We start from the raw sequence: 57671 nt of genomic DNA, 5'->3' as shown, positions 1-57671 counted from the left end.
GTTCAGGTTGGTCACAACGAAAACCCACTTCTGTTTTTTGTCATTCCAGCGGACAACCAAGCGGAATGGCCAGGCTTTGAATCCCGGCCATTCTACATCCAGGTCGAGGCACTGGTCTTTGGGGAAGCCAGACAGTACATCCTTCAGTTTTTGTCCTTTGTAGCGATTGAGATTCTTGCCATCCTCCCGTACCGCGCTGAGTATCGTCGGGTTGATACTCTGAGGTGCCTTGCAGATAAAAGAACCCTCCCTGTCATCAATAGCGGCAAAGAGTTCCAGCTCAAAATAACCGGCATCCATTAGCATCAGGATATAGGCCATGGATGTTGGCAGTGGTGGCAGACAGTCTCTTTCTGAACGGGTATCTTCAGTCAGCTGCACCCGCACCAGGTTGTTGGTGAGAAGATCCATTGTCGTATGAAGCTCGACGGCAGCAGGACTGACCGTTGAGAACCTGCCGGGAAATGCTTCTTTCAGGGCATCATAGACAGCTTGTGACGAACCGTCCTGAATCAGAATGTGCTCAAACTCTGAAAATGGACTGTCTTCATCAAACGCCATGACTTTGCGGGAAAATATTTCCAGACACTGCACCCATAGCCACAGGATAAGAGTAGGCAGCGCGTCCTTTTTAGCTTGATTTGCCCAAGAACGATAAGAGACATTCAGCCCCGTCAACTCGTTAAATTTACGGTGTAGATCCGCCTGGGTATCGCAGTTTCCATCACCAGCGAGGGCATCGATCAGTGAGAGGATAAAATCCAAAGGACGGATATCTCGCTGTCGTATAGTAAAACCAAGCTGTTCCGCCATACTTAGGAGTTCTGACCGGTCGAAACAGGTCAACAGTTTTTTTCAACTAATCTACTATTTGCAGTACTCATCTTGTTCAGCCATTGATAATGGTTTCGAAGCTTTATTGTGGCTGTTCAAGGTGGGTTCTGCCGCCGGAAACGAACCTTTTTTGAGCTTAATGTCTACCCTAAGATTGTAATTACCTGTTAGAGTGTATATACTCCGATTCCGAAGGCATAAGGGCTGGTTTACTGAACCCCGGCTTTCATTGAGGGGGAATCGTTTATTCTGCATTCAGCGCTTCCCGCCTGCTTGTCGATAGGGTCCAGAGAACCCGGAAGTTCTTGCTGATTCTGCTGTGTACGCCACCGAGCGTTGGGGCAAAAGAGTGAACACTAAAAGACCTGTCAATCTTGATATTACAACAATCAAACTACCTCTGCCCGCATACACCTCGATATTGCATCGCGTTTCGGGTGTTATCCTGTTTATAGGTTTGGGTTTTCTGCTACACGGATTAGAACTGTCGCTTGCTTCCGAAGAGTCATTTGGCTCTCTCAAGGCATTGCTGTCAGCTCCATTGGCAAAGCTAATAATTTGGGGCGTGCTGTCTGCCTTGATTTACCATTTTGTTGCTGGAGTGAAACATCTTTTGATGGATATGGATGTGGGTGATGGCAAGGAGTCAGGAAGGCTGGGGGCCATTATTACTCTGGTTCTGTCAATAGTGCTGATTATCCTTGCAGGGGTTTGGATATGGTAACCAATATCACCAACTTATCCCGCAGCGGTCTTTATGACTGGATGCTGCAAAGGCTGACGGCAATCATTCTTGCTACCTACTCGGTTTTCCTGTTGGGCTATCTGCTCATCAATCCTGATCTACAGTTCGGCCAATGGGCGAAACTCTTTGATGAAACATGGATGCGGGTTTTTACCCTGCTGGCGTTGGTCTCTATTCTGGCTCACGCCTGGGTTGGTATGTGGACGATTACCACTGACTATTTAAATGATCGTGCTTTTGGCGGTAAGTCCGTTCTAATTCGTTTTCCTATTCAGGTTGTGTGCTTTATTGCCTTGTTCAGTTATGTGATCTGGGGCGTGCAAATTCTTTGGGGGCTTTGATCGATGTCAGCACTTCGTACCCTTACCTATGATGCCATCGTTATAGGTGGTGGGGGCGCAGGCATGCGTGCTGCGCTCCAGCTTACCCAGGGCGGAATCAAAACGGCCTGTGTCAGCAAAGTGTTCCCTACCCGTTCTCATACGGTATCTGCCCAGGGTGGTATTACCTGTGCGATCGCCAGCGCAGATCCTAAAGATGACTGGCGTTGGCACATGTTTGATACGGTAAAAGGCTCTGACTATATCGGTGATCAGGATGCCATTGAGTATATGTGCTCGGTGGGTCCGCAGGCGGTTTTTGAGCTGGAGCATATGGGCTTGCCATTCTCCCGTACCGAAGAGGGTCGAATTTATCAGCGCCCATTCGGCGGCCAGTCCAAAGACTTTGGCAAAGGTGGTCAGGCTGCCAGAACCTGTGCCGCGGCAGATCGAACGGGTCATGCACTGCTTCACACGTTATATCAGGCTAACTTGAAGGGGGGGACGACCTTCCTTAATGAGTGGTATGCCGTTGATTTGGTGAAGAACCAGAAAGGGCAGGTTGCCGGTGTAATTGCCATTGATATTGAAAGTGGTGAAACCGTTTATATCAAAGCTAAAGCAACGGTGATGGCTACCGGTGGTGCAGGCCGTATTTACGCTTCTACCACAAATGCCCTGATCAATACCGGTGACGGTATCGGTATGGCGTTGCGTGCCGGATATCCAATGCAGGATATGGAGATGTGGCAGTTCCACCCTACCGGGATTCATGGAGCGGGTGTGCTGGTGACAGAGGGTTGTCGGGGTGAAGGTGGTTACCTGATTAACAGTGAAGGTGAACGCTTTATGGAGCGTTATGCACCAAACGCCAAAGACCTTGCTGGCCGGGATGTTGTTGCGCGCTCCATGGTTATCGAAATTCTCGAAGGTCGGGGTTGTGGTCCTAACAAGGATCATGTTCTGCTGAAGCTGGATCATCTGGGTGAAGAAACACTCAATCTTCGTTTGCCCGGTATTTGCGAGCTGTCGAAAACCTTTGCTCATGCCGATCCTGTAAAAGTACCAGTGCCTGTGGTACCAACCTGCCACTATATGATGGGGGGGATTCCAACCAATGTTGGTGGTCAGGCTCTTCGTCAGGATGAGGCGGGTAATGATCAGGTTATTGAAGGCCTTTATGCCTGTGGTGAGGCTGCCTGCGTATCGGTTCATGGTGCAAATCGACTGGGTGGTAACTCTCTCCTGGATTTGGTGGTCTTTGGTCGTTCTGCTGGTTTGCAGATTGAGAAAAACCTGAAAGAAGGTTTCGATTTAGTGGATGCTTCTGGCAGTGATGTGGACGCAGCCCTGACCCGACTTGATCGCCTGAACCAATCAGGCAGTGGTGAAAGCGTTGCCAGGGTACGTGCTGATCTGCAAAACACCATGCAGCTCTATTTTGGTGTATTTCGCGAGGGTGAGAGCATGCAGGAGGGTCTCAAGCTGCTGGATGAGTTGGGTGAGCGGCTGGCGAACCTGCACCTCCAGGATAAAAGCCTGGCCTTTAATACGGCCAGGGTTGAAGCGCTGGAGCTGGAAAACCTGTATCAGGTTGCTTATGCAACAGCAGTTTCTGCAGAGGCCAGAAAAGAGTCTCGTGGTGCTCATGCCCGTAATGATTATCAGGGGCGGGATGATGAAAACTGGTTGGCGCACTCGCTTTACTCACCGATTGATAAATCTGTCAATAAGCGTGCTGTTAACTTTGCCCCTGCAACAATGGAGGCATTTCCTCCCAAGGCAAGAAGCTATTAGTTCATAGGTTCAGGGGAGAAAAGATTATGAAGGTAAGTGTCTATCGCTATAATCCGGAAACCGATAAAAAACCATATATGATGGCGTTCGATGTCACCATCCCGGAAGGCAAGGACCTGATGGTTCTGGATGTTCTCAATCTGATTAAAGAGCAGGATCCAACGCTGGTTTACCGGCGTTCCTGCCGGGAAGGTGTTTGTGGCTCCGACGGTTTGAGTATTGGCGGTACCAATGGCCTGGCCTGTATTACCCCTTTGTCGGAAGCTGCCAAGGGTAACAAACTGGTCATTCGTCCACTGCCCGGATTGCCAGTGATCAGGGATCTGGTGGTCGACATGAGTCTTTTCTATAAACAGTATGAAAAGATCAAGCCATATCTGATTAATGACAAACCAGCTCCGGCAATTGAACGCCTCCAGTCTCCTGAAGACAGAGAAAAGCTGGACGGACTCTATGAGTGTATACTTTGTGCCTGTTGCTCAACTGCTTGTCCTTCCTTCTGGTGGAATCCCGATAAATTTGTTGGGCCTTCCGGGTTGCTGCAAGCTTATCGTTTTCTTGCTGACAGCAGGGATACGGCGACTGAGGAGCGTTTGGCGGAGCTTGATGACCCATTCAGTGTTTTCCGTTGCCGAGGTATCATGAACTGTGTCAATGTCTGTCCCAAAGGATTGAACCCGACCCGGGCTATTGGTCATATAAGACAAATGTTGTTTAAGAGTGCAACATAGTGTAATGGTATGGTTGTGGGTCATTCCACCGTGTTGGTGGTTGTTGGCGATAAAAATTGCTCCCTGTGAATCTTTTTTTGGGGTTGCCTCCGAACCATGGAGCCGCAAAATTAGCTAAGCTGTGTCAGGAGTGTGCAGGCGGCTTCTGGTATTATTTAGCCTGCTATTAAATATATATGAAATGAATTGTGCTGCTGCCATCCGGGATGATGGGGGTCGCAACAGCTTGAACCAGCAGGGGCGGTCGGAAAACATCCGATCTTATCTGAGGGGGATTGTTCACTGACTGATTATCGTGACCATCAGTGACGTCTGTTTTTCAGCCCATCAGGGTTGTTACAAACAGGCAGACTCCCGGGATAAGCCCCAGACACATGGGGTAATGATCATGCAAGAAGGTGTAATGCAGCGGATGTGGAATTCATCCCACATTGCCGGGGGAAATGCTGCATACGTCGAAGATATGTACGAACGCTATCTGCGCGATCCCAATAGCGTAGAAATTCAATGGCGTGACTATTTTGAAAAGTTGCCCCCGGTCAGTGGTGGAGGAGCAGACGTTCCACATTCTACCATTCAGGAAAATTTCATTCTTATGGCGCGTCAGCGTCAGACTACCCGCCCGATTCAAACATCGTCTGTTTCCAGCGATCATGAGCGCAAGCAGGTGCAGGTTCTGCGCTTGATCAGCGCTTTTCGGATTCGTGGTCATCAGCAGGCGGTTATCGATCCTCTTGGCGTGATGAAACGGGAAGAGTTTCCGGACCTGTCCCTTGCATACCATGGTCTTAATGAAGCAGATCTGGATACCGGGTTTCAGACGTCAACTCTGTTTATCGGCAAAGAATACGCTTCGCTTCGGGAAATATACGACGCCTTAAAAGCCACCTATTGTCAGTCAATTGGCGTTGAGTACATGCACATTCCCCAGACAGAAGAACGTCGCTGGTTCCAGAGTCGGATGGAAAGTGTTCGCAGCCGACCGGAAGTGGGTGTTGAAGCCAAGCTTCACCTGCTTGAGCGATTGACTGCAGCGGAGGGTCTGGAAAAATATCTGGGTACCAAGTTTCCCGGAACCAAGCGATTTGGCCTGGAGGGCGGTGAATCACTGATCCCTATGCTGGATGAGATTATTCAGCGTTCCGGTTCCTATGGTTCCAAGGAACTCGTTATCGGAATGGCTCACCGTGGCCGCCTGAACGTGCTGGTCAATATTCTGGGGAAGAAGCCGGGTGATCTGTTTGACGAGTTTGAAGGCAAGAAGCTGGTTGAGCGAGGCTCCGGAGATGTGAAATACCATCAGGGTTTTTCTTCCAACGTGATGACACCGGGTGGTGAGGTACACCTTGCCCTGATGTTTAATCCATCGCATCTGGAAATTGTTACTCCGGTTGTTGAGGGTTCCGTCAGGGCTCGTCAGGACCGCCGTAAGGATTTAGTTGGTAACCAGGTCGTCCCTATTGCCATTCACGGTGATGCCGCTTTTGCCGGACAGGGGGTTGTGATGGAAACCCTGCAGATGTCCCAGACCAGGGCCTATAAAACCGGTGGCACCATTCATATCATTATTAATAATCAGGTTGGCTTTACCACCAGTTTCCGTGAGGATGCCCGCTCAACGGAATATTGTACCGATGTTGCCAAGATTGTGGGTGCGCCGATCCTCCATGTTAATGGTGATGATCCTGAAGCGGTTCAGTTTGTCACCAAGCTGGCACTTGATTACCGGATGGAGTTCCGTAAAGACATTGTTGTTGATCTCGTCTGTTACCGTCGTCGCGGGCATAATGAAGCGGATGAGCCGTCCGCAACCCAGCCAATGATGTACAGCAAGATTAAAACACACATGACTACCCGCGATCTTTATGCCAAGGCTCTGTTGGGTGAAGGTGTTATCAGTGAGGCGGACGACAAAGAGTTAGTAGAGAGTTTCCGTAATGTGCTCGACAACGGCGAACATGTGGTCAAGTCACTGGTAAAAGAGCCAAATAAAGAGCTCTTTGTTGACTGGACGCCTTATCTTGGCCACGAATGGACTGCCCGTCATGATACCCGTGTTGCAGTAGGAACACTGCAAGCGTTAGGTCAGAAGCTCTGTGAAATACCGGAAGGTTTTGTGCTGCAGCGCCAGGTCAGCAAGATCGTTGAGGACCGCCGTAAAATGGCAGCAGGTGCTCTTCCTATTAACTGGGGATGTGCTGAACTGCTGGCTTATGCGTCACTGTTAATGGAAGGTAGTGAAGTTCGAATTACCGGGCAGGATGTCGGTCGGGGAACGTTTTCTCACCGTCATGCGGTGTTCCATAATCAGAAAGACGGTTCAACTCTGGTCAATCTGGCCAGGCTTTCCCGGGATCAGCCACGATTCCAGATCTGGGACTCATTCCTGTCAGAGGAAGCCGTTCTTGCTTTTGAGTATGGTTACTCTGCCACGACGCCCAACGCACTGGTTATCTGGGAAGCTCAGTTTGGTGATTTTGCTAACGGTGCGCAGGTGGTTATTGATCAGTTTATTTCCAGTGGTGAGCACAAGTGGGGGCGCCTGTCAGGGCTCACCATGCTGCTGCCCCATGGTTATGAAGGTCAGGGTCCTGAGCACTCATCTGCCCGGCTTGAGCGATTCCTGCAGTTATGTGCGGAACATAATATTCAGGTCTGTGTTCCGACAACGCCCGCTCAGGTGTTCCACATGTTGAGACGGCAGGTGTTGCGTCCGCTTCGTAAACCATTGGTGGCATTTACCCCCAAGAGTCTGCTCCGCCACAAACTGGCTACCTCCTCTCTGGAAGAGCTGGCAGATGGCAGTTTCCAAACCATAATTCCTGAGATTGATGGGCATGAGCCATCAGCGATTACCCGGATGATTATGTGCTCAGGCAAGGTTTACTATGACCTGCTTGATAAGAAGAGAGCGGAAGGTTTGAATGATACGGTTGTTATCCGGATTGAACAGCTCTACCCGTTCCCTCAGGACGACCTGGATGAGCTGATTAGCAGCTATCCAAACCTGAAAGATGTGGTCTGGTGTCAGGAAGAACCAATGAACCAGGGGGCATGGTACTGTAGCCAGCATCACATGCGTCGCTCAGTTGCCGTACATCCCAATAAAATGATGAGTCTCAAGTACGCAGGGCGTGAAGCATCAGCAGCTCCGGCATGTGGCTATATGTCAACACATGCTCAGGAGCAGCAGCAATTGGTAAACGATGCTTTCAGCATTTGAATAAAGAAAATTTTCTGCTCAAGACTGAGCAGTGATGTTAGTCAAACGGCCAGCAGGTATTACTTATCGATCTGGCCAGAGCGTTTAACACAGTTTCTGTGAATAACGCTCCATGGGGCGAAGACGCAAAGGATAAATAATGGCCACTGAAATTAAAGCACCTACTTTTCCTGAATCCGTTGCTGATGGCACGGTTGCCACCTGGCACAAGAAGCCAGGTGAGCAATGTCAACGGGATGAGCTGCTGGTTGATATCGAAACCGACAAAGTTGTTCTTGAAGTTGTTGCCCCGGCAGATGGTGTTTTGAGTGACATTATCAAGCCTGAAGGTGACGTTGTTCTCAGCAATGAAGTCGTTGGTATCTTTGCAGAGGGAGCTGCTGCTGGCATTGCCCCGGTATCTGCTGAAGCTTCGGCTGCCCCGGCAGCTTCATCGGAAACTGTCAGGAAAGAACCGGTTCTCAGTCCTTCAGCACGGCGGATGGCTGATGAGAAAGGTCTTGATCCTGCGGCCATTACCGGTACTGGTAAAGGTGGTCGTGTAACCAAGGAAGACGTGGTTCGTCATGTAGAAGGTGGTGGTCAGGTCTCACCTGCCCCGACTACAGTATCCACTGCGGCAGCATCCACTGCATCAGCTTCAGCACCTCGGGTAGAGGCAACAGCACCGGTATTTGCCGGTGAACGTATAGAGAAACGGGTTCCAATGACCCGTTTGCGTGCCAAGGTTGCTGAACGGCTGGTTCAGGCCCAGCAAAATGCGGCCATGTTGACTACGTTCAACGAGATTAACATGAAGCCGGTCATGGAACTTAGAACCCAGTTCAAGGATCTGTTTGAGAAACGTCATGGCGTACGGCTTGGTTTCATGTCTTTCTTTGTCAAGGCCTGTGTTGAAGCGCTTCGCCGCCATCCGGTGGTCAATGCCTCTATTGATGGTAACGACATTGTCTACCATGGTTATCAGGATATCGGGGTTGCCGTTTCCAGTGATCGAGGGCTGGTTGTTCCGGTGCTTCGTAACACAGAAGATATGAGTCTTGCCGATATTGAGGCAAAAATACGCGAGTTTGGTAAAAAGGCAATGGATGGTAAGCTTGGCATCGATGAGATGACGGGTGGAACATTTACCATTTCTAATGGGGGCGTATTTGGTTCACTGTTGTCAACTCCCATCCTGAATCCACCTCAGTCAGCAATTCTGGGTATGCATAAAATTCAGGAACGCCCGATGGCGGTTAATGGCAAGGTGGAAATTTTACCGATGATGTACCTTGCCCTGTCCTATGACCACCGATTGCTGGATGGTAAGGATGCAGTCACCTTTCTCGTGACCATCAAGGAGCTGCTGGAAGATCCGGGCAGAATGCTTCTGGACGTTTGATGACAGATTGTCTGGGAGCGCCTTATTTTTTTCTATAACACTGTGCTCCCCGTTGTTGTCTTGATCTGTTAAACCTTGTTTTATAAACCGTACGTTTTGGAAATAACTTATGGCAAATCAGTTCGACGTGGTGGTTATTGGCGCAGGCCCTGCTGGTTACGTCTGCGCTATTCGCGCAGCCCAGTTGGGGCTGAAGACTGCCTGTATTGAGAAGTGGTCCGATGATAAGGGCAAGGCCAGACTGGGCGGTACCTGCCTGAATGTTGGCTGTATCCCTTCCAAGGCACTCCTCGATAGCTCCCACAAATATATTGAAGCCAAGGAAGATTTTGTCAGACACGGCATTATGCACAGTGGCGTCGAGATCGACGTACCTGCCATGCTGGCCCGTAAGGACAAAATTGTAAACCAGTTGACTTCGGGTGTTACCGGCCTGTTCAAGGCAAATGGAGTGACCTTGTTGGAAGGTGCCGGTAAAGTGCTGTCTGGCAAGCAGGTTGAGTTAACCAGGGCTGATGGCTCTGTGGAAGCGGTTGATGCTGCGAACGTCGTGATTGCAACCGGCTCTCGTCCTATTGAAATTCCACCCACTCCGCTGACTGATGGTCTGATTGTTGACTCTACCGGTGCTCTTGAGTTTCAGGAAGTCCCCAAGCGTCTGGGCGTTATCGGTGCTGGTGTGATTGGTCTGGAGCTGGGCTCTGTATGGGGAAGACTGGGCTCTGAAGTGGTGGTTCTTGAAGCCCAGGATAAGTTCCTGCCTTTGGCTGATCAGCAGATTGCCAAAGAATCCCGGAAGATCTTCGCTAAGCAGGGGCTTGATATTCGTTTAGGTGCACGTGTTACCGGTTCTGAGGTTAAGGGTAAGGAGGTTGAGGTTACTTATCAGGATGCCAATGGTGATGAGCAGAAGCTGTCCTTTGATAAGTTGATCGTTGCTGTCGGCCGTCGTCCTTTTACTGAAAACCTGCTGGCTGCTGACTCCGGTGTAAATCTGGATGAGCGTGGCTTTATTTTCGTTGATGACCACTGCGTAACTGACGTTCCTGGTGTTTACGCCATTGGGGACGTGGTTAGAGGCCCTATGCTCGCTCATAAGGGCAGTGAAGAGGGCATTATGGTTGCGGAAATCATTGCTGGCCAGAAGGCACAGATGAATTATGACCTGATTCCTTCGGTTATTTATACTCATCCTGAAGTGGCATGGGTTGGTAAAACGGAAGAAGAAGTCAAGGCCAGTGGCGAAGAGTACAAGGTGGGTACCTTTCCTTTTGCCGCCAGTGGTCGTGCGCTCGCTGCCAATGATAGTCATGGCATGGTTAAAGTGATTGCTGACAAGGTAACTGACCGTATTCTCGGTGTTCATGTCGTCGGCCCAAGTGCTGCTGAATTAGTGCAGCAGGGGGTTATTGCCATGGAGTTCGCCGCCAGCAGTGAAGATCTTGCGTTGACCATTTTCTCTCACCCAACCCTGAGTGAAGCGCTGCACGAAGCCGTTCTGGCTGTTGACGGCCATGCAATTCATATTGCCAATCGCAAGCGGCGCTAAATCTGTCTATTGTAAGTGGAGCGGTCAGGGTCGACCTGCTCTCTTCTCCCAGAATATATCCAGGGATATGGATTGACGAGAAACTTAAAAACAACGCTTAAATAAAAAAGAGGGCCGCGTCAGAATGAATCTTCACGAATATCAGGGCAAACAGCTCTTTGCCAAATATGGGCTGCCCGTGTCTCATGGCGTCGCTGCGGATACTCCAGAGCAGGCAGCCGCTGCTGCCGATGTAATCGGTGGCAATCAGTGGGTTGTTAAGGCACAGGTTCACGCAGGTGGCCGCGGTAAGGCGGGCGGTGTTAAATTGGTTACCAGCAAGGACGAAATCCGTGCGTTTGCAGAACAGTGGTTAGGTAAAAAACTGGTCACTTACCAGACGGATGAAAATGGCCAACCGGTCAGCAAGATACTGGTTGAAAGCTGCACTGAAATTGATAAAGAGCTTTATCTTGGAGCCGTTGTCGATCGCGCAACCCGTCGCATTGTTTTCATGGCTTCCACCGAAGGTGGTGTGGAAATTGAGAAGGTGGCAGAAGAGACGCCGGAAAAAATCCTCAAGGCGATCATTGATCCGCTGACCGGCGCTCAGCCTTTTCAGGCTCGTGAGTTGGCGTTCAAACTGGGCCTTGAAGGTAAACAGATCAAACAGTTTACCCAGATTTTCCTTGGCCTTGCCAAGCTCTTTCAAGAGTGTGATCTTGCTCTGCTTGAAATCAATCCGCTGGTTATCACCAAAGAGGGTGACCTCCACTGTCTTGATGCGAAAATCAACATTGACAGTAATGCCCTGTATCGTCAGCCACAGCTAAAAGCCATGCATGATCCTTCCCAGGAAGATGCCCGTGAAGCCCATGCGGCAGAGTGGGAGCTGAACTATGTGGCGCTGGATGGCAACATTGGCTGTATGGTGAATGGCGCAGGCCTTGCCATGGGGACGATGGATATTGTCAAGCTGCATGGCGGTGCTCCCGCGAACTTCCTCGATGTGGGTGGTGGTGCAACCAAAGAGCGGGTTACAGAAGCATTCAAAATCATTCTTTCTGATGACAGTGTGAAGGCGGTTCTGGTTAATATCTTTGGTGGTATTGTCCGCTGTGACCTGATCGCTGAGGGTATTATCGGCGCTGTCAAAGAGGTAGGTGTTGAAGTGCCCGTGGTGGTTCGTCTGGAAGGCAATAATGCTGAACTGGGTGCACAGACCCTTGCCAACAGTGGGCTTGATATCATTGCCGCCAACAGTTTGACCGAGGCTGCTCAACAGGTAGTTAAGGCAGCGGGGAACCAGTAATGAGCATTTTAATTAATAAAGACACGAAAGTTATCTGCCAGGGGTTCACCGGTGCCCAGGGGACATTCCATTCCGAGCAAGCCATTGCTTATGGCACTCGCATGGTGGGTGGTGTAACCCCCGGAAAAGGAGGTCAGACTCACCTGGGCCTGCCAGTGTTTAACACGGTTGCTGAAGCGGTTGATCAGACGGGTGCAGAAGCTTCCGTTATCTATGTTCCAGCCCCTTTCTGTAAAGACTCCATCCTTGAAGCAGCGTATGCAGGCATCAGATTGATTGTCTGCATTACTGAAGGTATCCCTACGCTGGATATGCTGGAATGTAAAGTCAAGTGTGATGAGTTGGGTGTCCGTCTTATTGGTCCAAACTGTCCGGGTGTCATCACACCTGGTGAGTGCAAGATTGGTATTATGCCCGGTCACATCCATCTTCCGGGCAAGGTGGGTATTGTTTCCCGTTCCGGCACCCTGACCTACGAAGCGGTCAAACAGACGACGGATTATGGCTTTGGCCAGTCTACCTGTGTGGGTATTGGTGGTGACCCGATTCCCGGTTCAAACTTTATCGATATTCTGGAACTCTTTCAGAATGATGATAGGACCGAAGCCATCGTTATGATTGGTGAAATCGGTGGTTCTGCAGAAGAAGAGGCAGCTGCTTACATTAAGGAGCATGTGACCAAACCAGTGGTTTCCTATATTGCCGGTGTAACAGCACCTCCGGGCAAGCGTATGGGCCATGCTGGTGCAATTATTGCCGGTGGCAAGGGTACTGCCGATGAGAAATTTGCGGCACTTGAATCTGCCGGAGTCAAGACGGTTCGAAGCCTTGCTGATATTGGTGAAGCATTGAAGGCAATTACCGGCTGGTAATAAAACGGCAGTTCTAAAAAAATCCAAAAAGAGGGTAAGTGAATTATCCTCTTTTTTTTGTCCCTGATGACTGGCAAATCGGTATCTTGCTATAGCAAACCGCAGGAAATTTAAATATCCTCCCTGATTTTGCCTGGGAGCCTGCCGGTGGATACGTTTGATTTGAATCCAGACAAGTATCGACTTGTCAGAGCCCTCAGACCCTTTTCATTCTCAGTTGCCCTGGTGACCTGCGGTTTGGGGGTGGCTCTGGCCTATCAGCAGGGGAATGGCAATGGACTCAGGGCATTGCTGGTTATTTTTGCGGGATTACTGCTTCAGGCTGCCTGTAACCTTGCCAATGATTATGCCGATATTGTTCTCTGGCGCCAACAGCCCGGAGAGCTATCCAGACAGGTTATCTGCCAGATCAAAATCAACTTCCTGCTTGCCGGTATTTTTTCTTTTGTGGCTTGCCTTATGGGCCTGTGGCTGGTTAAGGAGGTTGGCTGGCCATTGCTGATGCTAGGTATAATTGGTGTTGTTGGTGGATACTTCTACACCGGTGAGCCGGTAAACTATAAGCAAAGAGGCTGGGGGGTTCCTGCGGTATTCCTGTTTACCGGTGTGTTGATGGTTAGTGGAGCTTATTATGCTGTGGGTGGCGTATGGAGTAATGAGGTCGTCTGGATATCCATACCGGTAAGTCTGTTGGCTTCAGCACTTATCCTATCCAATGAGATCCGGGATTACCTGGATGATATCAGCCATAATATTCGCACCTTAACCGTTCGAATAGGGCTTTTTAAAGCGAAATGCCTTTATGCACTGTTTCTGCTGGCCGGTTTCCCGCTCAGTGTTGTGCTGCACTATTTGGGAGAGTTGGATAACCCTCTTTATCTGCTGGTAGCACTGCCTTTTGCTATTGCACCTATCAAACTGCTTTCCAACCATTCAGGTGATATTGAGATGGTTCGTTTACCTCCGCTGACAGGACGTTTTTTTATCATCTTTGGTTTAGGCTTCATCCTTTCTATTGTTTTGTAGGTGCAGGAAGGACGGCTTTCCCATGAAAGGCCAATTGTTCTCTCCATCATTTTTGATCACTGTAATGGAAATTTCGTTAAAGCAATAAAGGATCTATCCAGAGGATGACAACCAATAACTTCATATCCTTCAAATATTGACTATTTATTTGATTTGAGAAGCAGGGCGTTGGGGGCATCATCTCAATGTTTCTCCGGATTGGGTGCTGGTTCACTAGTATCTGAAAACAGTGATATACCTCTTGAAGGATTTATTACCGGAAACGCTTGATCTTGGCTAAGTTACCGTTAATGGTTGAATCAGCTAAACTCCCATAAAATCTACGTTGTAGGGGAGTGATATGCAATCTGAACTCTTCCAGAATTTTATTGATTCCATTTCAACATTAACCAGTGAACAGCGAGACATTCTTAACAACTCGCTCCTTAGTACTCAAATAGAGGTTACCGAGGTAGTAGAAACCACTGACTCTGAACCTGTTTACAGTGAATCTATACCCAATAACGATAATGCAACACCTGACGTAGAAAAGAGCATACTTGCCCAATTTGCCGAAAACCCCAGGTGCCCCAAATGCAAAAGCCATAGCGTTGGTCGCTGGGGCATACGAAATGGCCGACAGCGCTACCACTGCAAGACTTGCGACTCAACGTTTAACGCCTTTAGTGGAACGCCTTTGGCAAGGCTCAGGCACCCTGAAAAATGGAACAAGTACCTCGCAGGTATGACTCACTCTATGGTCTTGCGACCAGCTGCTGCTGAGAATGCCATTGACTTGAAAACTGCGTTCCGCTGGCGTCACCGCTTTCTTGAAGTGATTAATAATGATCAAGCAGAAGAGCTTTGTGGCATTACTGAGCTTGATGAAACATTTTTCCGTGAATCCTTCAAAGGGCAAAGAGAAGGCCTTCCACGGCCAACCCGAAAGCGGGGTAATGATCCCAACAAAGCCCGAAAAGTCCCGGTAATGGTGGCTCGGGACCGTAATCGAAATACCGTTGACGGTGTATTAGAAAACGAAAGTGCTAATGAATTGTGCAGGCATTTAAATGGCCGCATATCGATACAGGCCACGGTCTGTGCGGATGCACACCTCGCTCACGAAAAACTTGCTGACAAGCTTGGATTTGTCTTCAAGGAGCTGGTGACATCAGCAGGTCAACATGTTGTTGAAGGCATCTACCACATCCAGACTGTAAATTCTTATCACAGTCATTTAAAACGCTGGATTGGCGGCGTATTCCAAGGGGTTGCAACTCGTTACCTTCCCCATTATCTGGCCTGGAGGCGAGAACTGACGGCAGCAAAAAAATTAACTGTTGGCCGGTTGATCAGCAGAATTACTGAACATTGGTGCTTCCAACCATTAACGGTAACTTAGCCCTTGATCTTGCTGATTTCTCGGTTTTCTTTTTTCTGAGTCTAGCTTTTTCTTATTATACCGTTCCCTTTCACGTTGATTTCTCAGTTTTCTTTTTTCGGGGTCTTTCATTCTTTCTCTGTACAGTTCCATTTGCCGCTGATTTCTCTTTTTTCTTTTATCGGGGTCTTGCATTCGCTCCCTTTCGCGCAAATTTTTCAGGTTTCTTTTTTCTGGGTCTTGTCTTTGCTTACATTGGTGCAGATTTTTCAGCTTTCTTTTTTCTGGGTCTTTCATTCTTTCTTTATATAGTTCCCTTCTACGCTGATTTCTATTTTTTCTTTTTTCAGGGTCTTTCATTCGCTCCCTATCGCGCAGATTTTTTTGCTTTCTTTTTTCGGAGTCTTGCATTCGCATCTTTTGGCACTGAACAAGCAAGCGATTAGAAATTTCTTCTATCGAGCACGTTTGTTTATTACTTCTGATTTGGTGTAGTTTTAGTGAGTTAACTGAAGTTACGCAGCTAACAGCTCTCTCAGCTGCCCCAACGAAGCTTTCAGCCCTGCCATATAGATTTTGGCTCTGAGCTGAAAGTGATTCAGATTTACTTTCAATGACAATACTTCCAACCTGAAGGCTGAGTAAATTGAAAGAAAGATATGATTACTCTGTGTTCTCACAGTATGCGCCGGTGACTTGGCCATTGACGCATTCGATTTCAGCGTTTTATGGAAGACCTCGACTTTCCACCGTTTCTCGTAGATTGCCTTGAGAGTCTCGGCATCACAGTCAAGATCGCTGCAAACCAGATAGAGAATGCCTGTGCTTCCGTCTTTGTTTTTAAAGACCTGACGGTATAGCAGAACAGGGAAATCGACACCTGCTATCCACCCTTGTACAGGCTTATCTTCTGAAAAATCAACAGTATCTATACGCTGTGAACGGCCTTGTAATTTGTCGTCCAGACTGAGGGATACCTTGCGGTTTGACTTCATCGCCATCAGGAAATGTTTATTACAGTCGTGTCGAATAAACATCATATTGTCGTTTGAGCAAAACCAGCTATCTGCAAGGACATAGCGGAACATCTTAGGGTAGACATTAAGCTCAAAAAAGGTTCGTTTCCGGCGGCAGAACCCACCTTGAACAGCCACAATAAAGCTTCGAAACCATTATCAATGGCTGAACAAGATGAGTACTGCAAATAGTAGATTAGTTGAAAAAAACTGTTGACCTGTTTCGACCGGTCAGAACTCCTAAGTATGGCGGAACAGCTTGGTTTTACTATACGACAGCGAGATATCCGTCCTTTGGATTTTATCCTCTCACTGATCGATGCCCTCGCTGGTGATGGAAACTGCGATACCCAGGCGGATCTACACCGTAAATTTAACGAGTTGACGGGGCTGAATGTCTCTTATCGTTCTTGGGCAAATCAAGCTAAAAAGGACGCGCTGCCTACTCTTATCCTGTGGCTATGGGTGCAGTGTCTGGAAATATTTTCCCGCAAAGTCATGGCGTTTGATGAAGACAGTCCATTTTCAGAGTTTGAGCACATTCTGATTCAGGACGGTTCGTCACAAGCTGTCTATGATGCCCTGAAAGAAGCATTTCCCGGCAGGTTCTCAACGGTCAGTCCTGCTGCCGTCGAGCTTCATACGACAATGGATCTTCTCACCAACAACCTGGTGCGGGTGCAGCTGACTGAAGATACCCGTTCAGAAAGAGACTGTCTGCCACCACTGCCAACATCCATGGCCTATATCCTGATGCTAATGGATGCCGGTTATTTTGAGCTGGAACTCTTTGCCGCTATTGATGACAGGGAGGGTTCTTTTATCTGCAAGGCACCTCAGAGTATCAACCCGACGATACTCAGCGCGGTACGGGAGGATGGCAAGAATCTCAATCGCTACAAAGGACAAAAACTGAAGGATGTACTGTCTGGCTTCCCCAAAGACCAGTGCCTCGACCTGGATGTAGAATGGCCGGGATTCAAAGCCTGGCCATTCCGCTTGGTTGTCCGCTGGAATGACAAAAAACAGAAGTGGGTTTTCGTTGTGACCAACCTGAACCGGGTGGAGTTCACCTTGAGTGATGTGCTCCAGGCCTATCGTCTACGGTGGCAGATAGAGCTGATTTTCAAAGAGATCAAATCCTATTCAGGGTGGCATCGTTTTAACACCAAATCAGCGACACTGGTGTTTAGCCTGATTCTGATGTCCTTTGTGGTTGTGACGTTGAAAAGGTACCTTGCCCATGCTGCACAGGCGAACCTCTGTGAAAGTGGGAGCATTGAGGAAATCTCGACGCACAAGGTGATGAAAAGTGGGACTCACCTGTTTGGTAATGTGATTTCATCGTTGATGAATGCAGGAAAGTCATTGGTCTCATGCATTAAAAAGCTACTGGACTTCTGGGGAAATAATGCGAAACGAGAACACCCTGCACGGGATGGTTGTTCAGGGCGTACAAGATTAGGCTTCTGTGCAGTGGGTGGAGCTTAATGTCTACCTTAAGAGCGGAACATAAGCTGGTTATGGCAGCAAATCATCAGCATCTCCCGCATCATTTCATTTTTGGTTTGCTCTGCATATCGTCTTACCTTTTTTGTCTTCAAGTCGGTGTACAGGATGGTTTTCTCGATCAATTTATAGGCGACAGGAATCGACGCATCTCCGGCATGGTAGTGTGCATTGAGCAGATTTATACCTTTCACGGTGCGATTTTTTGTATGATCAAAATGCCAGGTGTTCAGGGCATTCTCTTTGCTGAACTGCTTTTCCTGAATCGTATCGTCAAAGATCAAAACCCCATCACTGCACTCAACCTGTCGCACGACGGGTTTAACGTAAAGCCATAAGTCACGACTGGTAAACTCATTGTTTGAAAGCAATCGGGTGAATTGGTCATGACTGTAGACATTATCCAAAAGCTCTGACACTCCCGCTGCAGTGGTCTTCCCAGACGACGACAACAGGTAGTCAGAATAAAGTTCTATGAGATCATTTTTCATGCCACCAATAATGGCTGATTTTCAGCAAGGTGCGTAACTTGAGTGAGTTAACTAGTTCTCGTCCAAAAACACAACCAATTGAAAACTGTAGATTTTATCCTGAAAAATTAAGTGGAGCCCTACTGCTATCTGGCGACTAAACTTCCCAAGAGCAAGAAACATAAGGGATTGCCAAAAACAGAGGACTCCAAATGCGCAAAAAACGCAACCCGCAGTGTAGTATGGAACTCCATTACGTACCTCATGAAATCTGCTCCCAGCTTTCCGGTATCTCGCAATGGCTTGACGCCCATCCACAGTTCAATGACTGGATTTATGAGGACTTAAGTTCTGGTGATAAACAGAACACTGGGCGGAACGGACTATCAGCAGAATCCGTTCTTCGTGCGGCACTCCTGAAACAGTATTTGAATTGTGATTATGACTACTTGTCGTTTGTTTTGATGGACTCCATGCTCTTTCGAGACTTTTGTCGCCTCGAACCAAACCAGCGCCCCAGTCGCTCCAGTTTGCATGGGCTCATCAGCCTTCTTACTGCATCTACATGGGAACGGATTAATAACTGTCAGCTAATGACCGCTAAAGATCAGGGTATTGAAAAAGGGCGCACTGTGGCTATTGACAGCACAGTCACCGAATCGGATATCAAACCTCCTTGCGACAGTGATCTTTTAGCCAGTTCCGTTAAAGAAATTTGTCGGCTGCTGGAACGGGGACAAACACTGACAGCGACACCGCTTTATGAATATACCCATCACAACCGAGCCGTAAAAGATGCGGCCAGAAAATGCATCTACGCTGGCAAAGAAGAGCGGCATCAGCATTATAAAAAACTGCTGCAGTTGACCCGAAAATCCCGGAAGGTACTTATCGAAGCTACTGTCACGCTAGCAAACGCCCGTCAGCAGGGGCAGTGTCTCCTGGCTGATGATGCCGACAAGTGGCAGGCCGATGTGGATCACCTGTTACCCCTGGTGGATGCAATAGTCTCCCAGACAGAGCGCAGGGTCTTTAAGGGTGAAAAGGTGCCAGCCCAGGAAAAAGTGGTTAGCCTGTATGAACCCCATACGGATATCATCGTAAAAGACAGGCGGCAAGTACAGTATGGCCATAAACTGAACCTGGTTCAGGGAAAAAGTCGATTGATCCTGGACCTGGTTATTGAGGAAGGTAACCCAGCGGATTCGGACCAATTCATTCCGATGATGGAAAGACAAAAAGAAATTTATGGTCGTGTACCTCGCCAGACAAGCGGTGACGGCGGATACGCGTGTCGCGCTAATTTGGAAGGCTCTTGTAGGATTTCAGACTGCTACTGGGTTGAACATTGCTGAAGCCCTTTATCTACAAAGGTTGTCAGCATATTGTCCGGTAATGTTGCCCAATCCTTGTTTTTCGTGACCTACAGTCAGTTTTCACTGTAGAGCAGTTCGTAATCAAAATAGAGCCATTTGGAAAAAGCCAAGGCCATGGGAATCAGCGATGTAGCTTTTAATAAGAAGCGCGGACTTGAAGTCGAAGAGATGACTAAAAGTCAGTATGTGTATAAAACGCTCTTTCGCTTCCGGGCAGGTATTGAAGCGGGAATTTCGTGGCTAAAGAGATGTTTTGGGCTATCACGTTGCCACTGCAAGGGTTCTGAGCGTTTTGATTCTCATTGCTGGTTATCGGTGGTCTGTTACAACCTGGTGATTCTGGCCAGACACCCGGCACCATCCTGATAGCCACCTCCACGCTACATGAAAGTACCTTTCCAGCATGGTGGGAGGATGTTTTCTGCCTGCTTTTCGCGTTTTTCTCCAATATCCGTCCCAGATTAGAGAAAAAAAGGGAAGAGTTTTTGCGGCTCTCTGGAATTTCAGGAAATATCAAAACGAACGTACAATCTAATTATGATTGCCTGATGCGTTTTTGGACGAGAACTAACTAAAGCAACGGGTCGTAAATCTTGTGGATTAATGAGTCCGGAAGAAATGTTGGTTAATTGATAAGACGGATTCGTATGCCTTGCTGATGTTGGCTCTTCGGTCTCAGGCTTGTTTCCTGACTGGTGAAGCTGCCGGGTAAGGCGCGTGTTGGATATTGATGATAGTGCATAATGAACAGGATCATTACCAGAATTTGCATCGGGAATATCCGTTCTGAAATGGTTTTCTGGAACGGTATTTGTTAGAGGTAAAATAATATATTTATTCAACGAACTAATAGAGTTAGTGTTGTTTTGCTGTTTGGCTGATTGCTTATTGTAAGTAGAGCAAGGAGCGTCCACCGTCTGAACAGGCATGCCTTGATAGGCGGATTGTTGTTCACTGGCGTGAAGTTGGCGTGATTGTTCTGCTAAATCCGATGGTTTGGTATTAAGACCAGAAAAAGTAGATTTGAATGAAGATGAGTTGTTAGTGCGATCCATTGAATTATTGAAGTGTTGATTTATTGAACTACAGCTATGACCACTGCTTATTGCAAAAGTTTCTCCTTTAAGCAGGCTATTCAATACTAATTTCAAAAAAATGTAAATATCTGCTAAGGCTATTAATAACAGTGATTTAAATCTCTTGGAAATTTACTTCAGGAATATCACTTTTGGCTCTATTTGATTTCCGAACTGCTCTGCAGTGAAAATTGGATGTGGACCACGCAATGTAAGGCTTGAGGGCAAATTGCCGAGCAAAGCTCTGAGAGCCTTTAATGATAAGTGCTTCAGCCAGGTTCAATCTGGGAACAGTCTGTAATCCAATAAGAGCCTCACTTTTTTCTTTGTTTACAGGATTTGGTAAGTGTGTTTTAGCAAGTTTTTGCACGATCCAAGTCACAACTATTTTAGCCAGGCTCTCAGTATTGTCGAACTATTGCAAAAAAATAAAGGCAATATTTTTAGAATGCACTAGTCTGAATGAGAATGATTATCATGTGTATTCAGTTTGCCTAAGATAGATCGATAGCTTTCAGTCTGGCACTTACTTAACGCTTATTTTAATAAGGTTGAATTTATATGGTTCATCAGAGCGGAAGTTGGGTTTATCAATTAGAGGAGTTATTAAAAACAATGCAACAAGGTGCAATATCTAACTCTTTACCCCGCTGTTCTATGGGTGAAGCAAGCTGCTCCACTGAGAACACGCAAAATCCAAAGGCTTCACTTTTATCGACAATATTTAATTGTGGTTATGAATTTGTCCGGTCAATTAACCCTCATCATGGTTATCATCAGCAGAATGATGGTGATGGGATACAGTTTGATTTTCAGCCTGAGGTATTTGCCAAGTCAGTAATAAAAACTGTCTCACCTAGTGCTAACTTGCTGATTAGCGGCTTGGAGTTTATCAATAATAACAGATTATTAGCAGTGCCTATGGCTATGATGACCCATATTGTTGGCAGTGCTGCTCATTCTGTTTCCCGAGGTCCAATTGAAATTAACGATGCTGCAACACTGCAACAAATTGGGAAAAAGGAACATCTGCCATTGAATGGGAATTATATACAAACAAGTCCTATTCATGTTACTGGTGATGAATTTCAAGCAATAGGCAGTCAAGAGCAACCTTTTCTTGGCACCTATTATGGTAATGGCACGACAATTTCCGGATTGACAGATTGTTTGTTTGACACAGTCAGCTGCGATGGTTCGGTGAAAAAGGTTGTTATCACTCATTCACACATGAATATTGGCGAACGAGAACCTAACAGGCACCGGGGTTTTATTGCCTGTGCAGCAAAGGAATCAGCATTTTTTACAAGTAACCAAGTGGCAAATTCAGTCGTTACTACGGATAAAAAAACATGGCAATACCCCCCTGAACAGGGCCTTGGTTTAATTGTTGGGCAAGCAAGTGGCGGAGTACAGATGTCCGGCAATCAAGTGAATAACTGCAGAATAGATGCTTCCAGAAAAGAGCAAGTGGGCTTAATTGCCGGTATTGCAGAAGGATATTCAATCGTTTCAGGCAGCAATGTCAGTGGCTCTTCCGTTATTGTTAAGTATGGGGGTTCAAGAGCGTCTGCTGTGGTGGGTAAAGCCTTGGGAAACGTAAAAATTGAATCATCCACACTGACCGATATCAATCTGGAAAGCTCATGTACCTCTCATTATGACGAAACATGTCACAATCAAAATGTCGGTGGTGTGGCTGGATACGCGAGTGGCAACACAGAAATACGAAATACTGTTGCCCGAAATGTCAGAATTATTACCCGTATTTCTTATTCAGATGCGGGTGTGATTGTTGGTAAGGCTGAAGAAAATCTTAAAGTTTTTAATTCCAAAGTTGATGGCTCCAGTATCAACAGTTTTGGGCAAAATGCCAATGTAGCTATTGGGGTCGGTGCTGCTAAACAGAAGGTTCAAATTACTAATACCCATTCAGCTAACTGTACTTTATCCACCGGGAGTAGTCATTCGAATAGCGGGGGGGCAGCAGGTAAGATTGAGGGGCGTGTAGAGGTGTCCAACACTGAGGCTGATCACCTGAGTATATCTACTCATGGAGTTTCTTCCCACATAGGATTCGGGGCCGGATACTCGTCCGGCGATACCATAATTAAGGGCGCAAATGCGGCCGACAGCCATCTAATTTCTTACGGACGAAACAGCGATATTGGCGGTGGGGCCGGAATACTCAGAGACAATACCAGAGTTAGCCATACGACATTAACTAACTGCCATCTTTTAACTCAAGGCCTTGATTCAGACGCTGGTGGCGGTGCTGGAAATATTGCAGGTAATGCGCGTGTTGATAACACGACTATTAACTTCTCGAATATTACAACAACTGCCAGTGATTCAGATGCTGGCTTCTCTGTTGGTCAGGCTGCAGGCAATGGTTTTATTACCAATACCCGGGTAAATAACAGCACAGTTCAATCCTGTGAAGCCAATGGCAATGCGGGGGGAGCAGGGGAACTGACGGGTAATGCAGTGCTGCAAAATACTCAGGTCCAAGACTCAACCATTATTGCCAGGGGTAACAGTGCTTACGCAGCGGCAGGGGCAGGTTTTGCAGGAAGCGATAGCCGGGTTGATGGTGTTGTTAGTAAAAATAACTATATAATCGGTTCAGGCCGATCCAGTCATTCAGCGGTTGGGGCTGGTAAACTTTCAGACAGCGCTAAAGTCGAGAATATTCGAGCTTTCTGTAGCCATATTGAAGCAAAAGGGAAGATGGCCAGTGCAGCAGTGGGCGCCAGTGTTCTTGAAGATACTTCTCAACTATCAAATATTCTTGCTTGTGGGGGAAGTGTACGTACATTGGATGACGGTCATGGCAACGCAAAAGTTGCTGCAGCATCTATCACTGGCGATCCTGAGATCAAAAATGTCACAGCTTGTCATGTCAAAATTAATGACAAGCTTGTCAATAAACACTGTGAAGCCGCAAGCTGTGTTGATGCGTGTTTGCCAAATGCTACTCACAACCCGGTTCTTCAGACATCACAACCTGCTACTTTTGCATCAAAGACCTCGTCGCATTCAGCTTTATCAAGCACTTCGTCTAAACCGACTCTTTCCGCTCAGGCAGCCCAGACTTCACCGTTCAGCCCCGTGATTGGTGAAGACAAGACGGTGAAACACAGCATTCCTCATGGGCTGGCTCACAAAGACATGCCATCGGATTTTCAGGTGCCACAAGAAACACAGACCCTTTCTATGGAAGGGGTTATAGGTTTAGGGATTCTTGGGGGTATTACTATAGGAGGAGCTGTTGTTTATGGTGCAGTCAATATTGCAAGGGCAATGAAAAACGGCGAAACAGGATGGGCTTTGGCTAAGGCCCCCTTTTCTTATGCGGCAAGCGATTTGCGTTCATTATGCCGGTCAAATGGTGTTGCTCAGGATAGCTTTCAAGGTGAAGTCGCCGAGTCAGCAATCAATATGGTTGCAATAGAGCAAGTGCTGGAGGGACAGGAAGAGTAGGTTGAGTGCAACATAAAAAAACCAAGGCCTTCAAAGAATGAGGTGTCGGGTTAAGAAAATCAGCAGTGTGATCTGCACTGTAAATTGTTGGCTCCTGTCAATGAAATACGTTAATGAAGATATCGTCTGCTTTTTATGCCATTTAGTTCCTTGTTATTGCTTAAATTGAACAGGCGCAGTCAATCATTTAAGGCGGTATACAATCCAGCAGTAAAGGGCCTGGTGAGTCTTTGATGGGTAAGAACTGTTACTCCATTTCAGAATGATCTTTTGTCAGTAATAAACCGTCTGGACGCTGGATTCACCCGGTGCAAACGGTTTTCTTTGCAGGTGGGCTTCAGGGCGATTCCTGAAGGTATTGGCTTGGGTCAATGTAGAGACCAAGGGAGCGCTTATCAATGCGCTTTTCCTTGTGTTCAGTCTTGCCGATTTCCTGATACCTGAAGACAACCGTATCGCCAATGTTGACATCCAGTTGCTTGTCTGCCGACAGATATTTGTAATCATCGCCGGCGACAGTCAGAGTATGGATATAGTAATCTGGCATCCCCAGCCAGTCGCTGTGAGGGCCATCGGTATTGATAGCTTCAAGCAAACCACGACCTTCCAGTTTTGGCTGGCGCTTTTGAAAACTTCTTTGCATGGGGCTTTTTTCTCTAGAGATATTTGAATAGCCGTTAGTTGAATGGATCGGCTCGGGAGCGACGTTTATTTCTTTGATGCCAGTTGACGACAACATTCCAGCGCCAGGCCGCCCGAATCAACAGATAACTGATAAAACCAAGCACAACGCCTGACACCAGCGACCCCAGATAAAGAGGCTTCCAGACACGGGCAAGTCCAGCACCCAAGCCCTGAATCGTCAGTTCAAAGGAAGCCTCGCTTACGGGTGTCTGAAGGATAAAACAGCCGATTTTGTATGTAAAATAGAATATGGCGGGCATGGTCAATGGGTTCGTAATCCAGACCAGTGCTACGGAAAGAGGAAGGTTGCAACGAAAAACAATGGCCAGACATGCCGCCAGAACCATTTGGAAAGGCATGGGAATAAACGCAACAAATATACCGACAAAAAATGCGGCAGCGGCAGAGCGGCGATTCAGTTGCCACAGGTTTGCATCATATAATGCAGACCCCAGAAACCGCAGGTGGCGATTTTCCTTGATGGTTTTTGGTTCCGGCAAATACCTTTTAATCAGTTTTTTCGCCATATCTTTCCACTATGTTACAGCTATCGTTACATCAACTCATCATGCTCTAAGCTATGACTTTAGTTCATGGTCTGTAGAGGCTGCCAGCTTTTCAGTATGAAAGTCTTGCTTGCACTTTCCCCAAATGCGGGGTTGGTTTTATCTGTCTGAAATTCATCTATGCTTGCTGCTTTTCATCGGCCATTACATGTCGCTTTTCAGATAAAGAGTTGTTGATCATGTCACAGGGTAATGACTGCCATTGAAGGTAGAGCAACACAATACCTCGAGTGAGTAAGGCCGGGAATTATGCACTGAAATGGCAGGCAAGACTACGTGGATAACACTCACCCGACAGTAAAGCCAGCAAAGGGATTGCTTATTTTTGCACTGTCCATCAGTCTGGTTTCGCAGACCTTTAGTCTGTCAGTCCTGCTGTCAATCAGTTTGCCACTGTTCATGCTGTTTCTCTGGATTTTATTGCCAGCTAATGGTTTGCGGGTGCACTGGTGGCTTCTACCTCTTCTGGCAGGAGCGCTCGTCAGCTCATTATATGCAACGCACTATGCGTTCACTCGTCTTGATGGCCATGTTCAGGGGCGGGATATCGATATTGTGGGAAAGGTTGCCAGTCTGCCGGTGATAACTGGAATGGCCACGCGTTTTGACTTTGCAGTCAGTCATTCAGAGTCCGGCCAATACCCCGGGAAGGTCAGGCTCAGTTGGTATGAAGCGCCATATTTACAGGCTGGACAGACCTGGCATATAACGGTGAGGTTGCGTCAACCCCATGGTTTTTCAAGCCCGGGTGCTTTTGATTATGAGGCCTGGCTATTGCGTCAGGGAATACAGGCCACGGGGTACGTGAAGTCCGGGGCATTACTCAATGAGCAGGTCACAGGGGTATACCGTCTTCAGCAGGTAAGGGCCCATTTGAGGCAATGGCTGTACTCGGTGGTATCCGATGACAACAGAGGTATTTTCTCGGCACTCCTGCTGGGCGATAAAACAGCAATCAATACACAGCAATGGCAGATGTTCAATGAAACGGGAACGACTCATTTGATGGTGATTTCCGGTCTGCACATCGGTCTTATGGCCTGGTTAGGTTTTTCTCTGGCAACCATTGTCGGGCGGTTTGGGGGGATTCCACTGCGAACAGTGCCATTACCTGTGGTCAAGGTGCTGACAGGCCTGTTGTTTGCGTTATTTTATGCTTTGTTGGCCGGGTTCAGTGTGCCGGTCCAGCGTGCCCTGGTAATGACGTTCGCAGCGTTGTTGGCTCCATCGGTGGGCATCAGAGCTTCTCCCTTAACACTTTGGTTGCTGGCCTTGGCGGCAGTGCTTGCTATTGACCCTCTTGCCATAACGAGCAATGGATTCTGGTACTCTTTCATTGCCGTTGCCGCACTCCTCTTCGGTATGGCCGGGCGTCGGAACAGGGGGAGCTGGTGGGCAACAGTATTGAAGCCTCAATGGTTGGTGTTTGTACTCTTGACACCTTTGCTGCTGTTTAATGGCCAGCCGGTATCACCACTGTCTCCCCTGGTCAATCTTCTGGCCATTCCACTGATCGGCATTGCGGTCGTTCCTTTATTGCTGTTCAGTGCACTTGTTCAATATGCCTTGCCTGAGGTTGCCAGCTTTATTATTGCAGGGCTTGATTGCCTGGTGACGGGGTTTCAATCGGGGTTAACGTGGGTGTCTGGTTTGATGGTTCTTATCCCGCCACAACAGGGGCTTTCCTGGCCTGACCTCTTTCTGGCTGTTGCGGGCATGTTGCTGTTGATAGCCCCGGCAACTCTGCGCTTGCGCTGGCTTGCCCCCGTGATGCTGATGCCGTCGTTCTGCTCAAAACCACTGGTGATACCGGCAGGCCAGGCTGAAGTGACGGTTCTGGATGTAGGACAGGGGTTATCTGTGCTTATCAGAACGCATCAGCACTTAATGGTTTACGACACCGGAGACCGCTTCTCAGAAAAAATGTCAGCGGCAGAGAGTGTTATCCTTCCAGCATTGGCCAAATCCGGCGTGACCCAAATTGATCGCATTATGATTTCTCATGGTGATCAGGATCATTCGGGTGGTTTGCCATCGCTGCTTTCCAGATATCCGGACGTGCCGGTTGTCAGTGGTACAAGATTGCCTGGCCTTGAGAAAGAATGGGTTAAATGCCAACCTGGCGATCACTGGATATGGGACGGAGTTTACTTTCAGGTACTGGCCGGTGGTGATTATCGGCGTAGCAATGATTCATCCTGTGTGCTGAAAGTGACAGCAGGGACAGACAGTCTTCTATTGCCCGGAGACATTAGTGGGCGAGTTGAGAAACGGTTAATAGAGCAGGGCACTGAACTCAAAGCCAGTGTGCTGGTAGCTGCGCACCATGGCAGCCGTTTTTCGAGCAGTTCCGAGTTCCTATCGATTGTGCAGCCCGGTGCGATTATTTTTTCATCTGGCTTTGCTAATCGCTTCGGTCATCCTGCCCCGGAAACCGTGGCTCGAGTGCAAAACTCAGGGGCAGAAACCTTTAATACCGCTGAAGACGGCTCTCTTTCTTTTACCCTTGGCAGCGGCAATATCAAGGTTTCAGCGTACCGTAAAACGCACTCTCGCTACTGGTGGCGCTAACACTATCTCAAAGCGAACAGTTACTGCTTAAATGGTGCCAATCTCTGTGATACAGTCATGCTAATAGCCTTGGAAGCTGGCATACCTGATTAGATAATTCCGGCAACCATGAATCTGTCACTGTAAGGGAAGATTATTGTGTTCGAACTGGTGAAATCCGGTGGTTGGCTGATGGTGCCTATCCTACTGTCCTCGGTCATTGCCATGGCAATCATCTTCGAGCGGCTCTGGACGTTGAGACCCTCTCGTATTGCACCGAAAAATACCCTTTCTCAAGTGTGGAAATGGATCAAAAGTAATGGACTGGACAATCGAAAGCTGGATCAGCTGAGAGCCGGATCACCATTGGGTGAGATCTTGGCTGCCGGGTTGACGAATGCCCGCAGTGGCCGGGAAATTATGAAAGAGAGTATTGAAGAGCAGGCTGGCAAGGTGATTCACGACCTTGAACGTTATCTCAATACCCTGGGCACCATTGCTGCGATTGCTCCGCTGCTTGGTCTGCTGGGTACCGTTATCGGTATGATTGATGTCTTTACCGTGCTGATGGTTGAAGGCACGGGTAATGCCGGCGTACTTGCTGGCGGGATTTCCAAGGCATTGATCACCACGGCGGCGGGTTTGACCGTGGCTATTCCGGCTTTGATCTTTCACCGTTATTTTACCCGACGTATTGACGAGCTGGTGGTTGCTATGGAACAGGATGCGATCAAGCTGGTTGAAGTGCTGCAGGGTGAGCGCAAGGGATCTGCCGCTCAGGGCTTTTCATCCGCTCAGGGCTTTTCATCCGCTCTGGGCAGCGGGGCCAGAAAAAAATGAATTTCCGGCGCTTTCGTGGAAGAGGGGGCAATCAGGAGGACGTGTCGATCAATCTGACGCCGCTGATTGATGTGGTATTCCTGCTGCTGATTTTTTTTATGGTCTCGACCACCTTCACCAAGGAGACCCATCTGGCTATTGACTTGCCGGAATCTAGCGGAGAAGTATTGCAGCAGCAGCCGAAGCAGATTGAGATTACCATCAGTAAGTCCGGCGACTTTGCGGTTGATGGTCAGGGGCTGGTTAACGGGCAACTGGATACGCTCAAACGGGCACTGGGTAAAGTAAGCCAGGGGAACAGCAAGGTACCTCTGATTATTACCGCTGATGCCAAGACGCCCTATCAGGCGGTAGTGACGGCAATGGATGCGGCTGGACAGCTGGGTTTTAGCAACCTGAGCATGACCACGCGAAAAGACACCGAGTCTGATCAGTGAAGTTCTGGCAACGTTTCAGCCAATCAGTTACAGACTCCTGGTATTGTCCTTCTGGTGGCTGGACTCGCTGGCTCAAGCCTCTCAGTTGGTTATTTTCCTTGCTGGCAGAGAGAAGAAAGCAGCGTTTACTGCAGTCATCGCGGTGGACGCCACCTGTGCCCGTCGTTGTGGTGGGTAATATTTCGGTAGGAGGCACCGGCAAAACCCCTCTGGTTGCCGCCCTTGTGCGGGAGTTTCTGCGAAGGGGCTACCGGCCGGGGATTATCAGCCGTGGGTTTGGTGCGGAAACTGGCGTTACACCGATACCGGTTACGCCGGAGTCAGACCCGGCAAAGGTAGGGGATGAGCCGGTTATGCTGGCCCGGCAGTTAAATGTCCCTTTGGTAGTCGGTGTTGATCGTGTAAAGGCGGCCCGGTATCTCTGCGATCAGACAGACTGTAATCTGATTATCGCAGATGATGGATTGCAGCACTATAATCTGCAACGGCATATAGAGTTATTGGTCATGGATGGTGACCGCTTGTTTGGCAACAAACTCTGTCTGCCCGCAGGCCCTCTTCGGGAGCCACCGGAAAGAATGAATCAGGTGGATATGATTCTGGTCAATACCAATAATGCCTCGCTATCAGTGAGGACTGAGGAAATGGAAAAAGTGCTGGGGAGGAAGCCTCAGGAGCAGGGAAATTTGTACTATTTTTTCCTTGAACCCTCGGCGCCGGTCAGTATGACGGGTATTTCGCAACAGATTCCCGATACCGTCAGGGTTCATGGTGTTGCCGGGATTGGCAATCCCGAGCGCTTTTTTAATACACTGCGCTTACTGGGATACGATGTTATTGGCCATCCCTTTCCTGATCACCATTCATTTGTGCGGGAAGACGTCTGTTTCAATGATGATCTTCCAGTCATTATGACCGCTAAGGATGCGGTTAAATGCGCCGATTTTGCGGACGAGAGGCACTGGTATCTGCCAGTGACGACCCATGTATCGGACTCATGTGTTGAGCGGCTGGTGACAATGATTGAAGCTCGTAAGCCAGTATCGTCTGGCTTATAGCTGAGGAAAAATGATGGATAAGACTCTGTTTGAAATTCTGGCCTGTCCACTGTGTAAAGGGGAGGTGCAGCCAAATAAAGACCGTCAGGAGCTGGTCTGCAGGCCCTGTGGTCTCGCTTATCCTATACGTGACGGTATTCCTGTCATGCTGGAGGGAGAGGCGCGCGCTCTGACCGTTGATGAACGTTTGGATGAGGCGTCCTGATGACACAAGGCTTTCAAAGGGCTGAAGGCTTATTGTCAGCTAAAGGCTCCCTATCGGCTGAAGGCTCCTTATCGGCAGAAGGCTCCTTATCGGCAGAAGGCTCCTTATCGGCAGCAAGCTCGGACTTTACTGTCGTTATTCCTGCCCGTTTTGCTTCCAGTCGCTTACCAGGCAAACCTCTGGCTGATATTGCCGGCAAACCGATGGTTCAGCATGTGTATGAGCGGGCACTGGCCAGTGATGCCCAAAAGGTCATCATTGCTACGGATGATGAACGAATTCTGAAAGTGGCCGAGAAGTTTGGGGCAGAGGTGTGTATGACCCTGCCCGGCCACCCCTCCGGCACCGACCGATTACAGGAAGTGGCCAGAATCTATGGTCTCCAGGATAATGAAATCATTGTCAACGTCCAGGGCGATGAACCTCTGATTCCTCCATCCGTAATTAATCAGGTGGCCAGAAATCTGCAAGTGTCGTCTGAAGCAGGTGCTGCGACGTTATCCAACCCGTTGAGGCAGGTGGAACAGATCTTTGATCCCAATATTGTCAAAGTGGTTGCTGATGCCAGAGGTTATGCGCTCTATTTCAGCCGTGCACCCATTCCCTGGGCACGGGATGGTTTTGCGACGGAAGAAAAAAGAGTGTTTGCGGATGCCTGCTTTCAGCGTCATATAGGTATCTATGCTTATCGCGTTGGGCTGCTGAATCATTATGTAACCTGGGGTGTGAGCCCGATTGAGAAAATGGAGTCTCTCGAGCAGCTTCGACTGATGTGGAATGGCTATCGGATTCACGTGGCTGAAGCGGTTGAAACGCCTCCCCATGGTGTCGATACGGAGCAGGATCTGCTGGCCGTTCGTGCATTGTTTGAAAGAAGGCACGAGGTAGATAGCCTTGAGCCCGATAACAGCCTTGAGTTCGATGACAGCCTTGAGCCCGATGACAGCCTTGAGCCAGATAAAAAGACGGTCAGGGCATAAAGATAATGACTAAAGTACTCTTTGTATGTTTGGGGAATATCTGCCGGTCACCCACGGCTCACGGTGTATTTGCTCATCAGGTGGCTGAGTCAGGATTGTCGGACCGTATCAGAGTTGACTCAGCTGGCACCAGTGGCTGGCATGATGGGGGCTTGCCAGACAGTCGCTCCATGCAGCATGCCGCAGATCATGGTTATGATCTTTCATTTATTCGCTCCCGAAAGGTGACCTCGTCTGATTTTGTTGAGCAGGATTATATCCTGGCTATGGACAGAGAGAACCTTAACAGCCTGCAAACGATCTGCCCGCAAGAACATGCCCATAAGTTACGGCTCTTTCTTGACTATGCTGACCTGCCGGTCACTGAAGTTCCGGATCCCTACTACGGCGGTAATGAAGGCTTTGCACGTGTGCTTAACCTTGTTGAGCTTGGCGGCTTTGCGTTGCTGGATCATTTGCAGAAACCCCTGCAATAGCCTGTAATAAGCTGAAATAAAAAGTATCTTCAATTTTTTTGAATCAACGATTAATGACCTTTCCACACAAGATTTACGACAATTACTCTCTGTTGCAGAAAAATACCCTGGGCTTGCCGTCTACTGCCAGATATTACGCTGAGGTAGGCTCGGTTACGGAACTGCGTTGTGCACTGGCTTTTGCCAGGGAAAAACATTTGCCTGTTATTCCCCTGGGCGGCGGAAGTAATGTGGTGTTTGGTGAGTTTCTGGATGCGTTGGTTGTGCATGTCAATCTCAAGGGAAAGGCGGTGCTGAGTCGGGATCGGGACTGTGTTCGGGTCAGGGCTGAGGCAGGGGAGAACTGGCATGAGCTGGTATTGTGGTCATTGGAGAATAAAGCTTACGGACTGGAGAACCTTTCTTTGATACCGGGTACCGTTGGTGCTGCGCCTATCCAGAATATTGGCGCCTACGGTGTCGAGTTGAAGGACTCTTTCGTTTCGCTTGAAGCCATGAGCCTTGAGTCCGGTCTGGTGGAATACTTTGACCGGCAGAGTTGCGATTTTGGCTATCGCGATTCGGTATTCAAAAGAGAAAAGCGTGATCAGTATGTCATTGTTTCTGTGACACTGGATCTTGATGCAACGTTAAAACCCAATCTTGGCTATGGTCAGTTAGGTGATTTATTAGCAAGACGTTTGGGTAATCAGGCGCCTTCCGCTGTTGATATCAGTCAGGCAGTTTGTGATATTCGCCGTGAAAAGTTGCCGGACCCATCTGAGGTGGGTAATGCTGGCAGTTTTTTCAAAAACCCGGAGGTATCACAGTTAACGATGGATCGCCTGAAACAGGAATATCCAAATATTGTCGCTTATCAGATTGGACGAAATTGGAAGCTGGCAGCTGGCTGGTTGATTGATCAGGCCGGGCTGAAAGGTGAGCGCAAGGGGCGGGTGGGGACTTATCAGAAACAGGCCCTTGTACTGGTTAATCATGGCGGGGCAACCGGCCAGGATGTGCTTTCATTCTCAAGCATGATTCAGCGGAAGGTTAACGAAATGTTTGGTATTCGGCTGGAAAGGGAGCCGCGGCTTTATATGGATGATATCGGTAAAATACCCCGTCACCGGAGCAGAGATCAGGATAATCAAGACGCTATTTGACTGCATCGCCACTTTGTAGATCGGGTGCCCTATCATCATTCAATGGAACTCGCGGGTTAGCATTACTAACCCAATGGTTCGTTTAATCGGTCATTATCCCTGTTACCATCACTTAAATTAATCAAAATAGTAAAGGAGTACTATATGAACACTGCAAAACCAGCATTTATACCTGTGTTAACAGATCTGAAGGGTGGCAGCCAATTACCACGGGCGAGTGGGGGTGATTCAACTGGCAGCTTGAATGGATGGAGTGTTGAAAAACTGGAAATAATGGATGTTACGGGTGATCCAAAATACTTGGATTGGCCTGTGTCTTATCCGAGTAGTATTACCTTTCCAGCTGATGATCCTGAATTCACGAAAAAGATAAAAAAGATTCCTGTTTTACCGTTGATAAAATAAGTAAGACTATTCAGGGCTTGTTTTTCAAGGCAAAAAAAACGGGGTGGAAACCACCCCGTTTAGACGTATATTAATCGATATTACAGATTGCTTTCTTCAGTACGCGCCTGGGGTGCTTCCTGAGTTTCAGCTTCTGATACCTCAGGTAGTTCGATCTGCTGAGTCTGGCGTTTGGCTCTGGGGTCATTATGGGCCCGGCTGCGACGACGACGAGGCTTTTCAGAGGTTTCATCAGTAGGAACTGCTGCTCCACTTACCTTAACCTCAGCAGTCTGGTCCTGTTGATCCTTAGTCTGTTCGGCTGGTGCTTCTACAGCCATACTCCTGGCCGCGGCAGGATGTGTAGCTGGAGCCGTTTCGGTTTCAGCAGTTTTTTCCTGTGTGCTCTCCGGAATATGCGAAGTGTTTACTGCCTGGTCTTCATCAGACTGATTCAGTGCCTGCTTCAACATCTCTTCAGCCTCAGTGGCTGTCATAATCGCCCTGGGTTCTGCAACGTCTGCCTCCGCTCCCGGTGTAACTGGTTTCTCGAATGCAGACGGTATGGAGCCAAATGCGGGTTGGTCGAGGTTATGGGAAGCGGCAACGGCTTTTGCCATTTCAGTCATCTGAGGACGAGGTTTTACCGGTTCCTGCTCAACGGTGGTTATTACTTCAGGGTCAACGGCTGGTTTTTCATCCGGCTTTTCTTGAGTGGGCATCTCAACAAAGACCTGTTCAGCTTTTTCCGATTGTGCTTCTGAATCAGCTGTTGCTGAAACCCTGGCCTCAACTGCTGGCCCTTTATCGACAGAAGGCTTCTGATCCGCTGGGGACACAAAGCTATTCTCTGTGGAGATTTCAGGTTCACCGACTTGGGGGGCAGAATGCTGTGCTTCCCTGAGGCGGCGTGGGTCATTCTTCACTCTTCGTGAGCGACGAGGCCTCACTTCTTCTGGCGCTTCAGTTGCCTCAGGGTTGGCGATCGGCGTTTGTTTTCCGACAGAAACCGTGCTGGCTTCCTCTGCCTTGTCTGCTGGCGTAGCATGAGTTACGGCAAGTTGATCAGCGAATTGAGTAGCTTCTGAGGTTGCTGTCGCCGGTTTGCTGTTATCAATCCCTGGTTTCTCAATGCTTGCAACTGATTCTCTCTGGTCAGCATGCTTCTCTTGTGCGGTGCTTTCCTGTCTAGCTTCCTGTGTAGCGTTAGAAGATGCGTTAACAGACCCTTTAGTGCTTTCAGGCAGCAGTGGCTGCAATTGTGGTTCGTTCTGCAGCTGTCGCTGAGACTGACGGTTGCTGCGACGACGAGGAGCCGAGCTCGGGCGGCGACGGCGATCATTGGAGCCTGATTCTGACTCTTGATCCTGACGCCGATCCTGTCTGGGTTCCTGCTGTTCCGCTACTTCCTGGTTGTCTCGCTGGCGTCTTTCCTGCCTCTCGAAGCGGTTTTCCTGCTTGTTAGGACGACTGTCTGAACGTTCCTGCGGACTCTTTTTGCGTTCTTTCTGAGGACGATTGTTATCCAGCTTGTCGCGGCGTTGAGAGTCAGTACGGCTCTTCTTCCTGTTTTGGCCACCCTGATGATCTCGACGTACCGGTTGGCGTTGCTGAATTGACTTGTCCTGGCCAGCGGATTTGTCATCATCATTGTCGGAGCTGAAGATACTGCCAATGGACTTCAGCAGGCTGCCAATAAACCCGTGTTTTGACTCAGGTGACCGGATTGCCGGTGCAGGCTGTGCAGGCGCAATATTTCGAACAGCGGCCTGTTGTCTGGGTTGTGATTTGGTTGCTGTGGTCAGTTCTTCCGGGCTGGAGTCTTCACCTTCAAGGATGATCTCGTAGCTGCTCTCATGCTCTTGAAGATTGTCGTCACGAAGACGCTGGACGTCGTAATGAGGGGTTTCCAGGTTGGCATTTGGAATGACGATGATACGGGCATCATGGCGTTTCTCGATCTTGGCGATCATCTTGCGCTTTTCATTCAGCAGGAAAGCAGCGACCGGGACGGGAACCTGTGCACGAATTTCAGACGTCTTGTCCTTCATTGCCTCTTCTTCCATCAGGCGCAGAATAGACAGGGCCAGAGACTCAATATCCCGAATAGTACCCTGGCCTGAACAGCGGGGGCAGACAACGCCACTGGTTTCACCCAGCGATGGGCGCAGGCGCTGACGGGACATTTCCAAAAGGCCAAAGCGTGAGATGCGACTGGTCTGAACGCGAGCGCGATCAACGGACAGAGCCTGGCGAATACGGTTCTCTACTTCCCGCTGGTTTCGGTTGTTGCTCATATCGATGAAGTCGATAACAATCAGTCCACCAATATCACGCAGGCGAAGCTGGCGTGCGACCTCATCCGCCGCTTCAAGGTTGGTATTGAAGGCGGTTTCTTCAATGTCGCCACCGCGGGTAGCGCGGGCAGAGTTAATATCGATGGATACCAGGGCTTCGGTTGGATCAATAACGATGGAGCCGCCGGATGGCAGTTTGACTTCACGCTGGAAGGCCGTCTCAATCTGACTTTCGATCTGGAAACGGTTGAACAGGGGAACACTGTCTTTGTACAGTTTGATCTTATTCTGGTACTGGGGCATGACCTGTTTAACAAAGTCCAGGGCTTCTTCATAAACCGAGGTTTTGTCGATCAATACTTCACCAACATCCTGGCGCAGGTAGTCACGGATAGCGCGGATAATGACATTACTTTCCTGGTAAATCAGGAATGGGGCAGGATTTTTGTCTGCAGCGTCTTTGATGGAACTCCAGAGTTGCAGGAGGTAGTCCAGATCCCATTGAAGGTCTTCCGTAGAGCGGCCAAGGCCTGCTGTACGAACGATGACGCCCATCTCGGCAGGGATATTCAGCTTGCTCATCGCCTCACGCAGCTCAGTGCGCTCATCGCCTTCGATACGGCGTGAGATTCCACCGGCGCGAGGATTGTTTGGCATCAGCACAAGGTAGCGGCCAGCCAGGCTGACCAGCGTCGTCAGAGCGGCGCCTTTGTTACCACGTTCTTCTTTGTCTACCTGAACGATAACCTCGGTGCCTTCTTTAATGACATCCCTGATATTAGGACGACCGCCGGTATGACCGACAAAGTATTCACGGGAAATCTCTTTCAGCGGCAGGAAGCCGTGTCGCTCTGCGCCAAAGTCGACAAAAGCAGCTTCCAGGCTGGGCTCGACACGGGTGATTTTAGCTTTGTAGATGTTGGCTTTTTTCTGCTCGCGGGCTCCGGACTCAATATCCAGATCGAACAGACGCTGTCCATCAACGAGTGCAACCCTCAGCTCTTCTTGCTGGGTCGCATTGATTAACATTCTCTTCATAGAGTACCAAATTACTTATGGCTACCCTAATCAGTTGCTGGTACGAAAAGTCGTTCGTGACTTCGGTTAATCCAGTGCATCCATTGGTTTAGCGGGCAATCCATCGTTTTTCCGGAAGAACCCTGCCTGCCACCCGGCGTATTTAAGGTGGCTGGTTGTGCAACTGGTTTCCTGCAGTTTCTGTACAAACTTTTCGATGCTTCCCGACCATACACAGGCCGACAACCGTATGAGAACGGTTTGGTCGGTGCTAACCTGCTATCAGACTTACAGCCGGACTGATTCAGATTGAGGCTGTAACGATATAGCAATCCACATCCGTATATTGACCGGATGTAAAGTGGGGGGATGCGTTGATCGGGCGCTTCTGGCTGGTTGTGGATACGTTCAAAGGTATCACGGAGCCTTTCATGAGCATATGACCCGTCCGCTGTTCCTCATCCCTGGTGTCGGGAGCGCAACCTCTGATCTTGGGTGGCACTTGTTTATCTATCACGGCTGCGGCCGTGGTCTTTAATCATTCAATAATCATGTCAGGAACTCATGCCCTCCGGGAAGGATGCAACTGGTTCATCTGCCATGATGTCTACCTGAGCGGCTGTTCCTGAAGTTACTCAGCCCGGACTTGTTCATCGGGTAAAACGTATCTCCAGTTTATTTTCGGCCCGTTTAGGGGTATTTGAGTAATAACATCCCTTCAGTGGCATGCTCAGACTTCGTAAATCGAACTGCCTTTTCGGATAGTTACAAGGCAGTGCCACAACTATATCAGTAATCGGTAAGTGCTTCAAATGACATAAAGCTGGTAAGATTACCCGGACGTAAATAGTGATAAGCCCGGAAAGGCTTTTTATCTCAATCGGTTAAGGTAAAGGTTTTCAGGCCGTGGCAGGGTATAAACAGATATGTGGTTAGACGATTGAAACAAGCAAAAGTTAATTTCATTGCCATTGATGAAGAGGCGGTTGGTCAGCGTATTGATAACTTTCTTTTGCGGGTTCTTAAGGGGGTTCCCAAGACCAGGGTCTACCGTATTGTTCGAAAGGGTGAGGTGCGAGTCAATAAAAAGCGGGTGACGGCAGACTATCGCCTGGAGTTGAATGATGTTGTTCGTATTCCTCCGGTCAGGGTGGCGGAAAGGGAAGCGCCGGTAAGGCCGACTGATAGCGTGATTGCTCAGTTGGAAAGGTCGGTGCTCTATGAAGATGACCTGTTGATTATTATTAATAAACCATCAGGAATTGCTGTGCATGGCGGAAGTGGCTTGTCTTATGGGGTGATTGAGGGACTCCGCCAGTTGAGGCCGGAAAATCGCACGCTTGAACTGGTGCATCGTCTCGATCGCGACACCTCAGGTTGTCTGGTGATTGCTAAACGCCGAAGCATGCTGCGTCATCTGCATAACCAGTTGCAGCAGAGAGAAAAAGTTGAAAAGCTGTACCATGCGCTGGTGGTCGGAAAATGGCCAGCCAGAAAGCAGTTGGTGAATGCTCCGCTACTGAAGAATGTGCTTCAGTCCGGAGAGCGTATGGTTCGGGTGCATGTGGATGGCAAAAAATCCCGAACGGCGTTTCGGGTGCTGGACCGTTTCCCGAATATGACCCTGGTTGAGGCTTACCCAATCACCGGTCGAACCCATCAGATTCGTGTTCATTGTCTGCACGCAGGACATCCCATTGCTGGCGATCAAAAATACGGTATGGATGCGGATAACCAGTTGCAGAAGCAGTTTGGCCTGAAGCGATTGTTCCTGCATGCGGCCAGTATAGAATTTGAGTTGCCGGATGGTAAGCGATTGAAAGTTGAAGCACCATTACCGGAGGACTTGGCTGAGGTGTTAGCAGCTTTGAAAGATCAGCTTTGAAAGCGGGACAGGGCGGGCTGAATGTCCGATCGAAGCATTGCTTAATAGGCTTCGACTGTTTTTAACTGTGTTAACCGTGTTGTCGCATGGCTGGCTATCAGGCCGGGATGGGTCAGGCGATTTAGAGAATCTCTTAAAGGGGTAGTTATGCACGACAAGTGGAGGGAATCCTCTTCTGAGGTACAGGATCGCCTTGACAATAGCAAGGCCTGGGATCTGGTGGATGCCCTGGCCAGAGGGGCACTGCTGGAGCAGCGCCGTTCCAGACGGTGGGGTATATTTTTTAAATTGCTGACGTTTGGCTGGTTATTTTTCTCTGTTGCGGTCATTTATAATGCGACCAGAATCAACGATGTTGTGATCAGTGATGGCTCCGGTGAGCATACTGCGCTGGTGGAGATTGATGGCCAGATCGGTGGTGGCGATGTGGATGCCGATATCGTGGTATCGGGGTTGCGTTCAGCTTTTGAGGATCCGGGTACCCAGGCGGTTATTCTAAGGATTAACAGCCCGGGTGGTAGTCCGGTGCAGTCTGGTTATATCTATGATGAAATTCGCAGACTGCGAGAGCTGCATAAGGATACGCCGCTTTACGCGGTCATTATGGATATTGGTGCGTCTGGTGGGTATTACATTGCCGCCGCCGCAGATGAAATTTACGCTGACAAGGCCAGTCTGGTGGGTTCTATTGGCGTTATCTCTTCAGGCTTTGGTTTTGTCGGGGCGATGGAGAAGCTGGGAGTTACCCGCAGAACCTATACCTCCGGTGAAAATAAGGCATTCCTCGATCCATTTCAGTCCGTGGATCGTGAGGCTGCTGTCCAATGGCAGGCATCGCTGGATACTATTCATCAACAGTTTATTGACGCGGTGAAAACCGGACGGGGTGATCGACTGACTGATCGATCTGATATCTTCTCGGGGATGGTCTGGTCTGGTGAGCAGGCTAAAGAGCTGGGGTTAATTGATGGTCTGGGCAGTGCGGGTTATGTGGCCCGTGAAGTGGTGGGTGAAGAGGATATTGTTGATTATACCTTTCGTCTTTCACCGTTGGAAAAATTTGCCCGGGATTTTGGGGCTGGTGTCAGCGCTACTCTTGTCGAAGCCTTGGGTGATGGTTTTCAGTTAATGTAATTGGATGGCCAAGTCTGCTCTGTTGAAGAAAAGCGCTAATACCCATGCAGCATACACCTCGTTCCCACGGGAGTCGTGGGGACGAGTTCAGCCTACGGAACTGATGCTCTATCTGCCCAGAGGGTAAACCCCTTCATTCATCAGCATGGTGGTCAGGGTGATCAGTGGCAGTCCAACCAGACTGTCGGGGTCGTCGCCAGCCATTTTCTCAAACAAGGTGATTCCCAGTCTTTCGCATTTAAAACTGCCGGCGCAGTCCAGCGGGCTCTCTGCATCTATATAAGTGGCGATCTGCGTGCTGGAAAGTTTTCGAAACCAGACCGTGTAGTCTACACAAGTCAGCTGGTGCTGATTTGTCGCGGTGTTCAGAACGCAGAGGCCGGTGTGGAAAACGACCGGTTTACCGCTGCAGTTTGCGAGCTGCTCGATCGCTTTTTCCCGGGAAAGCCTTATTGACAAGGCTCTGGCACTCTCTCCCGGTTCTGGTGTTTCATCAAGGTTGGGTGAGGCTTGATGGAATTTCAGATTGAGTCGTTCAAGCAGGCGTTTCCGGTAGGGCGAGCCTGAGGCTAGCAATATATTCATGGTTCTCTTTTGAGCAATCAGTGCGGCCAAATGGTGTGGATAGTCGAGCACAGTATGCATGGTCTCGAATTTTTGTGAAATACGACTGCGCCATCAGAAAGCGGGTTGTGAAAAATACCATCTTCAGGCATGTTTATTGTGAAGTTTTTGATAAAAAGCTGAAACTTTTAGGACTTACGCATTGACAACAGGCTCTAAAATTTGATAATGCCAAAAAACAGATGTCTTCAGGGATGAAAGTGAGAACTACCACTCGACCGACCACTGCACGATGCACTCTTGCAAAATACATTGGCTTTTTGATTAGTGAGCCAAAATCATCAACATGCACAAGACTGGCCGAGGTTACCGACTTTTCTCACGATAGCGCAAACCGCTTTCTTAAGCGTGAAAACTATCAGCCCAAAGATATGTACGATGAAGCAGTCAAAAGTTTAAACCCTATTGGCGGCACCCTGAGCGTTGATGACAGCGTGCTCGACAAACCTTATAGCTACTCCGTGGCACTGGTTGGCCACTTTTGGTCGGGTAAACATCACCGAGTGGTTAAGGGAGTTAACCTCATCACCCTTTATTACACCGACGTATCCGGGCGCCATATGCCGGTGAATTACAGGATATACGACAAATCGGAAGACAAGACAAAAAACGACTACTTCCGTGAAATGTTGATTGAAGTGCTGGTATGGGGGCTGAAGCCAGCGTTCGTTACCGGTGACTCCTGGTACAGCTGCACGACTAACCTGAAGACGATTAAAAACCATCAGACTGGGTTTATGTTTGCCGTTGAGAAAAACAGGACAGTATCACTGGAAAAAGGTAAATGGCAGCAGGTTCAACACCTCGACATCCCCGACAATGGTCTGGATGTATGGCTCAAAGACTTCGGTAAGATCCGGTTGTTCAGGACGATGCTAAAAGACCAGCGTCGCCACTACGTGGTTTACTTGCCAGAGGAAGTCCCTTTTGAACGCAATGACTTCAAGCAGATCCATGACCAGCACTGGCAGATCGAACAGTTTCACAGGGCGATCAAGCAGGTTTGCCATATTGAGCACTTTCAGGTTCGCAGCGAACGACCCGTCAGAAACCATATATTTGCTGCAATTTTAGCTTTTGTTTATCTCCAGAAAATGCAGATAGAGCAGGAGTTTACGAATATTTATCAGCACCAACGGGGGCTGTTTAAAGAGACAATAGGCGCTTTCATTGAGAGTTTTGCAAAGGGGAAGGATCACCTCCTACCAAAATTTATCGGTGTCATCAATGCGTAAGTCCTAACTTTGATAATCCCAGCCAAAAAGGATGTTTGACAGAAAAGGGGCATCGCCCTATGATTGCGCGCTTATGTTATCAGGCCAATTACCAAAAACCGTTGATCCGCGTAAACTCGCGCGTCAGGGGGTACAGTTTGAAGGTTCGCTGGCGCTTGAACAGTTTGATCGACTGGCAGCCAGTCTCGCTGACGATCAGGGTGAGGTGAAGGTATTTCTTCATTTCTACATGAGTGAAGATCATCGAGTGGTTCTTGAGGGGCATGTTGAGGCGAATCTGAAAATGATTTGTCAGCGCTGTCTTGATGTGGCGGAACTTCCCGTGCGTTCAGATCTCAACCTGATGGGTGTATTGACCGATGATCAGGCCCGTTCCCTGCCAGAGGGCTATGAACCCCTGATGCTCCGGGATGAGCCGATGGAGTTGGTGCCCCTGCTGGAAGAAGAGCTCCTGTTGAGCCTTCCTATCGTGGCTTATCATCCGCCTGAAGCCTGCCAGGTTCAGCAGAACTTTACTACTGAATCTGATGAAGAGGCTGAGGCTTCCGCTGCCCGGGCAGCGGAAGAGAAAAAGCGTCGTAACCCGTTCAGTGTTCTGGCCAGTCTGAAAGCTGATCAGGGAAAAAGTACCACCGAACCCAAATAGAGTTCCAAGCAAAGAATTTAGGAGAGAACACATGGCTGTTCAGCAAAATCGAAAAACCCGTTCCAAGCGTGATATGCGTCGTTCCCACGACAGTCTGACGGCTTCTCAGCTGTCTGTTGATGCAACTTCTGGTGAAACTCATCGTCGTCATCACATGACTGCTGACGGTTTCTACCGTGGCCGTAAAGTGCTCGAAGGTAAAGTGGGCGAGTGAGTCGTTCCATGCCAGGACGGTCAACGGCTCCAGGACGGAGAATAGCACTTGATATTATGAGCGGGGACGAAAGTCCCCGTTCTCGTATTCGGGCTGCCCTCCGGGCTCTGCAAATTTATCCGGATCTTCATCTTTCCCTGGTGGGTAATCAGACACTGATTACTGATCATCTCTGCTCTGATTCCTTGGATCAGGCGCCCTTTGATCAGTCCCGCCTCACTGTTATTCATGCTGAAAAGACGATTGGCATGGATGAAAAGCCATCCTCTGCTCTCAGGGCCAAAGACGGTAGCTCCATGTGGGTTGCCCTTGCGCAGGTTGCTGACGGCAGTGCTGCCGCCTGTGTCAGTGCGGGAAATACTGGCGCGCTGATGGCTATGGGGCGATTTGCCCTGAAAACCTTTGTGGGTATTGATCGTCCGGCCATAGCGGGTGCTGTTCCCTGTGCTGGAGGCAGCGTTTTGCTGCTGGATATGGGGGCCAATGTTGACTGTTCCGCTAACAGTCTTTATCAATTTGCAGTGATGGGATCTTTGTTTGCCGCTTCTGTGAGAGGTATCGCTGCTCCCAGGGTGGGGTTACTGAACATTGGGATTGAGGATATCAAAGGTAATGAGCGGGTCAAACTGGCAAATCAGCTCTTGAAAGACGATCGACGTCTGAACTACATCGGCTATATCGAGGGGGATGATGTCTTTGCCGGTCGGGCGGATGTAGTGGTCTGTGATGGTTTTGTTGGCAATATCGCCCTGAAAACCGGGGAGGGGGTTGCCTGTCTTATTCGTGACCGCCTGGTTGCAGCATTTCAGCAAACGCTTTGGCGTCGCTTCCTCTCTTTGTTGATTGCGCCGGTCATGCACAAAATCAATAAAAGCATTGATCCGGTGGTCTACAACGGCGCCTGTTTTCTCGGACTTCAGGGGATTGTGGTCAAAAGTCACGGCCATTCTGACGAAGAGGGCTTCTTCCGGGCTATTGCCGAGGCTGTCAGAGAAGTGGACAGCGATGTGCCCGGACGATTGGCTGATGAAGTGGAATTAATGTTGAAAGGTTAAGGCCTGCCGGGATTGCTCAGGGATGCTGGAAAAAAGGCGTTGATGTCGGCGCTTGATCCATCACCAAAAGCATTTGTGCCCTTCTTCCGGGATTCAATGGGTGGAAGCTCGGCACAGCCCGGAAAGTGCGAGGGATTATCCAGAGAAACCTAAGTACAGATTAACCAGTGGGAGGCAGCAATGCCAATCCCACCACTATCTTACGTAGCCACATCTGATCAGCTTTCTGTTCGTTCCCAATGGAACTGATGCTTCACGTGTGGATCTTGTTCTTTAAATTCTTTGTGCTCCTGCTCTAGATTTTCCATGGCCGTATACTGCCAATTATTGTCGGTGATCTTCCCCTTTAATGCGTCAAGGCTAACCAGTGCTACCTGGCTGATCAGCTCATTTTTCAACACAGGATCAATATCAGTATGGTCAAATACCCGGGGAAACTGTTCGGCAACAAATGACTTTAGCGTCAAGTAACCACTGATGATACTGGCAATCCGTTCGGGGTGGTATTGATGGAGTATTGCCGGTGACGGGATGGCCTTATCCGTCTTGATGGCCAGTTTGGCGTGATCGCTGGCACTGTCCTGTCGGGGCAGTAAATCCACCACCAGCTCCCGGAGTAGCCCGGTTTCGCTGGGTTCAGAGAGGCCCCGCCGGTTGATCATGGCCTGAATTTTAACCCGGTTCATGGCCTCTTTGGGGCCCGCAATCTTGGTGTCGTACAGGTTGTTGAACAGCTGCCAGGCTCTTTGGCTGAGGGTAAACGATTTAAAGTCCATTAGCTCGTTGTTGCCCACAGTTTTGCTACTGGTTGCTTTTTGCAGATCAGACTTCAGTTGCGCCAGTGGTTCGGCAGAATGATCCATTCCCAGATAGTCCGGCAGTTCAGCCAGTTCGTGCACCATTCTCAGCTGCTGTTGCAGGGATTGCTGCATGAACAGTTTTCTACAGGGTTCATACTGGCCCCTGGTGAGGGCATTAATCAATGGGTTATGCAGGGCTTTTTCCGGTTGTACGACAGGCGCAGGCATTAATCGCTGGTTAATCATGCCCATCATGTCAGGAATGTTATCTTCATGTTCGGCCAGTTGTCCGTGCGCGGTGGCAGTGTTTTGCTTCTGTCGGGTCTGCAACTGAACCGCCTGACGGATGATCTGTCTACGCAGGGGGTCTGGCAGATGATTATCCGAAGAATAACTGGCCAGTTGATTGATTGCCATGGCTTGCAACATGGCTTTTGCCAGCCCTATGGCAGGACCCTTGGCGTTTGTTATCCCATGAACCAGATCATCGGTACTGAAGATATTGTCCGGATGCTCATGGTTTATACCAATGGCAGGTGAAGTGAGGGCTTGCTGCAAAAAAGTCTCTGTAATTCTGGCGGGTATTCTGGCTGGTGTTGAGAGCAAAATGGCCATATTGACCAGGTCATTACGGCTCCACTGACTGGCGACGGGGCTGGTATGACTTTTCAAATGATCGATGAAAGCAGCCACTTCACTGTGTAGCTGGGGGGCTATCGCCAGACTGTCGGTTAATAGTTGCATACCCGGTGCATGGTCCAACAGTTCCTGTCGGCTAAGTTACCGTTAATGGTTGGAAGCACCAATGTTCAGTAATTCTGCTGATCAACCGGCCAACAGTTAATTTTTTTGCTGCCGTCAGTTCTCGCCTCCAGGCCAGATAATGGGGAAGGTAACGAGTTGCAACCCCTTGGAATACGCCGCCAATCCAGCGTTTTAAATGACTGTGATAAGAATTTACAGTCTGGATGTGGTAGATGCCTTCAACAACATGTTGACCTGCTGATGTCACCAGCTCCTTGAAGACAAATCCAAGCTTGTCAGCAAGTTTTTCGTGAGCGAGGTGTGCATCCGCACAGACCGTGGCCTGTATCGATATGCGGCCATTTAAATGCCTGCACAATTCATTAGCACTTTCGTTTTCTAATACACCGTCAACGGTATTTCGATTACGGTCCCGAGCCACCATTACCGGGACTTTTCGGGCTTTGTTGGGATCATTACCCCGCTTTCGGGTTGGCCGTGGAAGGCCTTCTCTTTGCCCTTTGAAGGATTCACGGAAAAATGTTTCATCAAGCTCAGTAATGCCACAAAGCTCTTCTGCTTGATCATTATTAATCACTTCAAGAAAGCGGTGACGCCAGCGGAACGCAGTTTTCAAGTCAATGGCATTCTCAGCAGCAGCTGGTCGCAAGACCATAGAGTGAGTCATACCTGCGAGGTACTTGTTCCATTTTTCAGGGTGCCTGAGCCTTGCCAAAGGCGTTCCACTAAAGGCGTTAAACGTTGAGTCGCAAGTCTTGCAGTGGTAGCGCTGTCGGCCATTTCGTATGCCCCAGCGACCAACGCTATGGCTTTTGCATTTGGGGCACCTGGGGTTTTCGGCAAATTGGGCAAGTATGCTCTTTTCTACGTCAGGTGTTGCATTATCGTTATTGGGTATAGATTCACTGTAAACAGGTTCAGAGTCAGTGGTTTCTACTACCTCGGTAACCTCTATTTGAGTACTAAGGAGCGAGTTGTTAAGAATGTCTCGCTGTTCACTGGTTAATGTTGAAATGGAATCAATAAAATTCTGGAAGAGTTCAGATTGCATATCACTCCCCTACAACGTAGATTTTATGGGAGTTTAGCTGATTCAACCATTAACGGTAACTTAGCCGTTCCTGTCGGTAAGAGGCTGACTCTTGATCACATCTCTCCAGCGCTGAACTGCCGGGCTATCTGCCAGGTTTTTACCCGATCCTGCAATTTCGCCCAGCCTTCCCATACCACTAACCAGCCGGGCTGCCCTGTATGCTTTGAATCACCCCAACCACCAAGCCGAGCAATCGTTTGAAGCAGCCAAGTGACTGTTGGCGGCTTATCGGGCAACGCTTTTTTTTCATAGGTTAGCCAGAGAACCTGCCATTCATCATCACTGACCACCTCATTCGCGAGTGTTTTTTCACTCCAAAGCTTTCTGTCTTTGTGCTGCCTGTCATTCGGTAACATTAATGCTTCACGGATTTGCATTAGTCTGACAGCGACAAACATTAATATGACCGCAAGTCGTTCAATGTTATCCGGAGATTGCAGACGAAGCCTTTCTACTCCTGCTCCCGATTTCCAAGCCTTATGGAACTCTTCTATTCGCCATCGGAGCTCGTAAAATCGAATGATAGAGCGACAGTCTTCGAATGTTTCAATATCTTCAGTTGTCAATAGTACCCAGTGCAAACGGTCTTCGGAGTCATTGCCAATCTCTTCAGCCGACACAATATTCATAGTTAGTTCTCGTCCAAAAACGCATCAGGCAATCATAATTAGATTGTACGTGCGTTTTGATATTTCCTGAAATTCCAGAGAGCCGCAAAAACTCTTCCCTTTTTTTCTCTAATCTGGGACGGATATTGGAGAAAAACGCGAAAAGCAGGCAGAAAACATCCTCCCACCATGCTGGAAAGGTACTTTCATGTAGCGTGGAGGTGGCTATCAGGATGGTGCCGGGTGTCTGGCCAGAATCACCAGGTTGTAACAGACCACCGATAACCAGCAATGAGAATCAAAACGCTCAGAACCCTTGCAGTGGCAACGTGATAGCCCAAAACATCTCTTTAGCCACGAAATTCCCGCTTCAATACCTGCCCGGAAGCGAAAGAGCGTTTTATACACATACTGACTTTTAGTCATCTCTTCGACTTCAAGTCCGCGCTTCTTATTAAAAGCTACATCGCTGATTCCCATGGCCTTGGCTTTTTCCAAATTAGCGCGACACGCGTATCCGCCGTCACCGCTTGTCTGGCGAGGTACACGACCATAAATTTCTTTTTGTCTTTCCATCATCGGAATGAATTGGTCCGAATCCGCTGGGTTACCTTCCTCAATAACCAGGTCCAGGATCAATCGACTTTTTCCCTGAACCAGGTTCAGTTTATGGCCATACTGTACTTGCCGCCTGTCTTTTACGATGATATCCGTATGGGGTTCATACAGGCTAACCACTTTTTCCTGGGCTGGCACCTTTTCACCCTTAAAGACCCTGCGCTCTGTCTGGGAGACTATTGCATCCACCAGGGGTAACAGGTGATCCACATCGGCCTGCCACTTGTCGGCATCATCAGCCAGGAGACACTGCCCCTGCTGACGGGCGTTTGCTAGCGTGACAGTAGCTTCGATAAGTACCTTCCGGGATTTTCGGGTCAACTGCAGCAGTTTTTTATAATGCTGATGCCGCTCTTCTTTGCCAGCGTAGATGCATTTTCTGGCCGCATCTTTTACGGCTCGGTTGTGATGGGTATATTCATAAAGCGGTGTCGCTGTCAGTGTTTGTCCCCGTTCCAGCAGCCGACAAATTTCTTTAACGGAACTGGCTAAAAGATCACTGTCGCAAGGAGGTTTGATATCCGATTCGGTGACTGTGCTGTCAATAGCCACAGTGCGCCCTTTTTCAATACCCTGATCTTTAGCGGTCATTAGCTGACAGTTATTAATCCGTTCCCATGTAGATGCAGTAAGAAGGCTGATGAGCCCATGCAAACTGGAGCGACTGGGGCGCTGGTTTGGTTCGAGGCGACAAAAGTCTCGAAAGAGCATGGAGTCCATCAAAACAAACGACAAGTAGTCATAATCACAATTCAAATACTGTTTCAGGAGTGCCGCACGAAGAACGGATTCTGCTGATAGTCCGTTCCGCCCAGTGTTCTGTTTATCACAAGAACTTAAGTCCTCATAAATCCAGTCATTGAACTGTGGATGGGCGTCAAGCCATTGCGAGATACCGGAAAGCTGGGAGCAGATTTCATGAGGTACGTAATGGAGTTCCATACTACACTGCGGGTTGCGTTTTTTGCGCATTTGGAGTCCTCTGTTTTTGGCAATCCCTTATGTTTCTTGCTCTTGGGAAGTTTAGTCGCCAGATAGCAGTAGGGCTCCACTTAATTTTTCAGGATAAAATCTACAGTTTTCAATTGGTTGTGTTTTTGGACGAGAACTAGCTATCCCGGGTGCCTGATTGGGACGGCTATTACTATTATGGAACGTCTCCTGATCAGCAATTTCTGCCAGTGCGGGGGAGGCCGACACTGATGCTGGCGACATTGCCCCGATCGATCCGAACAGTTTGCCAAGTCCCTCTTTGATGTAATCCAGTACGCCTGTTTGCCGGGTAGCCGAAGAGGTTTGTGGTGGTGTGGGTGCCTGGTCAATGTTTCTGCGCAATCGTCTGTGGTACATCGGGAGTTCAGGCGTTGAATCAGGGGGCATCCGGACTGACGGATCGTCATAATTGGCAAGTATAATGCGATAGTCGTTTGGTTCTTTAATGACATCAAGAAACGTGCGAGGATCGAACAGCACATTATCCCCTGCTTCACTCAGTGTAGCTTCATCAGTAAAGTGGCCCTCATCCCGCAGATGCAGAGCCTGAACGTCGTCAATAAACCGGTTTTTTTCCTGTTCCATGACCGACGCCAGTAGTTGCTGGTTATAGGGTGCAGACTGTTTGGCGATGACATCGCTGCTGATCATTTTGCTGCCATGTTTGGCAATAGACGACCAAAGATCTTTGCGTTGTTGCAAAACCGGGCTGGTAGTGCCGGACTCTCTTTCCTGCTGTTCCAGTTCGTCAACTTTGCTTGTGCCCTGCAGAAACATTGAGAGATCAACAAGAAATTGGTTGAATTGATTGGGTGAGTCAGGTGATGCACGTTGCTGGATATCATTGATTACCTTGAGCAAATTGGCTGGGTGTAAGGTTTCTTTTCCTTCCGGGTTGGACACGGTAGCTCGAAGCTTCAAAACTTCTTCCTGGCTCAGTTTGCCCGGGTCGATATAGCCCACATCAATAAACAGCTGAAGACGTTGGTCGTTCAGTGAGGCATACATCTGCTGAAATGTGTTGGTCAGGGTATCAGTGATGATCGTTCGGGCTGCTGGTAGTCTATGATCATTATCCACCGGTACAGAGCGTAATGCCTTCAGTGTCCGGTGGGCATGTTTGTAAGTGTTAAGAAACCCCTTATCGAATACATCATTCAGAGTATTGAGGGTATCTCCGAGTATAACCCGGGTTTGGATACTCTTTTTTTCCTTACTGGTTGTGGTTAGCTGGTGAATATGCTCCAGGGCCTGTTCAGAGGTTTTGTTGATGGAGTGGTTAAACCGGTCTTTGATCTGTTCGTTCCTGGCAGAAAATGCCTTAACCAGCCGGGGGAAAACCAATTGGTTTGGTGCATCGTGTTGAGTAGAGGGCTTGCTGGAGGTGTTTGTTGACGTTGGGGCTTCGCTGTCAGTGCTATCAGTCCTTTCCCGGGTTGTTGATGGGGTGGGTTGAGTGGTTGAGGATGCAGCCGTGTCACTGTTGGTAGAAGAGCGACGAGCAGATGATGGTTGTGCGATTGTGGTCTCGCCTGTGGTGCTTGCTGATGCAGTGGCTCCGGTGCTGGGCGTATCAACAGTGGTTAATGTATTGGGCAGAGTAAATGATGAGGTGGTTGTGCTGCTATTGCTGGAGCGACGAGCAGATGATAACTGCCTGGTGGTTGTTTCACCGGTTGTACTTGCTGATGAAGTGACTCCTGAACTGATTGTATCTTCAGTGGTTTCTGTGGTTGACGAAACGGTTGTGTTGCTGTTGGTGGTGCTTGTTGTTGTTGTGACTCCTGCCCTGATGGTGTCTTCAGTTGTTGCTGTGGTTGGTTGATTGGTTGATGAAGTGGTTGTGTCACTTCCGGTAGAGGATTGAAGGGCAGATGACAGCGATCCACTGGTGGTCCCACTCACAGTACTTGTTGGTGTTGTGGCCTCTGCGTTGGTTGCGTCTTCAGTTTCTGCAGTGGTTGGTTGACTGGTTGACGAAGTGCTTGTGTCACTTCCGGTAGAGGATTGGCGGGTAGATGACAGCGATCCACTGGTGGTCCCGCTCACAGTACTTGCTGGTGTTGTGGCTTCTGCGCTGGTTGCATCTTCAGTTGCTGCAGTGGTTGGTTGACTGGTTGACGAAGTGCTTGTGTCACTTCCGGTAGAGGATTGACGGGCAGATGACAGTTGTCCACTGGTGGTCTTACTAACAGTGTTTGCTGGTGTTGTGACTCCTGCACTGGTGGTGGCTTTAGTTGTTGCTGTGGTTGGTTGATTGGTTGGCGAAGTAGTTGTGTCACTCTCGGTTGAGGAGTGACGGGCAGATGGCAGCTGTCCGCTGGTCGCCTCACTCACAGTGCTTGCTGGTGTTGTGAATCCTGACCTGGTGGTGTCTTCAGTTGTTGCAGTGGTAGGTTGATTGGTTGGCGAAGAAGTGGTTGTGTCACTTTCGATAGGTGAGTGACGGGCAGATGGCAGCTGTCCGCTGGTGGTCCCACTCACAGTACTAGCTGTTGTTGTGACTCCTGCCTTGGTGTTGTCTTCAGTTATTGCAGTGTCCGTTATTTTTTCGGTTGGGTTTGTATGATCGGAAATAATAGCGGTCTTTTCTTGTAGGGTGCTGTCGGATGTCGGTGCTGCTGTTGCCGAATGTTGCGCTGTGGCCTCCTTGACTGCTGTGGAGGTTGGAGACGCCGTTGTGCTATCTGGAAAAATGGCAATACCTGCATTTGCACTGTTGCTGTTCCCGGAGGTTGATGATGTCACTGGCTCTGTTATTGACTGCAGCGTGGTGTGCTCTGCGACGACCGCCTGTTTTACTGGTGGCTGTGTTTTTGCCACTGAGCCTTGAGTGGTTTGCTTGTCAGACTGTTTTTGTTGATCGTTTTTGTGTTTGTCAATAGCGTCTTTTATACCCTTGACCGACTTTCCTAATGCTTTGGCTGCTTTATGTACTACGATACCACCAGCGGCTGCGCCACCAGCGCCGACTCCAATGCCGACTCCAACGCCGACTCCGGCACCGGCACCAGCACCAGCTCCAGCTCCAGCGCCTGCTCCAACGCCCGCTCCAACGCCTGCTCCGGCTGCACCACCTCCGCCACCTCCGCCGCCTCCGCCACCACCTTCACCACCTTCACCACCTTCACCGCCTTCACCGCCTTCACCATCGCCGTCTCCCTGACGTCCACAGCCGCCAATTGACCGTTTGCATTTAAGGGCCTGTTTTAATAATTTTTTGCCTACTTCCTCACCGGCTTTCTCTACGCCCTTTTTAAGGGCTTTGCTTCCAGCTTTTTTTCCAACTTCTTCCCCAGCTTTTTCCCCGGCCTTTTCTCCGACTTCTTCCCCAGTTTCTTCTCCGGCTTTTTCTCCAACTTTCTTTCCGACTTCCTTGCCAAGTTTCTCTCCAAGTTTTTCCACAAGTTTCTTCCCAAATTTCTCACCTACCTTTTTAGATATCTGGCCAACGACGTTTGTCAGTCTTTCGCCAACATTCTCAGTGAGCTCACTGGCCAATTCTGACAGGCAGCCGGGGCAGGCTATCTTGAATGCCGTCAATGCCCCGCCAACCGCCATTGCAAAACTGGAAACTCCACCAGCGACGTTGCCTCCGATGCTGGAATGTTGTGTGTCTGCGGTATTTCGGGCGGGATTGTGGTCAGGATTAGAGGGGGCGGGGCGCTGGTCAGTGGCTTCAATGCCCGTTGTACCAGGCTCCAGCAGTTCAAGAATGTCATGCTTGATGCCCAGTTTGATCAATTCACTGGCGCTGGGATTGGCGGGCATGGCTGTCTTACTGCCCGTATTGGCGGCAGCTGATGATTCTGCTTCAGCGTCAGTAATATGTTGGGAAATAGTGTTGAGCGTTTTAATAATATGGGCATTTAGTTGTATAACACTGATATCCAATGTTTCGGATTCTGGCACATCTTTAAGATTGGCCAGTACCTCACGCATCTGTGAAATCATTGGGTCTTTAATCGTGATGCTATTTACTGTTTCAGCGGGTGACTGAGAATGTTCAGGGAGCTTTTTGGGAAGTTTTAATCGTTGAAGATTTGCCTCTTCGCGAACTTCATGCAGGTACTCTTCAATAAACGCCTTGGTTTTCTCTACGTCAATCTTCTGCAGGCGCATGGCCGGGTTAGTCATGATGTCCTTGATGCTTAATGCCGAGTCTGGAAATGGTTGAAGTTGTTCCAGGGGAGACAACCTGTTTGCCGCTATTTTGACAAAGCCTGTATTTTCCATTGCTTCTCCGGTTACAGAATTCTGAGGAATTCTATAAATTCTGGCAAACTCCTTCAGAGTTTCGGGTATTGCATCTTTCAGCTCTTGAAGTGTGGTGCCGGTAACGACAGTCAGGCCAGTATTTATATCATGAAGGGTTAGCTTGTACAGATCTGTGGATTTCCTGATTGAACAGTAAGCGACGTGCCTTGCTTTTGGTCTGATAATATATTGGAGGAGATCAGTGGCAAAGTTGTCATCAGGTAGTAATTGGTTAATCAGGTCATTGAGACAATTAAAATTAGGAGTACGATATCCATGCTGGAAGTTCCTTCTGACATTTTCCAATATATTGATTAGATCTTTTACCCAGAGACTTTTATCGGGTAATCCAAATGCCAATGATTCATTGGGTGTATCTTCAAAGTCTGCAAAGGATAGTTCTTGTAAAATGCGTTTTACTTCAAATGCATATTTCGAGTAATGGGTACCGGTTAATATTGATTCTGCCATGCTTAGCAACGAATCTGGTAATAAGTTGTAGAGGTCTGCTATGGCCAGGCTGATTGCATCTCCGTAACAGATACCTTCAGAAACGTTATCTATCAGCCGGTGCAAGCGCAGGGGGTCATAGAATGTGTATGCATAGTTAATTATTTCATCTAGCGGTAAGTAGTTGATAATTTGCTTTCGGATAAATTGACTGAACGATTATTTAGTATTTGCAAACGAAATCATATGACTCTCTCCAAATGAAGCGAACACTCGTTCAACTTCCTTTTCAAATTCCGTGAAACTCTTGATTGACAATAGATTGAGCCATTCATACTTTACTTTCCTCCACAGGATCTCAATCAGATTGAGTTCAGGTGAATATGTTGGAAGAAAGCAGATCAGTAACTTTTTCTCAAGAGTCCAGTCAGCGATTCTGTCACGAAACTTTTTGCTGGTATGAATACTGGCATTGTCCACCATAACTACGGTGTAGCGGTCATTTGAACTGTATTTTTCATCCTCCATTTTCTCTGTGAAGTCGTCAAAGGCTGCAATCACTGTATCACTATTCACAGAGCCCACAACAGGGTAATGAAACAGCTCACAGCTCCGATTCATAAAGCCCAGCACGTTGATGCGCTTACTTTTGACTGATGGAATTCTGAGCTGCTTTCCTTTTTCCTGCCAGCCATATGGCACACAAGGTTCTTGAGTAAATCCGGACTCATCAAAATAAAACAAGTTTATTAACCCTTTGCGCTCAGCTTCCTGGGCGTCTTTCAGTGCAGTTTTACAACGCTGGAAATGCTCTTCGTCCCGTTTATGTTTGCACGATTTACGGAGTCTTTTGTAAACCAGTCCTAACTTTTTTACGATGTTGGCCAGAGTAAGTTTTGATGAGGATTTACCGGTCTCATCCTCAATTTTGGATTTTACATACGATAAACGACGAGGCTCTTCTGCTACTAACTCTTTTATGCGTTGCACTTCAGATTCATCATATATGCAAGATCTTCCACCACCATGTTTCTTATACAATGCACGAATACCATAGTCCTCCCAATCATCAATCCATTGGGAAACGGTCTGATATTTAATCTCAAGGATTTCTGCAATTTGCTCAAGGGTAAAGCCTCGATTACTCAATAGAAGACCATGAGCTCTTTCCCTGATACACCTCAGAGGGCCGTAGTGCTTGGCGTATTTCAAAGTTAATACAACAGCTTCATCAGTGATATTGACATACTTCATAGGTTGGGGACGTTTTAGTTCAAGACCCACTTATAATAGATTAAGGATCTCTTTCTTTGTCTGCCTGATAGTACGATCAAAATATCCATAAGCAAACTTTTAACTACTTATTGAAGCCGAAAGATCATCAAGCCCAAAAGCAAGTTTCTCAAGACCATCAACATGCAACTGTTTGAATCTTTTAAGATCTTCTAAAAGGTCTTTATGAGGATTGTCTAATGCTTGTGCCTGAGAATACCGGCCGGACTTGCCATAGTACTCTCCATAATCGAAAAGGATGTTGACTTTAAGGGCTATTCTTAAGGTAGACATTAAGCCCCACCCACCGCACAAAGGCCTAATCTTGTACGCCCTGAACAACCATCCCGTGCAGGGTGTTCTCGTTTCGCATTATTTCCCCAGAAGTCCAGTAGCTTTTTAATGCATGAGACCAATGACTTTCCTGCATTCATCAACGATGAAATCACATTACCAAACAGGTGAGTCCCACTTTTCATCACCTTGTGCGTCGAGATTTCCTCAATGCTCCCACTTTCACAGAGGTTCGCCTGTGCAGCATGGGCAAGGTACCTTTTCAACGTCACAACCACAAAGGACATCAGAATCAGGCTAAACACCAGTGTCGCTGATTTGGTGTTAAAACGATGCCACCCTGAATAGGATTTGATCTCTTTGAAAATCAGCTCTATCTGCCACCGTAGACGATAGGCCTGGAGCACATCACTCAAGGTGAACTCCACCCGGTTCAGGTTGGTCACAACGAAAACCCACTTCTGTTTTTTGTCATTCCAGCGGACAACCAAGCGGAATGGCCAGGCTTTGAATCCCGGCCATTCTACATCCAGGTCGAGGCACTGGTCTTTGGGGAAGCCAGACAGTACATCCTTCAGTTTTTGTCCTTTGTAGCGATTGAGATTCTTGCCATCCTCCCGTACCGCGCTGAGTATCGTCGGGTTGATACTCTGAGGTGCCTTGCAGATAAAAGAACCCTCCCTGTCATCAATAGCGGCAAAGAGTTCCAGCTCAAAATAACCGGCATCCATTAGCATCAGGATATAGGCCATGGATGTTGGCAGTGGTGGCAGACAGTCTCTTTCTGAACGGGTATCTTCAGTCAGCTGCACCCGCACCAGGTTGTTGGTGAGAAGATCCATTGTCGTATGAAGCTCGACGGCAGCAGGACTGACCGTTGAGAACCTGCCGGGAAATGCTTCTTTCAGGGCATCATAGACAGCTTGTGACGAACCGTCCTGAATCAGAATGTGCTCAAACTCTGAAAATGGACTGTCTTCATCAAACGCCATGACTTTGCGGGAAAATATTTCCAGACACTGCACCCATAGCCACAGGATAAGAGTAGGCAGCGCGTCCTTTTTAGCTTGATTTGCCCAAGAACGATAAGAGACATTCAGCCCCGTCAACTCGTTAAATTTACGGTGTAGATCCGCCTGGGTATCGCAGTTTCCATCACCAGCGAGGGCATCGATCAGTGAGAGGATAAAATCCAAAGGACGGATATCTCGCTGTCGTATAGTAAAACCAAGCTGTTCCGCCATACTTAGGAGTTCTGACCGGTCGAAACAGGTCAACAGTTTTTTTCAACTAATCTACTATTTGCAGTACTCATCTTGTTCAGCCATTGATAATGGTTTCGAAGCTTTATTGTGGCTGTTCAAGGTGGGTTCTGCCGCCGGAAACGAACCTTTTTTGAGCTTAATGTCTACCCTAAGAAGGGCTATTTTGCCAACTTCGCCGAATTCACCTGTAGTGAGCAGAGACTTGATTGCCGTCTCATATTGGTCCATCGCTACCAGAATGGCTCCGGGGGATTTTATCTGGTTAAATAGTTCCTGGAATTCATGTCCCGGTATTTCCTGCTGCGTGCGCATGAATTCCATAAAACGGCTGCGTTCTTGCTCAAACCCTTTAAAAAAAGCTCTCATCTCATCATTCATTGGTGCCTTTTCAAACTCATAAAGGCTCTTTAACAGCAGTTTTGTCATCTCTGATATAGGAGATCTGCGATGTCTGTCATGGGGGCTTTGGGTGGGGTTTACGTATCTTTCCAGTTCATTCAGGGTGTTCTGAAGAATTTTTTCATAGTGTTGAGCAACAGCAGGATTAGATTTTTGGCTCTTTTCGTATTGCAGACTGCTGATTTCATAAATCAGGCTGGAATCCTCCTGTGGCAGGGCTTGGCAATATTTAGCCAGCAGTTTCCTGAAGGCATTGTATATCAAGGCCTTTGGCCAATTTTCATTGCAGAGCAGTCTGTAACCCGAAAAGAGCCAGATTTTTTTATGGATCTGGTAAAAGCCGAGACGATGATCAGCAGACTGAAAACCTGAAGAAACTTTATCTCTTGATCAATAGCTGAGATGAGTTGGGTCAGGCTGACTTTTGGGTGTTGTGTCTGATAAGACAAAAGATTTTCTGTAACTGTTCAGCACCCCCACATAAATCTGGAATTTTCTGATTTTTATACCATCCTCTTAAGCACCATTTTTCCACAATATTCGCCAGCATGATTCCAGAACTACCCGCAACTATGTCGGCTGAGATTCTCTTGAAAGAGAATGCAGAGCTGCGGATGAGAGTTGCCTGTCTGGAAGAGCGATGTCGAGAATTGGAAGAAAAGGTTGGCAAGAACAGTCAAAACAGCAGCAAGCCGCCATCGTCTGATGGTTATCAAAAACCTTGTAAAAACAGTAATTCTCCAGATCATTCTGACGACCTTTCCGCAGATAAAGATACCGATCCATCGGATGAAAAACCCAATCCTAAAAGTCTGAGACAGTCTTCTGGTAATAAAGCCGGTGGAAAGAAAGGGCATCAGGGCACTTGTCTTAAACAGGTCGATATCCCTGACTATATTGAGTACCTTCCGGTTAAAGAATGCAATAAATGTCAGGCGTCTCTTCTTGATAGTGAGCCGGTCAAATATATTGAACGACAGGTGTTTGAACCAGGGAGACCGGGTGAATTTGAAGTAACGGCCCATAGAGCTGAAGTAAAAATCTGCACTTGTGGTTGTCGGAATCAGGCTGAATTCCCGGAAGGTGTTACCGCTGCCGCACAATATGGCTCAGCCACACAGGCTATGGCCGTCTATCTTAACCAATACCATTTCCTGCCTTTTAAGCGCGTGTCAGAGTATTTTAATACTCTCTATAAAATGAGTGTAAGTGCAGGCACTGTCGCCAATTTTGTGGCCAGAACCTATGAAAATCTGGCTTCTACTGAAGAGGTTATTCGTGACGCCTTGCGGGAATCGTCTGTTGCCGGAGCCGATGAAACGGGTATGCGGGCCGAGGGCTCTTTGCACTGGCTACACGTTAT

51 protein-coding genes (2 of these 51 only partly in view) are annotated in these 57671 nt (G+C 48.4%); 31 read left to right on the top strand and 20 right to left on the bottom strand.

Translation table 11 applies throughout. The features are described 5' to 3' along the window. On the bottom strand, positions 1-846 hold the 5' portion of the coding sequence (locus MJO57_RS20130; protein ID WP_256491693.1) for an IS4 family transposase. The gene continues 432 nt to the left of window position 1, outside the view; the window shows 846 of its 1278 coding nt (coding positions 1-846); its start codon is at positions 844-846; its stop codon lies off the left edge, out of view. A gap of 337 nt (positions 847-1183) precedes the next feature. On the opposite strand from MJO57_RS20130, the gene sdhC reads away from it, so the two are divergent. The 11 genes from sdhC to MJO57_RS20075 all read left to right on the top strand — a co-directional run bounded on the left by sdhC (position 1184) and on the right by MJO57_RS20075 (position 15153). Continuing rightward, positions 1184-1558 carry a succinate dehydrogenase, cytochrome b556 subunit gene (sdhC, locus tag MJO57_RS20125; RefSeq protein ID WP_252027076.1) on the top strand — a complete coding sequence of 125 codons (375 nt, stop codon included), beginning with the start codon at positions 1184-1186 and terminating at the stop codon, positions 1556-1558. Then, entirely contained in the window at positions 1552-1920 is a 369-nt protein-coding gene (gene sdhD, locus MJO57_RS20120) for a succinate dehydrogenase, hydrophobic membrane anchor protein (RefSeq protein WP_252018203.1), read from the top strand. The genes sdhC and sdhD overlap by 7 nt, the downstream gene beginning before the upstream one ends. A 3-nt stretch (positions 1921-1923) precedes the next feature. Further along, on the top strand, positions 1924-3696 hold the full coding sequence (gene sdhA / locus MJO57_RS20115) for a succinate dehydrogenase flavoprotein subunit (protein ID WP_252018201.1): 1773 nt from the start codon (positions 1924-1926) through the stop codon (positions 3694-3696). A 26-nt stretch (positions 3697-3722) separates the two neighbouring features. After that, entirely contained in the window at positions 3723-4427 is a 705-nt protein-coding gene (locus tag MJO57_RS20110) for a succinate dehydrogenase iron-sulfur subunit (RefSeq protein WP_252018200.1), read from the top strand. Positions 4428-4815: 388 nt separating this feature from the next. Further along, positions 4816-7650, top strand: a complete 2835-nt coding sequence (locus MJO57_RS20105; protein WP_252027075.1) for a 2-oxoglutarate dehydrogenase E1 component — start codon at positions 4816-4818, stop codon at positions 7648-7650. Between the two features lie 139 nt (positions 7651-7789). Beyond that, positions 7790-9034 carry a 2-oxoglutarate dehydrogenase complex dihydrolipoyllysine-residue succinyltransferase gene (gene odhB / locus MJO57_RS20100; protein ID WP_252018198.1) on the top strand — a complete coding sequence of 415 codons (1245 nt, stop codon included), beginning with the start codon at positions 7790-7792 and terminating at the stop codon, positions 9032-9034. A gap of 109 nt (positions 9035-9143) precedes the next feature. Further along, on the top strand, positions 9144-10583 hold the full coding sequence (lpdA, locus tag MJO57_RS20095; protein ID WP_252018196.1) for a dihydrolipoyl dehydrogenase: 1440 nt from the start codon (positions 9144-9146) through the stop codon (positions 10581-10583). 124 nt (positions 10584-10707) lie between these two features. Continuing rightward, positions 10708-11874, top strand: coding sequence for an ADP-forming succinate--CoA ligase subunit beta (gene sucC / locus MJO57_RS20090; RefSeq protein WP_252018195.1), 1167 nt, complete (start codon positions 10708-10710; stop codon positions 11872-11874). Then, on the top strand, positions 11874-12746 hold the full coding sequence (gene sucD, locus MJO57_RS20085; RefSeq protein ID WP_252018193.1) for a succinate--CoA ligase subunit alpha: 873 nt from the start codon (positions 11874-11876) through the stop codon (positions 12744-12746). The genes sucC and sucD overlap by 1 nt, the downstream gene beginning before the upstream one ends. A gap of 147 nt (positions 12747-12893) precedes the next feature. After that, entirely contained in the window at positions 12894-13772 is an 879-nt protein-coding gene (locus MJO57_RS20080; protein WP_371924651.1) for a prenyltransferase, read from the top strand. A gap of 340 nt (positions 13773-14112) precedes the next feature. Further along, complete coding sequence (locus MJO57_RS20075; protein WP_252017335.1) at positions 14113-15153, top strand: IS1595 family transposase; 1041 nt, start codon at positions 14113-14115, stop codon at positions 15151-15153. Here the strand turns inward: MJO57_RS20075 and MJO57_RS20070 are convergent. Both MJO57_RS20070 and MJO57_RS20065 read right to left on the bottom strand, forming a co-directional pair. Further along, the gene (locus MJO57_RS20070; protein ID WP_252018191.1) at positions 15139-15543 is read right to left on the bottom strand and encodes a hypothetical protein; all 405 of its coding nucleotides are present in this window, start codon (positions 15541-15543) and stop codon (positions 15139-15141) included. The two genes, MJO57_RS20075 and MJO57_RS20070, sit on opposite strands and share 15 nt — an antisense overlap. Positions 15544-15647: 104 nt before the next feature. Beyond that, positions 15648-16220, bottom strand: coding sequence for a transposase (locus MJO57_RS20065; protein WP_252018189.1), 573 nt, complete (start codon positions 16218-16220; stop codon positions 15648-15650). Positions 16221-16361: 141 nt separating this feature from the next. Between MJO57_RS20065 and MJO57_RS20060 the strand changes: the two genes are divergently transcribed. Next, positions 16362-17639: an IS4 family transposase gene (locus tag MJO57_RS20060; protein WP_256491761.1), complete on the top strand. Its 1278-nt coding sequence runs from the start codon at positions 16362-16364 to the stop codon at positions 17637-17639. 8 nt (positions 17640-17647) lie between these two features. Here the strand turns inward: MJO57_RS20060 and MJO57_RS20055 are convergent, their stop codons facing one another. Continuing rightward, positions 17648-18148: a transposase gene (locus tag MJO57_RS20055; protein WP_252018185.1), complete on the bottom strand. Its 501-nt coding sequence runs from the start codon at positions 18146-18148 to the stop codon at positions 17648-17650. A gap of 191 nt (positions 18149-18339) precedes the next feature. Here MJO57_RS20055 and MJO57_RS20050 point away from each other — a divergent pair, with 191 nt between their 5' ends. After that, positions 18340-19482, top strand: a complete 1143-nt coding sequence (locus tag MJO57_RS20050) for an ISNCY family transposase (protein WP_252018183.1) — start codon at positions 18340-18342, stop codon at positions 19480-19482. 117 nt (positions 19483-19599) lie between these two features. Next, positions 19600-19869 (top strand): transposase, encoded by a 270-nt coding sequence (locus MJO57_RS20045; RefSeq protein ID WP_252017717.1) that lies wholly within the window; start codon positions 19600-19602, stop codon positions 19867-19869. A gap of 137 nt (positions 19870-20006) precedes the next feature. Here the strand turns inward: MJO57_RS20045 and MJO57_RS20040 are convergent, their stop codons facing one another. Together MJO57_RS20040 and MJO57_RS20035 are read right to left on the bottom strand one after the other, a co-directional pair. Then, positions 20007-20558, bottom strand: coding sequence for a hypothetical protein (locus MJO57_RS20040; RefSeq protein ID WP_252018182.1), 552 nt, complete (start codon positions 20556-20558; stop codon positions 20007-20009). 136 nt (positions 20559-20694) lie between these two features. Continuing rightward, positions 20695-20949, bottom strand: a complete 255-nt coding sequence (locus tag MJO57_RS20035) for a hypothetical protein (protein ID WP_252018181.1) — start codon at positions 20947-20949, stop codon at positions 20695-20697. 191 nt (positions 20950-21140) lie between these two features. Here MJO57_RS20035 and MJO57_RS20030 point away from each other — a divergent pair, with 191 nt between their 5' ends. Beyond that, positions 21141-24062 carry a hypothetical protein gene (locus MJO57_RS20030; protein WP_252018180.1) on the top strand — a complete coding sequence of 974 codons (2922 nt, stop codon included), beginning with the start codon at positions 21141-21143 and terminating at the stop codon, positions 24060-24062. Positions 24063-24399: 337 nt separating this feature from the next. Here MJO57_RS20030 and MJO57_RS20025 read toward each other — a convergent pair whose 3' ends face one another. Further along, a complete protein-coding gene (locus tag MJO57_RS20025) occupies positions 24400-24705 on the bottom strand; it encodes a hypothetical protein (RefSeq protein WP_252018179.1) in 306 nt (101 codons plus the stop codon). A 34-nt stretch (positions 24706-24739) separates the two neighbouring features. Beyond that, positions 24740-25273, bottom strand: a complete 534-nt coding sequence (locus MJO57_RS20020; RefSeq protein WP_252018178.1) for a DUF2062 domain-containing protein — start codon at positions 25271-25273, stop codon at positions 24740-24742. Positions 25274-25588: 315 nt separating this feature from the next. Here MJO57_RS20020 and MJO57_RS20015 point away from each other — a divergent pair, with 315 nt between their 5' ends. The 9 genes from MJO57_RS20015 (at position 25589) to MJO57_RS19975 (ending at position 33408) form a co-directional block, all read left to right on the top strand. Continuing rightward, positions 25589-27883 (top strand): DNA internalization-related competence protein ComEC/Rec2, encoded by a 2295-nt coding sequence (locus tag MJO57_RS20015; protein WP_252018177.1) that lies wholly within the window; start codon positions 25589-25591, stop codon positions 27881-27883. Positions 27884-28021: 138 nt separating this feature from the next. Further along, the gene (locus MJO57_RS20010; protein ID WP_252018176.1) at positions 28022-28702 is read left to right on the top strand and encodes a MotA/TolQ/ExbB proton channel family protein; all 681 of its coding nucleotides are present in this window, start codon (positions 28022-28024) and stop codon (positions 28700-28702) included. Next, a complete protein-coding gene (locus MJO57_RS20005) occupies positions 28699-29139 on the top strand; it encodes a biopolymer transporter ExbD (protein WP_252018175.1) in 441 nt (146 codons plus the stop codon). Before MJO57_RS20010 ends, MJO57_RS20005 begins: the two co-directional genes overlap by 4 nt. Further along, entirely contained in the window at positions 29136-30197 is a 1062-nt protein-coding gene (gene lpxK / locus MJO57_RS20000) for a tetraacyldisaccharide 4'-kinase (RefSeq protein ID WP_256491759.1), read from the top strand. Before MJO57_RS20005 ends, lpxK begins: the two co-directional genes overlap by 4 nt. A 13-nt stretch (positions 30198-30210) precedes the next feature. Continuing rightward, positions 30211-30402 (top strand): Trm112 family protein, encoded by a 192-nt coding sequence (locus MJO57_RS19995; RefSeq protein WP_252018173.1) that lies wholly within the window; start codon positions 30211-30213, stop codon positions 30400-30402. Beyond that, positions 30402-31382 (top strand): 3-deoxy-manno-octulosonate cytidylyltransferase, encoded by a 981-nt coding sequence (gene kdsB / locus MJO57_RS19990; protein WP_252018171.1) that lies wholly within the window; start codon positions 30402-30404, stop codon positions 31380-31382. Before MJO57_RS19995 ends, kdsB begins: the two co-directional genes overlap by 1 nt. 5 nt (positions 31383-31387) lie before the next feature. Beyond that, positions 31388-31858, top strand: a complete 471-nt coding sequence (locus tag MJO57_RS19985; RefSeq protein ID WP_252018169.1) for a low molecular weight protein-tyrosine-phosphatase — start codon at positions 31388-31390, stop codon at positions 31856-31858. A 53-nt stretch (positions 31859-31911) separates the two neighbouring features. Beyond that, a complete protein-coding gene (gene murB, locus MJO57_RS19980; RefSeq protein WP_256491757.1) occupies positions 31912-33003 on the top strand; it encodes a UDP-N-acetylmuramate dehydrogenase in 1092 nt (363 codons plus the stop codon). Between the two features lie 144 nt (positions 33004-33147). Next, on the top strand, positions 33148-33408 hold the full coding sequence (locus MJO57_RS19975; protein WP_252018165.1) for a hypothetical protein: 261 nt from the start codon (positions 33148-33150) through the stop codon (positions 33406-33408). An 80-nt stretch (positions 33409-33488) separates the two neighbouring features. Here the strand turns inward: MJO57_RS19975 and rne are convergent, their stop codons facing one another. Continuing rightward, positions 33489-36722 carry a ribonuclease E gene (rne, locus tag MJO57_RS19970; protein WP_252018163.1) on the bottom strand — a complete coding sequence of 1078 codons (3234 nt, stop codon included), beginning with the start codon at positions 36720-36722 and terminating at the stop codon, positions 33489-33491. Between the two features lie 919 nt (positions 36723-37641). Here rne and rluC point away from each other — a divergent pair. Next, positions 37642-38586, top strand: a complete 945-nt coding sequence (rluC, locus tag MJO57_RS19965; RefSeq protein ID WP_252018161.1) for a 23S rRNA pseudouridine(955/2504/2580) synthase RluC — start codon at positions 37642-37644, stop codon at positions 38584-38586. 147 nt (positions 38587-38733) lie between these two features. Further along, a complete protein-coding gene (locus MJO57_RS19960; RefSeq protein ID WP_252018159.1) occupies positions 38734-39720 on the top strand; it encodes a S49 family peptidase in 987 nt (328 codons plus the stop codon). A gap of 108 nt (positions 39721-39828) precedes the next feature. On the opposite strand, the gene MJO57_RS19955 is transcribed toward MJO57_RS19960, so the two are convergent. After that, positions 39829-40335, bottom strand: coding sequence for a nucleoside triphosphate pyrophosphatase (locus tag MJO57_RS19955; protein WP_371924650.1), 507 nt, complete (start codon positions 40333-40335; stop codon positions 39829-39831). Positions 40336-40544: 209 nt separating this feature from the next. Between MJO57_RS19955 and MJO57_RS19950 the strand changes: the two genes are divergently transcribed. From MJO57_RS19950 to plsX, 4 genes are all read left to right on the top strand, one after another. Next, positions 40545-41579: a transposase gene (locus tag MJO57_RS19950; protein WP_252026884.1), complete on the top strand. Its 1035-nt coding sequence runs from the start codon at positions 40545-40547 to the stop codon at positions 41577-41579. Positions 41580-41652: 73 nt separating this feature from the next. Beyond that, positions 41653-42225, top strand: a complete 573-nt coding sequence (locus MJO57_RS19945) for a YceD family protein (RefSeq protein ID WP_252018157.1) — start codon at positions 41653-41655, stop codon at positions 42223-42225. Positions 42226-42256: 31 nt separating this feature from the next. Continuing rightward, a complete protein-coding gene (rpmF, locus tag MJO57_RS19940; RefSeq protein WP_209276529.1) occupies positions 42257-42439 on the top strand; it encodes a 50S ribosomal protein L32 in 183 nt (60 codons plus the stop codon). Positions 42440-42447: 8 nt separating this feature from the next. After that, positions 42448-43494, top strand: coding sequence for a phosphate acyltransferase PlsX (plsX, locus tag MJO57_RS19935; RefSeq protein WP_256493360.1), 1047 nt, complete (start codon positions 42448-42450; stop codon positions 43492-43494). A 218-nt stretch (positions 43495-43712) separates the two neighbouring features. Here plsX and MJO57_RS19930 read toward each other — a convergent pair whose 3' ends face one another. The 10 genes from MJO57_RS19930 to MJO57_RS19885 all read right to left on the bottom strand — a co-directional run bounded on the left by MJO57_RS19930 (position 43713) and on the right by MJO57_RS19885 (position 56858). Then, complete coding sequence (locus tag MJO57_RS19930; protein WP_252018153.1) at positions 43713-45038, bottom strand: hypothetical protein; 1326 nt, start codon at positions 45036-45038, stop codon at positions 43713-43715. Between the two features lie 31 nt (positions 45039-45069). Further along, positions 45070-46110, bottom strand: coding sequence for an IS1595 family transposase (locus MJO57_RS19925; protein ID WP_252017335.1), 1041 nt, complete (start codon positions 46108-46110; stop codon positions 45070-45072). A 95-nt stretch (positions 46111-46205) separates the two neighbouring features. Further along, positions 46206-46781, bottom strand: a complete 576-nt coding sequence (locus MJO57_RS19920; protein ID WP_252017317.1) for an IS4 family transposase — start codon at positions 46779-46781, stop codon at positions 46206-46208. Between the two features lie 207 nt (positions 46782-46988). Beyond that, positions 46989-48350 carry an ISNCY family transposase gene (locus MJO57_RS19915; RefSeq protein WP_252018151.1) on the bottom strand — a complete coding sequence of 454 codons (1362 nt, stop codon included), beginning with the start codon at positions 48348-48350 and terminating at the stop codon, positions 46989-46991. A gap of 51 nt (positions 48351-48401) precedes the next feature. Beyond that, entirely contained in the window at positions 48402-53099 is a 4698-nt protein-coding gene (locus MJO57_RS19910; RefSeq protein ID WP_252018149.1) for a hypothetical protein, read from the bottom strand. Positions 53100-53297: 198 nt separating this feature from the next. Beyond that, on the bottom strand, positions 53298-54362 hold the full coding sequence (locus MJO57_RS19905) for an IS630 family transposase (RefSeq protein WP_252018147.1): 1065 nt from the start codon (positions 54360-54362) through the stop codon (positions 53298-53300). Between the two features lie 69 nt (positions 54363-54431). Then, on the bottom strand, positions 54432-54644 hold the full coding sequence (locus MJO57_RS19900; protein WP_252018146.1) for a hypothetical protein: 213 nt from the start codon (positions 54642-54644) through the stop codon (positions 54432-54434). Continuing rightward, positions 54644-55921 carry an IS4 family transposase gene (locus MJO57_RS19895; protein ID WP_256491693.1) on the bottom strand — a complete coding sequence of 426 codons (1278 nt, stop codon included), beginning with the start codon at positions 55919-55921 and terminating at the stop codon, positions 54644-54646. The genes MJO57_RS19900 and MJO57_RS19895 overlap by 1 nt, the downstream gene beginning before the upstream one ends. A 21-nt stretch (positions 55922-55942) precedes the next feature. Continuing rightward, positions 55943-56572 carry a hypothetical protein gene (locus MJO57_RS19890; protein ID WP_252018145.1) on the bottom strand — a complete coding sequence of 210 codons (630 nt, stop codon included), beginning with the start codon at positions 56570-56572 and terminating at the stop codon, positions 55943-55945. A gap of 148 nt (positions 56573-56720) precedes the next feature. Further along, positions 56721-56858 carry a hypothetical protein gene (locus MJO57_RS19885; protein WP_252018144.1) on the bottom strand — a complete coding sequence of 46 codons (138 nt, stop codon included), beginning with the start codon at positions 56856-56858 and terminating at the stop codon, positions 56721-56723. On the opposite strand from MJO57_RS19885, the gene MJO57_RS19880 reads away from it, so the two are divergent. Next, a protein-coding gene (locus tag MJO57_RS19880) for an IS66 family transposase (protein WP_252018143.1) crosses the window boundary here: on the top strand, positions 56857-57671 show its 5' portion. Its footprint extends 700 nt past the window's final position; 815 of the gene's 1515 nt are visible here — the first part of the coding sequence; it begins with the start codon at positions 56857-56859; its stop codon lies off the right edge, out of view. The genes MJO57_RS19885 and MJO57_RS19880 overlap by 2 nt on opposite strands.

The sequence above is a fragment of the Endozoicomonas sp. SCSIO W0465 genome (assembly GCF_023716865.1).
In the GTDB taxonomy this organism is placed as follows: domain Bacteria; phylum Pseudomonadota; class Gammaproteobacteria; order Pseudomonadales; family Endozoicomonadaceae; genus Endozoicomonas.
The sequence above is the reverse complement of the archived record's forward strand: the minus strand, read 5'-3'. Positions and strand labels throughout refer to the sequence as shown.

Bases quoted from the DNA above. Each gene is read 5' to 3' on its own strand.
- odhB (WP_252018198.1), top strand. From the start codon at position 7,790: ATGGCCACTGAAATTAAAGCACCTACTTTTCCTGAATCCGTTGCTGAT.
- MJO57_RS19995 (WP_252018173.1), top strand. From the start codon at position 30,211: ATGGATAAGACTCTGTTTGAAATTCTGGCCTGTCCACTGTGTAAAGGG.
- MJO57_RS20040 (WP_252018182.1), bottom strand. From the start codon at position 20,558: ATGGATCGCACTAACAACTCATCTTCATTCAAATCTACTTTTTCTGGT.
- MJO57_RS19900 (WP_252018146.1), bottom strand. From the start codon at position 54,644: ATGTCTACCTTAAGAATAGCCCTTAAAGTCAACATCCTTTTCGATTAT.
- plsX (WP_256493360.1), top strand. From the start codon at position 42,448: ATGCCAGGACGGTCAACGGCTCCAGGACGGAGAATAGCACTTGATATT.
- kdsB (WP_252018171.1), top strand. From the start codon at position 30,402: ATGACACAAGGCTTTCAAAGGGCTGAAGGCTTATTGTCAGCTAAAGGC.
- MJO57_RS20055 (WP_252018185.1), bottom strand. From the start codon at position 18,148: ATGAAAAATGATCTCATAGAACTTTATTCTGACTACCTGTTGTCGTCG.
- sucD (WP_252018193.1), top strand. From the start codon at position 11,874: ATGAGCATTTTAATTAATAAAGACACGAAAGTTATCTGCCAGGGGTTC.
- MJO57_RS19910 (WP_252018149.1), bottom strand. From the start codon at position 53,099: ATGGCAGAATCAATATTAACCGGTACCCATTACTCGAAATATGCATTT.
- MJO57_RS19915 (WP_252018151.1), bottom strand. From the start codon at position 48,350: ATGCGCAAAAAACGCAACCCGCAGTGTAGTATGGAACTCCATTACGTA.
- rne (WP_252018163.1), bottom strand. From the start codon at position 36,722: ATGAAGAGAATGTTAATCAATGCGACCCAGCAAGAAGAGCTGAGGGTT.
- MJO57_RS19960 (WP_252018159.1), top strand. From the start codon at position 38,734: ATGCACGACAAGTGGAGGGAATCCTCTTCTGAGGTACAGGATCGCCTT.
- MJO57_RS20110 (WP_252018200.1), top strand. From the start codon at position 3,723: ATGAAGGTAAGTGTCTATCGCTATAATCCGGAAACCGATAAAAAACCA.
- MJO57_RS19930 (WP_252018153.1), bottom strand. From the start codon at position 45,038: ATGCAACTATTAACCGACAGTCTGGCGATAGCCCCCCAGCTACACAGT.
- MJO57_RS20070 (WP_252018191.1), bottom strand. From the start codon at position 15,543: ATGCAAGACTCCGAAAAAAGAAAGCAAAAAAATCTGCGCGATAGGGAG.
- MJO57_RS20020 (WP_252018178.1), bottom strand. From the start codon at position 25,273: ATGGCGAAAAAACTGATTAAAAGGTATTTGCCGGAACCAAAAACCATC.
- MJO57_RS20075 (WP_252017335.1), top strand. From the start codon at position 14,113: ATGCAATCTGAACTCTTCCAGAATTTTATTGATTCCATTTCAACATTA.
- MJO57_RS19975 (WP_252018165.1), top strand. From the start codon at position 33,148: ATGAACACTGCAAAACCAGCATTTATACCTGTGTTAACAGATCTGAAG.
- MJO57_RS19945 (WP_252018157.1), top strand. From the start codon at position 41,653: ATGTTATCAGGCCAATTACCAAAAACCGTTGATCCGCGTAAACTCGCG.
- MJO57_RS20065 (WP_252018189.1), bottom strand. From the start codon at position 16,220: ATGTTCCGCTATGTCCTTGCAGATAGCTGGTTTTGCTCAAACGACAAT.
- MJO57_RS19885 (WP_252018144.1), bottom strand. From the start codon at position 56,858: ATGCTGGCGAATATTGTGGAAAAATGGTGCTTAAGAGGATGGTATAAA.
- lpdA (WP_252018196.1), top strand. From the start codon at position 9,144: ATGGCAAATCAGTTCGACGTGGTGGTTATTGGCGCAGGCCCTGCTGGT.
- sdhA (WP_252018201.1), top strand. From the start codon at position 1,924: ATGTCAGCACTTCGTACCCTTACCTATGATGCCATCGTTATAGGTGGT.
- rpmF (WP_209276529.1), top strand. From the start codon at position 42,257: ATGGCTGTTCAGCAAAATCGAAAAACCCGTTCCAAGCGTGATATGCGT.
- MJO57_RS20105 (WP_252027075.1), top strand. From the start codon at position 4,816: ATGCAAGAAGGTGTAATGCAGCGGATGTGGAATTCATCCCACATTGCC.
- MJO57_RS19985 (WP_252018169.1), top strand. From the start codon at position 31,388: ATGACTAAAGTACTCTTTGTATGTTTGGGGAATATCTGCCGGTCACCC.
- sdhD (WP_252018203.1), top strand. From the start codon at position 1,552: ATGGTAACCAATATCACCAACTTATCCCGCAGCGGTCTTTATGACTGG.
- MJO57_RS19920 (WP_252017317.1), bottom strand. From the start codon at position 46,781: ATGAATATTGTGTCGGCTGAAGAGATTGGCAATGACTCCGAAGACCGT.
- MJO57_RS20030 (WP_252018180.1), top strand. From the start codon at position 21,141: ATGGTTCATCAGAGCGGAAGTTGGGTTTATCAATTAGAGGAGTTATTA.
- sucC (WP_252018195.1), top strand. From the start codon at position 10,708: ATGAATCTTCACGAATATCAGGGCAAACAGCTCTTTGCCAAATATGGG.
- MJO57_RS20050 (WP_252018183.1), top strand. From the start codon at position 18,340: ATGCGCAAAAAACGCAACCCGCAGTGTAGTATGGAACTCCATTACGTA.
- MJO57_RS19925 (WP_252017335.1), bottom strand. From the start codon at position 46,110: ATGCAATCTGAACTCTTCCAGAATTTTATTGATTCCATTTCAACATTA.
- MJO57_RS20025 (WP_252018179.1), bottom strand. From the start codon at position 24,705: ATGCAAAGAAGTTTTCAAAAGCGCCAGCCAAAACTGGAAGGTCGTGGT.
- murB (WP_256491757.1), top strand. From the start codon at position 31,912: ATGACCTTTCCACACAAGATTTACGACAATTACTCTCTGTTGCAGAAA.
- MJO57_RS20005 (WP_252018175.1), top strand. From the start codon at position 28,699: ATGAATTTCCGGCGCTTTCGTGGAAGAGGGGGCAATCAGGAGGACGTG.